General features: G+C 71.4%; 38 protein-coding genes (1 of these 38 cut by a window edge). 20 read left to right on the top strand and 18 right to left on the bottom strand.

The features are described 5' to 3' along the window. Positions 1–462: the 3' end of an AI-2E family transporter gene (locus IPG72_04455; GenBank protein MBK6768271.1), read on the top strand. The gene continues 864 nt to the left of window position 1, outside the view; the window shows 462 of its 1,326 coding nt (coding positions 865–1,326); the start codon falls outside the window, past its left edge; it ends in the stop codon at positions 460–462. Here IPG72_04455 and IPG72_04460 read toward each other — a convergent pair. From IPG72_04460 to IPG72_04470, 3 genes are all read right to left on the bottom strand, one after another. Continuing rightward, positions 441–1,136 (bottom strand): ubiquinone/menaquinone biosynthesis methyltransferase, encoded by a 696-nt coding sequence (locus tag IPG72_04460; protein ID MBK6768272.1) that lies wholly within the window; start codon positions 1,134–1,136, stop codon positions 441–443. The two genes, IPG72_04455 and IPG72_04460, sit on opposite strands and share 22 nt — an antisense overlap. Before the next feature lie 50 nt (positions 1,137–1,186). Next, positions 1,187–2,335, bottom strand: coding sequence for a cystathionine gamma-synthase (locus tag IPG72_04465; protein MBK6768273.1), 1,149 nt, complete (start codon positions 2,333–2,335; stop codon positions 1,187–1,189). A gap of 165 nt (positions 2,336–2,500) precedes the next feature. Then, positions 2,501–4,366 carry a VWA domain-containing protein gene (locus IPG72_04470; GenBank protein MBK6768274.1) on the bottom strand — a complete coding sequence of 622 codons (1,866 nt, stop codon included), beginning with the start codon at positions 4,364–4,366 and terminating at the stop codon, positions 2,501–2,503. Positions 4,367–4,692: 326 nt separating this feature from the next. Between IPG72_04470 and IPG72_04475 the strand changes: the two genes are divergently transcribed. From IPG72_04475 to phnE, 3 genes are all read left to right on the top strand, one after another. Beyond that, positions 4,693–5,703, top strand: a complete 1,011-nt coding sequence (locus tag IPG72_04475; protein ID MBK6768275.1) for a phosphate/phosphite/phosphonate ABC transporter substrate-binding protein — start codon at positions 4,693–4,695, stop codon at positions 5,701–5,703. A gap of 89 nt (positions 5,704–5,792) precedes the next feature. Further along, entirely contained in the window at positions 5,793–6,551 is a 759-nt protein-coding gene (gene phnC / locus IPG72_04480) for a phosphonate ABC transporter ATP-binding protein (protein MBK6768276.1), read from the top strand. A 7-nt stretch (positions 6,552–6,558) separates the two neighbouring features. Then, positions 6,559–9,177, top strand: a complete 2,619-nt coding sequence (gene phnE, locus IPG72_04485) for a phosphonate ABC transporter, permease protein PhnE (GenBank protein MBK6768277.1) — start codon at positions 6,559–6,561, stop codon at positions 9,175–9,177. Here phnE and IPG72_04490 read toward each other — a convergent pair. From IPG72_04490 to asnS, 4 genes are all read right to left on the bottom strand, one after another. After that, positions 9,134–9,355 carry a helix-turn-helix transcriptional regulator gene (locus tag IPG72_04490; GenBank protein ID MBK6768278.1) on the bottom strand — a complete coding sequence of 74 codons (222 nt, stop codon included), beginning with the start codon at positions 9,353–9,355 and terminating at the stop codon, positions 9,134–9,136. The genes phnE and IPG72_04490 overlap by 44 nt on opposite strands. Before the next feature lie 11 nt (positions 9,356–9,366). Then, complete coding sequence (locus tag IPG72_04495) at positions 9,367–9,807, bottom strand: hypothetical protein (protein ID MBK6768279.1); 441 nt, start codon at positions 9,805–9,807, stop codon at positions 9,367–9,369. Between the two features lie 186 nt (positions 9,808–9,993). After that, positions 9,994–11,541 (bottom strand): hypothetical protein, encoded by a 1,548-nt coding sequence (locus tag IPG72_04500; GenBank protein MBK6768280.1) that lies wholly within the window; start codon positions 11,539–11,541, stop codon positions 9,994–9,996. A 111-nt stretch (positions 11,542–11,652) separates the two neighbouring features. After that, positions 11,653–12,975, bottom strand: a complete 1,323-nt coding sequence (gene asnS / locus IPG72_04505) for an asparagine--tRNA ligase (GenBank protein MBK6768281.1) — start codon at positions 12,973–12,975, stop codon at positions 11,653–11,655. Between the two features lie 500 nt (positions 12,976–13,475). Between asnS and IPG72_04510 the strand changes: the two genes are divergently transcribed. From IPG72_04510 to IPG72_04545, 8 genes are all read left to right on the top strand, one after another. Then, the gene (locus IPG72_04510) at positions 13,476–14,165 is read left to right on the top strand and encodes a sigma-70 family RNA polymerase sigma factor (protein ID MBK6768282.1); all 690 of its coding nucleotides are present in this window, start codon (positions 13,476–13,478) and stop codon (positions 14,163–14,165) included. Then, the gene (locus tag IPG72_04515) at positions 14,152–15,552 is read left to right on the top strand and encodes a carboxypeptidase regulatory-like domain-containing protein (protein MBK6768283.1); all 1,401 of its coding nucleotides are present in this window, start codon (positions 14,152–14,154) and stop codon (positions 15,550–15,552) included. The genes IPG72_04510 and IPG72_04515 overlap by 14 nt, the downstream gene beginning before the upstream one ends. Positions 15,553–15,706: 154 nt before the next feature. Next, positions 15,707–17,860: a VWA domain-containing protein gene (locus IPG72_04520; protein MBK6768284.1), complete on the top strand. Its 2,154-nt coding sequence runs from the start codon at positions 15,707–15,709 to the stop codon at positions 17,858–17,860. Positions 17,861–17,990: 130 nt separating this feature from the next. Beyond that, positions 17,991–18,800 carry an RNA polymerase sigma factor gene (locus tag IPG72_04525; protein MBK6768285.1) on the top strand — a complete coding sequence of 270 codons (810 nt, stop codon included), beginning with the start codon at positions 17,991–17,993 and terminating at the stop codon, positions 18,798–18,800. After that, entirely contained in the window at positions 18,790–20,145 is a 1,356-nt protein-coding gene (locus IPG72_04530; protein MBK6768286.1) for a zf-HC2 domain-containing protein, read from the top strand. Before IPG72_04525 ends, IPG72_04530 begins: the two co-directional genes overlap by 11 nt. 126 nt (positions 20,146–20,271) lie before the next feature. Next, the gene (locus tag IPG72_04535; GenBank protein ID MBK6768287.1) at positions 20,272–22,464 is read left to right on the top strand and encodes a VWA domain-containing protein; all 2,193 of its coding nucleotides are present in this window, start codon (positions 20,272–20,274) and stop codon (positions 22,462–22,464) included. 413 nt (positions 22,465–22,877) lie between these two features. After that, positions 22,878–23,948: a phenylalanine--tRNA ligase subunit alpha gene (gene pheS, locus IPG72_04540; protein ID MBK6768288.1), complete on the top strand. Its 1,071-nt coding sequence runs from the start codon at positions 22,878–22,880 to the stop codon at positions 23,946–23,948. Between the two features lie 12 nt (positions 23,949–23,960). Beyond that, the gene (locus tag IPG72_04545; protein ID MBK6768289.1) at positions 23,961–26,573 is read left to right on the top strand and encodes a phenylalanine--tRNA ligase subunit beta; all 2,613 of its coding nucleotides are present in this window, start codon (positions 23,961–23,963) and stop codon (positions 26,571–26,573) included. A 487-nt stretch (positions 26,574–27,060) separates the two neighbouring features. Here the strand turns inward: IPG72_04545 and IPG72_04550 are convergent, their stop codons facing one another. From IPG72_04550 to IPG72_04570, 5 genes are all read right to left on the bottom strand, one after another. Then, complete coding sequence (locus tag IPG72_04550) at positions 27,061–27,444, bottom strand: nucleotidyltransferase domain-containing protein (protein ID MBK6768290.1); 384 nt, start codon at positions 27,442–27,444, stop codon at positions 27,061–27,063. A 345-nt stretch (positions 27,445–27,789) separates the two neighbouring features. Then, a complete protein-coding gene (locus IPG72_04555; protein ID MBK6768291.1) occupies positions 27,790–28,584 on the bottom strand; it encodes a CPBP family intramembrane metalloprotease in 795 nt (264 codons plus the stop codon). Positions 28,585–28,608: 24 nt separating this feature from the next. Beyond that, positions 28,609–29,172 (bottom strand): GNAT family N-acetyltransferase, encoded by a 564-nt coding sequence (locus IPG72_04560; protein MBK6768292.1) that lies wholly within the window; start codon positions 29,170–29,172, stop codon positions 28,609–28,611. Positions 29,173–29,330: 158 nt separating this feature from the next. After that, positions 29,331–29,912 carry a hypothetical protein gene (locus IPG72_04565; GenBank protein ID MBK6768293.1) on the bottom strand — a complete coding sequence of 194 codons (582 nt, stop codon included), beginning with the start codon at positions 29,910–29,912 and terminating at the stop codon, positions 29,331–29,333. 31 nt (positions 29,913–29,943) lie between these two features. Then, a complete protein-coding gene (locus IPG72_04570; protein MBK6768294.1) occupies positions 29,944–30,999 on the bottom strand; it encodes a collagen-like protein in 1,056 nt (351 codons plus the stop codon). Between the two features lie 150 nt (positions 31,000–31,149). Between IPG72_04570 and IPG72_04575 the strand changes: the two genes are divergently transcribed. After that, positions 31,150–32,223 carry a hypothetical protein gene (locus tag IPG72_04575; GenBank protein MBK6768295.1) on the top strand — a complete coding sequence of 358 codons (1,074 nt, stop codon included), beginning with the start codon at positions 31,150–31,152 and terminating at the stop codon, positions 32,221–32,223. A 35-nt stretch (positions 32,224–32,258) separates the two neighbouring features. On the opposite strand, the gene IPG72_04580 is transcribed toward IPG72_04575, so the two are convergent. From IPG72_04580 to IPG72_04600, 5 genes are all read right to left on the bottom strand, one after another. After that, a complete protein-coding gene (locus tag IPG72_04580; protein ID MBK6768296.1) occupies positions 32,259–32,456 on the bottom strand; it encodes a DNA-binding protein in 198 nt (65 codons plus the stop codon). 443 nt (positions 32,457–32,899) lie between these two features. After that, positions 32,900–33,994: a metal ABC transporter permease gene (locus tag IPG72_04585; GenBank protein ID MBK6768297.1), complete on the bottom strand. Its 1,095-nt coding sequence runs from the start codon at positions 33,992–33,994 to the stop codon at positions 32,900–32,902. Next, on the bottom strand, positions 33,991–34,902 hold the full coding sequence (locus IPG72_04590; GenBank protein ID MBK6768298.1) for a metal ABC transporter permease: 912 nt from the start codon (positions 34,900–34,902) through the stop codon (positions 33,991–33,993). Before IPG72_04590 ends, IPG72_04585 begins: the two co-directional genes overlap by 4 nt. A gap of 14 nt (positions 34,903–34,916) precedes the next feature. After that, complete coding sequence (locus IPG72_04595) at positions 34,917–35,690, bottom strand: metal ABC transporter ATP-binding protein (protein MBK6768299.1); 774 nt, start codon at positions 35,688–35,690, stop codon at positions 34,917–34,919. Continuing rightward, on the bottom strand, positions 35,687–36,622 hold the full coding sequence (locus IPG72_04600; protein ID MBK6768300.1) for a zinc ABC transporter substrate-binding protein: 936 nt from the start codon (positions 36,620–36,622) through the stop codon (positions 35,687–35,689). The genes IPG72_04595 and IPG72_04600 overlap by 4 nt, the downstream gene beginning before the upstream one ends. Before the next feature lie 401 nt (positions 36,623–37,023). Here IPG72_04600 and IPG72_04605 point away from each other — a divergent pair, with 401 nt between their 5' ends. From IPG72_04605 to msrB, 6 genes are all read left to right on the top strand, one after another. Further along, entirely contained in the window at positions 37,024–43,971 is a 6,948-nt protein-coding gene (locus IPG72_04605; GenBank protein MBK6768301.1) for a VWA domain-containing protein, read from the top strand. 290 nt (positions 43,972–44,261) lie between these two features. Further along, positions 44,262–44,552 carry a type II toxin-antitoxin system Phd/YefM family antitoxin gene (locus tag IPG72_04610; protein ID MBK6768302.1) on the top strand — a complete coding sequence of 97 codons (291 nt, stop codon included), beginning with the start codon at positions 44,262–44,264 and terminating at the stop codon, positions 44,550–44,552. Beyond that, positions 44,549–44,995 carry a type II toxin-antitoxin system VapC family toxin gene (locus tag IPG72_04615; protein ID MBK6768303.1) on the top strand — a complete coding sequence of 149 codons (447 nt, stop codon included), beginning with the start codon at positions 44,549–44,551 and terminating at the stop codon, positions 44,993–44,995. Before IPG72_04610 ends, IPG72_04615 begins: the two co-directional genes overlap by 4 nt. A gap of 104 nt (positions 44,996–45,099) precedes the next feature. Next, positions 45,100–46,713, top strand: coding sequence for a hypothetical protein (locus tag IPG72_04620; protein MBK6768304.1), 1,614 nt, complete (start codon positions 45,100–45,102; stop codon positions 46,711–46,713). A 58-nt stretch (positions 46,714–46,771) separates the two neighbouring features. Continuing rightward, entirely contained in the window at positions 46,772–55,444 is an 8,673-nt protein-coding gene (locus IPG72_04625) for a glycosyl transferase (GenBank protein ID MBK6768305.1), read from the top strand. A gap of 148 nt (positions 55,445–55,592) precedes the next feature. Further along, positions 55,593–56,084, top strand: a complete 492-nt coding sequence (gene msrB, locus IPG72_04630; protein MBK6768306.1) for a peptide-methionine (R)-S-oxide reductase MsrB — start codon at positions 55,593–55,595, stop codon at positions 56,082–56,084. Positions 56,085–56,153: 69 nt separating this feature from the next. Here msrB and IPG72_04635 read toward each other — a convergent pair whose 3' ends face one another. Further along, complete coding sequence (locus IPG72_04635; protein MBK6768307.1) at positions 56,154–57,113, bottom strand: phosphotransferase; 960 nt, start codon at positions 57,111–57,113, stop codon at positions 56,154–56,156. A gap of 105 nt (positions 57,114–57,218) precedes the next feature. On the opposite strand from IPG72_04635, the gene IPG72_04640 reads away from it, so the two are divergent. Beyond that, entirely contained in the window at positions 57,219–57,671 is a 453-nt protein-coding gene (locus IPG72_04640) for a CoA-binding protein (protein MBK6768308.1), read from the top strand.

Below are 57,671 nucleotides of genomic sequence, written 5' to 3' on the forward strand. Positions count from 1 at the left end.
GGCCCGGCGCTGGCGGGCAAGACGCTCCTGGGCTTCGTCGTCGTCCAGCAGATCGACAACATGTTCATTTCGCCGCGTGTCCAGGGCAAGAGCGTGGCGCTGAACCCCGGGGCGATCATCTTCGTCCTCGTCCTCGGCCAAGCCGTGATGGGGCCGCTTGGCCTGCTGGCCGCCGTGCCGTTGGCCGCGATCGCCCGCGACATCGTCCACTACCTCTACCTGCGGGTCGGCGAGGAGCCCGTCGCCCCGCCGGACGCACTGGCCGCCGTCGGCTACGCGGCGAACGTCACGGCGCGGATGCGGGGCGAGCCGGAGCGCGTCGATGCGGGGGTGCCGGAGGCAGCCGATGCGGCCGCACCCGTCGACGACGCGGCGGTAGCCGAGGGTGCCGCTGCCGCCGAACATGCTGCATCTGCCGAGGACAGCCCGGGCGCGAAGCCTCAGACCGACGCCGCGTCGTAACCGCCCGGCTTCACGCCGACGTGGACCGCCAGCGCGCCGGCCATGAGGACGCGCGCCGGCAACGGCGTAAGGCCGGCGGCGCGCATGACGTCCGCCATGCCGGCGGGGGTGAGGAACGCCGCGGCCGAGGCCGGCAGGTAGCGGTAGGCCCCGCCGTCGCCCGACACGAGCTGACCGATGAACGGCACGATCCGGTTGAAGTAGAGCTGGAATGCGACGCGCCAGACGACGCTCGTCGGCGGGCAGATCTCGAGCGCCACGACGCGGCCGCCGGGCCGGACGACGCGCGCCATATCGGCATAGGCGGTGCCGAGGTCGCTGAAGTTGCGCAGGACGAAGGCCGACGCCACGGCGTCGAACGACGCGTCGGCGAACGGCAGGCGGTGGCCGTCCGCGCGGGCGAACGTCGTCCGGTCGGCCAGCTTCGCCCGCGCGGCTTTCGCCGGGGCGAGTGCCAGCATCGGGCCGGTGTAGTCGATGCCGACGACGCGAGATGCGGGGTCCGTGCGCGCCCATTCGATCGCCAGATCGCCCGTCCCGGTGCCGACGTCGAGCGCCGCGCCGCCTGGCGGGAGCGCGGCCGCGGCCACCGTGGCGCGGCGCCATGCGCCGTCCAGCCCGCCCGTCATCAGCCGGTTCATCAGGTCGTAGCGGCCGGCGATCCGGCCGAACATCGATTGGACGGCGGCGTGCTTGTCGGCCGCGCCGTACGGGGTGACGGTGCTCACGACATCGCCTGGTCGAGGTCGGCCATGAGGTCGGCGACGTCCTCGACGCCGACCGAGATCCGGATCAGGTCGGCCGGGACGGCGATCTCGCTCTCGGCCGTCGAGAGGTGCGTCATCGCCGACGGCAGCTCGATCAGGCTCTCGACCCCGCCGAGGCTCTCGGCCAGCTTGAAGTAGCGTGTCCGGGCGACGACGTCCCGCGCGCTGCGCCCGCCGGGGCGAAGCGTGAACGAGATCATGCCCCCGAAGCCGTGGCGCATCTGGCGCGCGGCGACGGCGTGGCCGGCGTCACCCGGCAGCCCCGGATAGATCACGTGCGCCACGGCCGGCTGATCGTCGAGCCACTCGGCGATGGCCTGGGCGTTCGCACAGTGCTGCCGCATCCGCAGTGCGAGCGTCTTCAAGCCGCGCAGGACGAGCCAGCAGTCGAACGGCCCGGGCACGGCGCCGGCGGCGTTCTGCAGGAAGCGCAGCCGCGCCTCGATGTCGCCGTCGTTGCCGACGACGATGCCGCCGACGACGTCGCTGTGTCCGCCGAGATACTTCGTGGCGGAGTGCATGACGATGTCGGCGCCGAGGGCGAGCGGCTGCTGGAGGTAGGGCGAAGCGAACGTGTTGTCGACGACGACCCACGCCCCGGCCGCTTTGGCCCGCTCGGACACGGCCGCGATGTCGACGATCTTGAGCATCGGGTTCGTCGGCGTCTCGATCCAGACGATCCGCGTCGACGGCCGCAGCGCGGCTTCGAATGCCGCCGGGTCCGTCAGATCGACGAACGAGAACGCGATCCCGAACCGGGAAAGGACTTTGTCGAACAGTCGGAACGTGCCGCCATAGACATCGTCGGCGACGACGACGTGGTCGCCGGCCGACAGGAGCTTGAGGATCGTGTCGATCGCCGCCATCCCGCTGGCGAACGCGAGGCCCCACGCGCCGCCCTCGAGCGACGCGATGCACGTCTCGTACGCCGTGCGTGTCGGGTTGCCGGTGCGCGCGTACTCATAGCCTTGATGATCGCCGACGCCACGCTGGACGAACGTGCTCGTCTGGTAGATCGGGACGGTGACCGCACCGGTGGTCGGGTCAGGGGCTTGGCCGGCGTGGATGGCGCGGGTGCCGAAACCGGCGGGTTCGTTGGGCGTCATGGGTGATTGGGTCTCCGGGGATGGGGGCGGGCGCGGGGGAGAAAGGCGGGCATGGGGAAGAGGGGAAAGGGGCGGGCCGCGGGGACCCGCCCCTACTGGAATCGTCGGGTTCGCGCGCTCAGGCGACGCTCTGGCGAGATTGTAGCGCCGCCCGGCCGACGCCGGTCACGGGCACGGGATCTTCTCGCGGATCGCGGCGTAGATCCGCGCCAGCGCCTCGGCATCGTCGACGCCGTGGAAGCGGGCCGGGTCGCCCGCGACTTCGATGAGCAGCGGCACGTCGAGGTCGGCGCCGACGCCGATCGTGAAGACCGTCGCCACCGCGCGCGCCGCCTCAGCCGCCGCGCGGACGGCGTCGGGCGTCGTGTGGGACGGGCGGCCGTCCGTCATGAGGATGACCACGGGGCGTGCCGCGGGCCGTCGATCGGTGAGCGCTTGCGTCGCGCGGATCAGGGCGAGGTCGATCCGGGTGTTCGGTGCCGCCGTCAGGCCGTCGATGGCAGCACGCAGCGCGGTGGTGTCCGCCGTGAGCGGCGCGGCCAGGACGGCGCTGTCGTTGAAGCCGATCACGGCTGCGCGGTCGATCGGGCGCAGTCGGTCGACGAAGGCCTTAGCGCCGTCCTTGGCGGCCTCGAGCTTCGTACGGCCGGCGGCGGTCGGTTCGAGCATGGACAGCGAGGCGTCGAGGACGAGGACGGTGTCGATCGGCCGGTCCTGTTCCAGGCAGCGGTCGAGGTTCAGGATCGGCAGGTAGAGCGGCGGCGGTGGGACGGGCGTACCCGTCGGGGTCGATGTTGCCGTCGGCGTCGGCGAGGGGGGCTCGAGCGGCGTGTCCGTCGGGGTCGGGGTGGCCGTCGAGGTCGCCGTGGACGTGGGTGACGGGATCGCGACCGGGCAGGTCCGGTCGACCGACAGGGTCTGTGTCGGCACCCGGATCACGCCGGCGTTGCCCCGGCTGTCCTTGAACCGCGTCGTGACCGCGGCGAACGCGTGGTCCGCCAGGCCGGTGGCCGAGACCCGATAGGTGTACGTGATCCCCTCCGTCCCGACGAACTCGTGGTTCCAACCGAAGTGGCGGTAGCTGAGCGGGCCGAACGCCGGCATGCCCGTGGTCTCGGTGATCGTCGGTGCCGGCGAGAGGCTGCCCGGCACCATCTGCACACCTTCGGGCAGCGTCTCCGCGACGTCGAGCTTCCGCAGCCCGATCACACGCAGGCCGTTGGCGAGGGAATCGAAGATATGGAGCAGGGCGCTCGTGCTGCGCGTCTCGAAGTAGAAGCGCGGGCTCGCCATCTTGCGCATCGGGGCACAGCCCTCGATCCCAAGGCCGTTGTCCACGCAGATCGCGACGACGAGGACGCCTTGGCTCTTGGCCTTCGAGGCGGCCGTCACCGCCCCGCCAGGCGGGTAGGTCTGGCCGCCGTCGGACAGGATGACCATGACCTCGACGGGATTGGCGCCGCCCTTCCGGCCGCGGGTCAACACGTTCAGCGCCATCTCGACACTCTTGGGCAGGCTGTCCTCGCCGCCGGCGTTCATCCCGCTGATCCGACCGCGGATCCGGCTGTCGCTGTTCGTCAGCTGGACGTCGAGCGTCGGCGGGTCGCCGTGCGAGACGAGCCCGGCCTGTGTCAGCGGGTTGTTGTCCATGTCCAGCACGCGGACGAGTTGGCTGGCCGCCTTGCGCACATCCTTGATCGGCTGGCCGACCATCGAACCCGAGCGGTCGATGTCCATCACGACGTGGATCGGCACGGCGCCGCACAGCGCGCGGACCGTCACCGAGACCGTCGCCGTCTCGCACAGTCGGATCGTCGACGGCGTGATCACGCGGGTCGAGTAGAGCGCGCCCGTCTCGGCGTCGGCATCGACGCACGTGGCACCGATCTCGCCGGCACGCACGGCGTTTCGCCCGGTGAGCGACAGGGCGCCGCCGCCAGCGGCCGACAGGGCCAGGGCAACGGCAAGGGCCAGCGGGGTGGCTCGTGGCGGGCGGAGGGAGAGGATCGTACGTGGAGTCGACTGGCGCATTCTGGTTTCCCCCTTCTTACGTTCGGAACCGGGCTCCGGGTCACGCTTCCATTCTAGGCTACCTGTCAAACCTGACATTTCGGACCGACATCCGGCGACGGTGCGCCGCCGCCGAGCGAGCGCCCGGGTGCCGCGGCGCCGTGGAACCCTGGGAGAAGATGGGCGCAGTGTTAAGGGCGGCGCAACGCCTTGTCCCCCCTCCCCAACTCGGGTATGCTCCGCCGCCGGTTGCCGGTCGCCCGTGAACGGTTGCCCAAGAACGATCGCCCATGTCCAGTCGCCCCTGACCGGCGGCGAACATCCGGCCCACGAGGAGAAGACGCACCATGTCCGTGTTGCTCAGGAGCGCGGCAAACGCGCGCCGGACCGCCCTTGCACTGCTGCTGGCCGTGGCCGTCACCGGCTGCGCCCGCACCGCCAACGCCCCCGAGACCGGCGGCGAGCCGACGTCCGACGCCGGGGCGTCGAGCCCGACGGCCGTCGTCGACAACGCCGCGCCCGCCGGCGGCGACATGGCCACGCTCGGCACTGCCGACAACCCGATCGTCATGACGTTCGTCCCGTCCGGCGAGCAGGAGACCGTCATGACCGGCTCCGAGGCGATCAACAAGCTGTTGCAGGACGCCACAGGGCTCGTGATCAAGAGCAACGTCGCCACGAGCTACGCCGCCGCCATCGAGGCGATGGGGGCGGGCAACGCCCATGTCGGGTGGTTGAACACGTTCAACTATCTTCTGGCGCACGAAAAGTTCGATACCCGGCCGCTCCTCGTGGCGGAGCGCTTCGGGTCGACGAGCTACGCCAGCCTCGTCGTGGCGAATGCCGACGCCGGGATCGCCGCACTGGCGGATGTGAAGGGCAAGACATTCTGCCGCGCCGACGCGCTCTCGACCTCGGGTTGGATCGTGCCGAGCGTCATGTTGAAGGCGATCGGCGTGGCGGAGAGCGACGTGACCGTCGTCGACTCGGGCTCACATGATGCCGTCGTGGCGGCCGTGTACGCCGGCAAGGACTGCGTGGCCGGCGCCGTCTTCGACGATGCGCGCGACGGCGCGAAGGAAACCTATCCCGATGTCATGGACAAGGTCCTCGTCATCGCCACGTCGGACGACATCCCGAACGACAACGTCAGCGTCATCGCCGGTGTCCCGGAGGACATCGCCAAGAAGCTGGCCGAAGGGTTGATGTCGATCGCGGCGACCGAGGAAGGCGCGAAGGCGCTGACGGACACGTACGGCATCGAGAAGTTCCAGCCGACGACGGACACGTTCTACGATGCCTTCCGGAGCACGCTGGACCTGGCCGGTGTCGACGTCGCCGAGCTGGCCGAGGAATAGCGGTCGGATCGTTACTGGGCGGCACGACGCGCCCCGCCGCCCGGCCGATCGACCGGGCGGCGGGGCGCGTCGAGGCGTCAGGAGACCCAATGCTCGACATCCGGCATCTCTCCAAGGTCTACCCAGACGGCACGAAGGGGCTGGACGACGTCACGTTCAGCGTCGCGCCGGGCGAGTTCGTCGTGATCATCGGCCTCTCGGGCTCGGGCAAGAGCACGCTCCTGCGCTGCATCAACCGCCTGATCGAGCCCACGAGCGGCCAGGTCGTCCTCGACGGCGTGGACATCACGGCCGCAAGGCCGGGGGCGCTGCGGGCGATCCGGCGCGACATCGGGATGATCTTCCAGCAGTTCAACCTCGTGAAGCGCAGCTCGGTGCTCACGAACGTCCTCACCGGCCGGCTCGGCTCGGTCGCCACGCTGCCGAGCGTGTTCGGCTTCTGGAGCGCCGCCGACCGGGCGACAGCGCTGGCGAACCTCGAGCTCGTCGGCATCGCCGCCAAGGCGGACAGCCGGGCCGATGCGCTGTCCGGCGGACAGCAGCAGCGCGTCGGCATCGCCCGCGCCCTCATGCAGAACCCCAAGCTCATCCTGGCGGACGAACCCGTGGCCAGCCTCGACCCGGCAACGAGCCACACCGTCCTCGACTACCTGCGCACGCTCAACACGGAGCGCGGCGTGACCGTCCTCTGCAGCCTGCACTTCCTCAGCCTGGCGCGTGAGTACGGCACGCGGATCATCGCCCTCAAGGACGGACGTCTGATGTTCGATGGCCAGCCGCGCGACATCGACGAGGCGCGCTTCAAGGCGATCTACGGCGAAGACGCCGTCGAGGTCGAGATCCGCTGACGTGGCGATGACGGACGGCCGGCGCCGCGGTTCGCCCGCGCTCGCGCTCGGTGCCGGCCTGCTCCTGCCCGGTCTCGGCCACGCGCTGTCCGGTGCGCGCGCCCGCGGCCGGATCGTGTTCGCCGCGGCGGTCGCCGTTGCCATCGTCGCCGTTTGGTACGCGCTCGAGCCGGGCGCCCCCGCGGCGGCACCTGCGTGGCTGGCGCTGGCCGCGGCCCCATTCTGGGTCGCACAGGCGCTCGACGCAGCGGCGTGCGCGCGCGGTGCCGAGCCCGGCCCTTGGCGTCTCGGCCTGCTGGCCGCGGTGCCGATCTACGCGGTGGGCCTGCGCGCGACGGAGCCGAACGTCGGCGAGTTCGCGGCGCGCTGGACGTACGTCCGGCCGCTCTTCGCTGGACTCGCGTCCCCCGATCTCGTCGCGCCGATCCTGACGACCGGCTCGGCCCAGGCACGGATCCACACGCCGTGCGGGGCGGACGAGCCGCGCGTGGCCGCCCCGTTGCCAAGCGCCCCCGCCGCGCCCGTCATCGCCGCCGACCCGCCGTGCGTTGCCCTCGGCGACCGTGTCACCGTCCGCGGCGCGGGGTTCCCGCCGGACGCCGCCGTGCGCGTGCTCTGGATCTCGTCCGTCGGCGGCGAGAGTGCGGCCGGTGCGGCGCGGACGGACCCGACCGGCGCCTTCGAGGCCACCGTGACGGCGCCGCCGGACTCCGTGCCGGAACGGATCCGCGAGCGCAGCCCCGATGTCCCGCAGAACCAGGCGGTGCGCGCGCTCGTCGAGCTGCCGACAGGTCGGTGGGGGCCGTCGCAGACGCTCAGCACCGTTCTCTCGTTCCTCGGTGTGACGATCGCGCTCAGCTTCCTGGCGACGGTGCTGGCCGCCCTGTTCGCGCTGCCCCTCGCCTTCCTCGGCGCGCGGAACCTGATGGGCGGGCGGTGGTGGACGCGGGGTGTGTACCGGCTCGTGCGCGGCGGCATGAACGTCGTGCGAGCCGTCGAACCGTTGATCATGGCCATCGTCTTCGTCGTCTGGGTGGACCTCGGGCCGTTCGCCGGGCTGTGCGCGCTCGTCGTCCACGGTGTCGCGGCGCTCGGCAAGCTGTTCAGCGAGACGATCGAAGGGATCGACCCCGGTCCGGTCGAGGCGATCCGCGCTGCGGGCGCGTCATGGCTGCAGGTGGCGCGCCACGGCGTGCTGCCGCAGATCGTCCCGCCGGCCGTCGGGTACGTCGTCTACCGGATGGACATCAACCTCCGGCTCGGCACCGTGATCGGCCTCGTCGGCGGCGGCGGCATCGGCATGCTCCTCAGCCAGTGGATCCGCAAGCCGGATCTCCTGCCGCAGGCCGGCACGGCGCTGTTCGTCATCGCGCTGCTCATCGTGCCCCTGGACTTCGTGAGCGGTGCCGTGCGCGAACGGATTGCCGCGGGCCGCCCGCTCGGGCCCCGGTGGACGCGACCGGTCATCTACTTCGCCGTCGCGGCGATGGCGGTGTGGTCATGGCGGCGGGCCGAGGTGGACCTGGCGAAGTTCTGGCCGGTTCCGGATCGCGTGCGGACGATCGTCCAGCAGCTGGCGCGGCCCGAACTCGTCGAGCGTGGTGCGGACGAGACCGTCGCCTCGGTTGACCTCGTCGTGCCGTGTCCGGCCGGCTTCGACGAAACGGTGGTCCCCCAAGGCGTGCCGATCGGTGCCGGAACGCTCGCGCTCGACCGTGGCTGCGCGAATGCCGGCGACGGCGTCGGCGTGTTCCTGGTCGGACTTCCGCCCGGTGCGGCGGTGCGGCTGCGCTGGCGCTTCGCAGACGGCAGCGGCCGTCTCGATGCCGTCGGACGGACGAGCGCAGGCCCGGAGAGCGGCGACGTCGGCGCCGTGATCGAGGTCCGTCAGATCGTCGAAGATCGCGCGGTCGCGGCGCCCGGCCGGCCGACGCAGGTCGAGGCGACCGTGACGGTGCCGTCCGGTCCGCTGCGCCTCAGCCAGCCCCTGCGGATCACGCTCTCGAAGATCGTCCTCACGATCCTCATGGCGCTCATGGCGACGACGTTCGGCGCGCTGATGGCGATCCCGCTCGCGTTCCTGGCGGCGCGGAACATCATGGGCACCACCGGTCTTGGGCGCGTGGTGTATGGCGCAACCCGGCTGTTCCTGAGCACCGTGCGGGCCATCGAGCCGGCCCTGCTGGTCCAGGTCTTCGCGACGTGGGTGGGCCTCGGCAAGCCGTTCCCGGGCGTGTTGGCGCTGATCGGCGTGACGCTGGCGAACCTCGGCAAGCTGTTCAGCGAGGCGCTCGAGGACATCGACGCCGGTCCGGTCGAGGCGCTGCGCGCGGCCGGCGCGAACCGGCTGCAGGTGCTGCGCTACGCCGTCGTGCCGCAGGTGGTGCCGCCGTGGCTGGCGTTCGGCTTCTACCACTGGGACATCAACGTCCGGCTCTCGACGATCGTCGGCCTGGTGGGCGGCGGCGGGATCGGCTACCACCTCAGCCAGTGGATGAACACGACGCAGTGGCGGAAGGCGTCCGTGGCGCTCCTCGGCATCATCCTCGTCGTGACGGCGATGGACACGATCAGCGCTCGTCTCAGGGAGCGGCTCGCCCAGGGGGTGTCGCGCCGTCCGGCGTGAAGATCGCCTCGATCGTCAGGCTGAAGAGGTCGGCGATCTTGAAGGCGAGCGGCAGGCTCGGGTCGTACTTGCCGGTTTCGATCGCGTTCACCGTTTGGCGGCTGACGGCGAGGCGCTCGGCCAGCTCGGCCTGCGACCACGCTCGCTCGGCGCGCAGCACGCGCAGGCGGTTGTCCACGTCGCGCTGCTTCAGCTGTAGCGGCGGGCGCCGCGGATCATGCCGAACGCCCAGCCGAACATCATGACGACGAACGTATCGTTGATGTCGAGCTTGGGCCAGCCGGCGCGTTCGAGCAACCGGTAGCTCATCATGCACACGACGCCGACGCAGAAGCCGAACGCGAGCGCCTCGAACTGGATCCGGCGCTGGAGCTCATCCGCTTCGCGCAGGAAGTGGAGATAGGCGCGGATCGTCTGAAGGCCGACGAGCGTCGGGACCGCGACGAGCAGCCACGCAACGGGTGAGCCTGGAGCCGCCCCGCGCTCGAACGCGAAGATCGCGGCGACGAAGGCCACCGCCCAGGCCATGCACCAGGCGCTGAAGCGGCGCATGTTCCGGGTGTCGGTTGGCGAAAGCTCGCAGCCGAACAGGCGCACCTTGGCGGCCTTGAGACCGGTCGAGGCGGACATCGTGGACTCCATGCGGGCGGCGGATCGATGGGCGCAGTGTAATGCGTGCTTGACATCATGTCAAGTAACATTTACTCGGACCGTTCCCAGGCGGAGGTCCGTCGCGCCCCAGACGCTGGACGTGAAACCGCCCGCCGGGCAATGCCGGCGGGCGGTTTTCGGTCCATTCGGCCGAACGGCGATCGGTTACGGGAGCGGCGGCGGCGGCGCGGGCGGGGTCGGGAAGCCCGGGCCCGGGACGACGGGCGTCACGGCGCCGGGGCCGGTGCCGCCGCGGACGACGAGGCGGTCCGGGCCGATCCGACGGCCGTCGCGGTTCAGCTGGGCGGACAGGATGCTGTGGTCGCCCGCCGCGTTGCGGTCCAGCCAGACGATGACGGTCCCGACGCTGTCCGTCGAGGCGAGGTCGGGTGAGAAGCTGAACGCCGGCCCGCCGGCAACGGCCGACTGGTAGCCGTACGGGATGCCGTTGATGTTCAACCGCCGGATCTTGACGTCCGGCGACTCGGCGCCCGTGCGCTCCTCCCAAGCGGCGAGGTAGCCGCCGTACGGACCGAGCGAGCTGATCGTCGGGTAGACCTGGTCGGACGGCCCGGTGGCGATCTTGACGACGGGCTTGTACGGCACGGCGTTGTTGTTCATCCGCCGGCCGAAGATGTCCCGCTCCGGCTGGTCCTTGGGCGTCTCGGACCACACGACCATGTACTCGCCGGCGTTCGGCTCGGCCGCGACGGACGGGCGGCCGATGTCCGTGCCCGCGACGACGACGCGCTCGTACTTCACATAAAAGTAGCGGCCAACGCCCTCGAGCTCAACGGACGCGAGCGCGACGTCGAGGCCGGTGACCTTGCGCCAAACCAGGACGTAGCGGTCCGAGGCCGCCGTCATGCGGAACGTGATGTCCGGGAACGTTTCGTCCGCCGGCGACGTGACGAGCGGGAAGACGACGCTGGTGCGGGTGCCGTACGTGCTGAGGAACGTGCCGTAGATGTCCCGCGAGCCCGGTGTCGTCGGCGGGATCGGCGTGCTGCCGGGGCCGCCGGGTGCCGGGGTGCCCGGCGGCGGGAACGTCGGCGACGGGCCCTGCAAGGGCGCACGGCCGTACACGCCGGCATCGTCACCCGCAACGTTCGAACCCACCGGCGCGTCCGTGCCATCACCCACCTGTCCGACGACCCCGGCCGGCGCGAGGCTGGCGGCGGAGGCATGCGGCTGCAGCCCGGAGACGTCGACGATCGGTCCGAGCGTCAGGCGGGCGAGCGGCACGGGCGTCGGAAGAGGCGGCGGCGGCGCGACGGGCGTCTGGCCCGGGATCGGCAGGCCCGAGGTCGGGTTGCTGCCGGGCACGCCGCCGAGCGAGCCGCTGTCGTCCGTGAAGACGAGGAAGTACTCGTTGACGCGGGGGCTGAAGATCAGGGCGGGGTCGCTCTGGTTGCCGGGGGCGACGAGCACGGGCACGATCCGCCCGGTCGGCAGGCCCGACGCGCTGAGGCGCAGGCCGTAGAGGTCAAGGCCGGTGCCCGCACCGGTGTCCTCCGCCCAGACGAGCAGGTTGGTGTAGCTGTTCGGCGCGAAGGCGATGGCCGGGGAGATCGGTCGGCCGCTGACGGGCAGCTGGGCGTTCGGCGACGCGAGGGCGGGCGCCGCGGCGGCCAGCGCCAGGCCGACGATTGACGCAAGGCCGCCCAGGCGGGCGGCGCGCTGGACGGGGGTTGGGATGAGACGATCGCGCATGATGTGCTCCTCTGATGATGACGGCGACGGCGCCGTCAACTTGTGAACGCGTTTACCGCTTCCTGCGTTACGGCCGCCTGCCGGCGATCACTTATGGTCGCCTGCTGGCGATCAGGGGTAGATCGTGTCGAGCATGCGCGGGAAGGCCGTCGTCTCGCGCACATGACCCAGGTTGCAGATCCAGGCCACCGTCCGCTCCACACCGAGACCGAACCCGCTGTGCGGAACGCTGCCGTAGCGCCGAAGGTCCAAGTACCACAGGTAGTCGTCGCGGTTCAACCCGTGCTCGACGATCCGCTGCTCGAGCAGAGCGACGCTCGTCGTGCGCTGCCCGCCGCCGATGATCTCGCCGTAGCCCTCCGGGGCCAGGAGATCGACGGAGCGACAAACCTCGGGACGATCGGCGACGGTCTCCATGTAGAACGCCTTGACCGCGGTCGGGTAGTGATAGACGAAGAGCGGGCGATCGGACTGTTCGGCCAGGAACGTTTCGTGCGGGGCGCCGAAGTCCTCGCCCCACGGGAAGTCCGGAAACGGCCCGGCCTGCAGCTTGGCGACGGCGTCGTCGTAGCTCAGCCGCGGGAACGGCGCCACGATTCGCTCCAGCGCGCTCACGTCGCGCTCGAGGACGTCCGTCAGCAGCGTGCGGTGCTCCGCCAGCACCGTCTGGACGATGTGGCTGACGAACCGTTCCTCGATGTCCATGATGTCCTCGAGGTCGGCGAACGCGATCTCGGGCTCCACCATCCAGAACTCGGTCAGGTGGCGGCGCGTCTTGCTCTTCTCGGCGCGGAACGTGGGTCCGAAGCAGTAGACCTTCCCGAGCGCCGCGGCGGCGGCCTCGTTGTAGAGCTGGCCGCTCTGCGCCAGGAAGGCCGGCTTGCCGAAGTAGTCCGTGGCGAACAACGTGCTCGTCCCCTCGCAGGCGGACGGCGTCAGGATCGGCGTGTCGACGCCGACGAAGCCCTCGCCGTCGAGCCAGCCCCGGATCGCACGGATGATCGTGGCGCGAATCCGCAGGATCGCCACCTGGCGCGGCGAGCGGATCCAGAGGTGGCGCTGGTCCATCAGGAAACCGGTGCCGTGTTCCTTGGGTTGGATCGGGTAGTCCGGCTCGGCCAGCGAAACGACGTCGATGCCCTCGATCCCGAGCTCGATCCCGCCCGGTGCCCGCGCGTCTGCCCGCAGCGCACCGGTCAGGACCACCGCGGACTCCTGCGTGAGCGATCCGATGGCCTCGAACGCCTCCGGCGCAACGTCCTTCTCGAACGCGACGCACTGCATCGTGCCCGTGCCGTCGCGCAGCGCGATGAACTGCAGCTTGCCCTTGTCCGTCCGGTTGCTCACCCATCCCTGAACGCGCACGTTCATACCGACGTGCGCTCCGGCGGCGGCGATCGTCGTCGTCACGGGGGCGGGCTTGGGATCGGACATCAGGTTGGCTCCAGCGCTGTCTGGTACTCTGTCACTGCAGAGTCTACGGATGTCTACCTCTGTCGGACAGCCGAAGCGTGTCCAGTGACAGAGTACGCGTGCGTGCGGCGAACAATCCGCCTCCGCACGAAGGAATGATGCACGCTCAAGAGATGCACCATGCGAAGTCGGAGCCATTATAGAGGGATGACCGGGGCACGGAACCTTTCCGTGCGGACGCTCGGTCGAGTCGCCGCCGGACTTGGCTGCGCGCAGTCGGCGTTCTGGGGCGGTCGGGCGAAGTAGGCCGGGCGGTCGACGCCCGCTGCCGGCAACGGGGCAGGCGACACGCCAGCGCAGGACGGCGCGGATCGGGTGGAACCTTCTTGCCATCCGGCGTTTCGATAGGCGCAGAACGAACGCCAAAAGGTATCCTGTCAGCGGCAGCAAGAAGTCGCCGCCGCCCGGATCGCCCGGCGTCCGATCGAACACTGTCGCCCGTATCGTCGCCTGGAGCCATCATGACGCTCGCCGTCCCGCATCGCCCGCCTTTCGTCGCCGCCACCACAACGTGCGGCGGCATGGGCGTAGGCGACGCCCGACCAGCGGCAAGCCCGCGCGAACGGTCGACCGCCCTCGGCGGCGAACCCGCGGCCGATGCCGTCCTCGTGGCCCGCATCGCCGCCGGGGACGCACGCGCCCACGCGCAGCTCTACGATCACCACGCCGCTGCGCTGCTGCACTACCTCCGGCGCCTCGTCGCCGACCCGCTGGTGGCCGAAGAGCTGCTCCACGACGTCTTCCTCGACGCCTGGCGCGGCGCGGCCGCCTTCAGGGGTGACAGCCGTGTGATCACGTGGCTGTTGGCGATCGCCCACAGCCGGGGCTGCAACGAACTCCGTCGCCGCGCCACCCGCTCCCCTGCCGCACTGGCCAAGCGCCTGTTCGATCGCGGCCGGGCCGTCGCCACCGCGGCCGACCCGCATGCCCACGCGGAGGCGCGGCTCGACGTCGCCGCGGCGCTGGGCGCCCTGCCTGCGGCCCAGGCCGTCGTCGTCGACCTCGTCTACTGGCACGGCCTGTCGCTCGAGGACGTGGCCCGTGTCGTCGATGCGCCGCTGGGCACCGTCAAGAGCCGACTGTCCCGCGCGCGCACCGCCTTGCGGGCGCTGCTCGCAGAGGAGGGGGAGGACGCCGATGTGCACCCCTGATCAGGATCACCTGGCCGATTGGCTGGCCGGCCGGCTCGATCCGGCCGCTGCCGCCCGCACCGCCGCCCACGTCGCTGTCTGCCCCGCCTGCCGCGCCGAGTCCGACGCCCTCGCCCGCTTGGCGGCCGCTATCCGCACGGCCAGCGCGATGCGCGCCGAAGGCGTCGAAGTCCCGGCCTATCGCCTGCCGCCGCCGTCGATCGGGCGGCCGGCCATCCTCCCCCATCTCGGGCGAACGGTGCGGCGAACGGTGCCGACGGCCCTTCGTCTGCGTGCGGCCGCGGGCCTCATGGCCGCGGTCGGCGTGGCGATCGGCGCGGTTGCGTGGCGCGCCGCGGGTCCGATTCCGGGGACGGATCGCGGCGCGGATCAGCGGGCGGGTACGGACGCCGTCGACGTCGTCGCGCTCGCGCCGACCGGCCCGACCATCGTCGCCCGGCAACCGACCGCCGTCGTGCGCCCGATGCGCGCGGCGCCGGCGCGGAGTGTGCCCGGTCCGATCGCCGCGGTGCCTCGGCCGGTGTTGGGTGCCGTGGCCGTCGTTCCCGCGACCGCCGCATCGTCGGCTGCCCCCGCCCCCGCCGTCCCGGCGACGCCGGTCGATCGCGAACGACCGGATGCGCCCTATCCGCCCTCCGCCACCGATGCCGCGACACCCCAACCGCTCGTCCCGACCGCGGCACCCGGCACGGATCAGCCCGCGCCGCCGACATCGCCGACGCCGCCAACGAATCCCGCATCGCCGACATCGCCTTCGACACCCGCGCCGATCGCCACGCCGACGGCCGTCGTGCCGACGATCGCCGGCCTCGTCATCGGCGCGGACGGCGGTCCGCTGGCCGGTGCCCGTGTCGTCGTCGAGCCGTACGACGGCGGGGCCGTCCGCCGTGCCGTGACCGGTCCGGACGGCCGCTACGGCGTCGACGTCGCGCCTGGGCGTTGGCTGGTGCGGGCCGAGGCGGACGGCTACGTGCTGACGTGGCATGGCGGCGCACCGGCGCCGGCGGCGGCGCAGGCAATCGACGTGACGGACGGAGGGACGCATCCACCCGTCGACTTCGCCCTCGAGCCCGTGCCGGGACCGTTCATCCGCGGCCGGGTGGTCGACGCGGCCGGCAACGGCGTGCCGGGCGCCCTCGTCGTCGCGGCGCGGCCGGGCGACCGGGCGGTGGATGTCGGCGCGGCGGCGGCGGCGGTGTACGCGGACGAGGCCGGCGCGTACGCGCTGCCGATCACGCCGGGCGGCTGGCTGGTGGCGGCGACGACGGACTGGCGGCGCGGGGCGATGGCGTGGTGGGGCGGGGATGGATCGATCCTGCAGGCGGACCGCGTGCCGGTGGATGTTGAGGCCACCGCCGAGGACATCGACCTTCACCTTCCGCAGTAGTGCAGGGGCCATGGCTTCGCACAAGCGACGTCGAGCAATCGCGTTCGTGCGACCGCATCCGGGCGCTGCTTCGACGGCGACGATGCACGAACCGCCCGCCGGGCGGTGACACCTTACGACAACGAGATCCCACGACAACGAGAGAGAGTTGCGCATGAGCACCCAACCCACCTTGCGCCCTGCCGCGCATGCCGCCGCATGGGCCGCCGTGATCACGGCCTTCGTCGGCGCGACATGCTTCGGTCCCGTTCCGGTCAGCGCCCAAGCGACGCCCACCGCGGTGCCGACGTCGCTGCCGCCGAGCGTGTGCTCGGCCGAAACGCGGATGTGGGCGGAGCCCGAAGTGGTGGCTGCCGGCGCGTACACGCAGTTGTCGGCCAGCCTCGCGTTCACGTGCCCCGGCAGCGAGTTGGCGATCCGCCACCTGATCGTCGTCGTCGATGCGTCGTCGTCGATGACCGGTGACCCGCGAACCCAGCTGCAGCGCGCCCTGGGTGACCTCATCGACCGACTGCCGCTCGAAGAAGGCCGCATGAAGCTCGGCATCGTCGAGTACAAGGCGCAAGCGAACGTGCTGTGCGCGTTGTCCGCGAGCCGTTCCGTGCTCGCGTTCTGTATCACGCGGATCGGGTCGGGCGGCGGCAGCTGCATCGACTGCGGCCTCACGGCCGCCCACGACGAGCTGCGTTCGGCGCGCGAGGGCATTTCACCCGCTGTCGAACTCAACGAGTCGATCATACTCCTCACGGACGGGGCGAACGCGGACGGTTGCGCGCGGCTGACGACGGTCGCCGCGCAGTTGAAGGCGGAGGGCATTCACATCTCGTCGATCGCCTTGGCGGCGGCCGCCGACGTGGCGTGCACGCGGGCCGTGGCCACGTCGCCGCGCCACTTTTTCGAGGTGAGGCAGGCGAGTCAGTTGCGACAGGTCTTCGACACGATCCGCAGGCAATTGTTCAACGGCAACGTACAGGCCGTTTCGCTGCGCTTCGCACCGACGAACGGCCTGTCCTTCGTGCCTGACTCCATGAGCTTCGGCGGCGAGATCGGGGCCGACGGGGCCGCCGCGTGGACGGTGTGGAGCGTGCCGGCGGAAGGCATCACGGTCACCCTGCGCCTGCGCCCCAACGTCGCCGGCCCATTGCCGGCGCTGGCCGAGGCGACGGGCGAACTCGTCGATCAGCGCAACCGTGTCGCGCCGATCGCGTTCGACATCCCCCACATTGTCGCCCTCAGCGGCGGCGCGCTCCCGACGACCACCCCCGCCGCCTCATCGCCCGTGCGCACGAACGGCGTGACGCTCTCGCCGCCGCAACCAGGGCAGGGCGAGCGGGCGCGGCTGGACTACCGCTTCGCGCTGGACGAGCCCGTGGACCCGCAGGGCAGCCACGTGATGCTCGTGGCCGACACGTCGGGCTCGACGGCCGGTGAGCCGCTGGAAGCGCTGCGGACGGCGGTGCGCGGTCTGGTGGCACGGCTGCCGCTGGGCGAGGACCCGTCGCTCAAGATCGGGATCGTGACGTTCACGGTGGGCGCCAAGCTGCTCGTCGGGTTGACGGACGACCGGGCGGCGCTCGAGTCGGCCGTCGGCCGGTTCATGGCTGCCGGCAACACGTGCATCGACTGCGGGCTGCGTGTCGGTCGCGAGGCGCTGGCGGCGGGGCGGCCGGCGCCGGGCGTCGAGGATCTCATCGTCGTCACGGATGGCAACAACAACGCGGGCTGCGTACCTGTCATCGAGGAGGCGAAGCGCGTCAAAGCCGAAGGCATCACGTTGCACACCGTCTGCCTTGGCACCGGCTGCGACACGGCCTGCATGCGCAGCGCCGCGTCGCCGGGGCACTACCTCGAGGCCAGGTCGATCGCGGATCTCGGTGCCACGTTCGCCGCGATCGGCGACGCATTGCTCGCCGACCGCCGCTTCGACGCCGTCACCGTACGCCTTGCCATGCCGCCCCACCTGCGACTCGTGCCCGACTCGTTCGGCATCGCCCCCGACGCCGGTTCCGACGTGAACGACGCCCGCTGGACGTTCCGGCTGCTGCCGTTGGGCGGCATCGCGCTGAGCGGCGAGGTCGAGGCGATCGCCGCGGGCGACCTGTCGGTGGTGGCCGTGACCGAGGCGGTCGAGCGTGGCGGCGGCATCGTGCGTCTCGTCGCCGAGGCGCCTCGCGCGGCGCCGTCGCCGGTTGCGACGCCGTCGCTGAACGCGCCGACGTCGACGCCGTCGCCGGAACCGACGGGCACGACCGAACGGCCGGGGCCGGACACGCGGCTGTATCTGCCGGTGGCGATGCGGGTGCAGTGAGGGTCGGTGGAGGATCACGCGTTGAACGCGTCTGATCGTCGCGATCGGGTATCCTGACTTCGTGGAACCGGCGGACGCTGTCCGGAGACCCATTGCCAACCACCGCCGCGACCCGAGGATCCGCATGGTCGTGTCCGGACGATTCTCCTCACCCATTGCCTCACCCATTGCCGAACCCATCGACGGGCCGAGCGCCGCAGGGCAGCGCTCGGTCGACGCGGATGCGGCGCGTCCGAGCGTGCTGGACGGTGACGTCGAGCGCGAGCGACTCGCCCGCGAACGGATCGACCGCGATTTGCTCGCCCGCGTTGCGCAGGGCGACGCGGATGCCCACCGGCAGGTGTACGAGCGACACGGACCAGCCGTGCTGGCCTTCTTGATCAGCCGCACGGCCGACCGTTCGCTGTCCGAGGACCTGTTGCACGACGTCATGCTGGCGGCGTGGCGCGCGGCCGGGACGTTCCGCGGGGCGAGCGCGGTCCGGACGTGGCTGCTGTCGATCGCGCACAACAAGGCCTGCAACGCGCTGCGGCGGCTGAAGCGGGAACGGTTCGGGACGATGATCGGAACGGCAGCGGTGGCGGCGTCCGGGGCTCGCTCGATCATGCACGCGGCGGCCGAGTCGCACGGCATCGAGCCCGAGGCGCGCGTCGAGCTGGCCGCGGCAGTGGCGGCGCTGCCGGAGGATCAGCGGACGGCGCTCGTTCTCTACTTCTATCACGGGCTGAGCGTCGACGAGATCGCTGCGGTTGTCGGCGCGCCGGGCGGCACGGTGAAGAGCCGGATGAGCCGCGGCAAGGTCAGTCTGCGGGCGCGGCTTGGTGAGCGACAACTCGGTGAGCACCCACTCGGTGAGCGCCACCCGTTTGAGCACCACCTCAGTGAGCGCCAAACGGATGCACCAGGGTCGGTCGAAGGTGAGGTGGCGGATGTGCGCTGACGTGAAGCTGCGCTTGATGGATTGGGCCGCCGGCACGCTCGATGCGGCCGCGCGCCGCCGCGTCGATGCCCACATCGCGACGTGCCCGGACTGCGCGCGCGCGGCCGCCGATTGGCGATCCGCTGCCGATGCCGCGGCCGCGTACGGCTCGTTCGCCTCCGCGCCGCTGCCGGCATGGCGCGCGCCCGACGAACACGTCGCCGCCGTGGCCGCACCCTTCAGGCCCGTCCCGATGAGGCGGCCCGCCCGTGCCTGGCTTGCCATCGCCGCCGCCGTCGCCCTGGCCATCGGTGCCACCGCCCGCTGGACGGGCACCGTGTCGCCGACGACCGCCCCGCGGTCTGCCGCGCCCGCCGCGCCCGCCGCCGTGGCCCGTGCCGAGCCGACGCTGGCGTTCCGAGCGCCCACGCCGGTACGCCGGCTGGCGGTGTCTGCGCCTGCCGCGGCGCACCCGGCGATCACGAGGATCGATGGGCGCGCGACCGTCGCCGTGACCGCGTCCACGCCGGGCGGTCCGGCTGCAGCGCCCGCGCCGATGTCCGCCCTTCCGAGCGGCGACGCGGCCCCGCCGCCGTCCTCACCCCGTCAACCGCCCGACCGCGGCTCGCCCGCCGATCCGCCCGTCGTCGCGGCCACGCCGGACATCGTGCCCACCGCACCGTCCCCGCCGTCGCCCGATCCGACCGCCGATCCGACCGCCGCCGCGCCCGTGCCGACGCCCCGGACGCTCGTCGCCATCGTCACCGGTGTCGTTGCCGGCCCGGACGGCTTGGCGCGCGCCGAGGTCCGCGTCGTGGCGCGGCCGGTTGCCGACGGCGTCGACGCGGTCGAGACGACGAGCGGTGCGGACGGGGCGTACGCCCTGACGCTCGCGCCGGGTGCCTGGTCCATCGCGGCCGAGGGCGCGGCGTACGTCGCCGCTTGGAACGGTGCGGCGGCATCGCCGCTCGACACGGCGCCGTTGAACGTGGCGGCCGGAGAAGCGATCGGCCTCGACTTCCGGTTGACGGCCGCGCCGCAAGGACGGATCAGCGGCCGCGTCGTCGACGACTCCGGGCAGCCCGTGCCCGGCGCGCTCGTCGTGGCCGCCGCGCCGGACGTCGAGCGCGGCGGGTACCGCGCGTTCGTGGCGGCCACGCTCGCGGACGGCGAGGGGCGCTATCGGCTGGCGGTGGACGAGGGCGGCTGGCTCGTGGCGGCGGCGGCCGACTGGCGCGCAATGGCGCCGGCGCTGGCGTGGTGGGGCGGGGACGGCGATATCGTGGCGGTCGATCAGGTGCCGGTGGCGCGACAGCGACCGGCGGACGGGATCGACTTCCGGCTGCGGGGAGGTCAAGCGCAGTAGCGCGCTGTCGGACTGCCGTGCCGATCCGAGGAACCGCGGGCGGCCGTTGCGGTACCCATCATCGACCGGCCGCTGCCGATCAATAGACGCACCGGCCCCATCCATCACCGCCACGGGAGGCTGCCCATGAACACCCATCGATCCCTGCATCCAACCTCGGCCGTCGTCCTCGCGACGGCGCTCTTGATCGCAGGCGCCGCTGCCGTCACCGCACTGCCCGTGCGGGCACAATCCTTGGCGCCGTCGCAGGACGGATCTTCATGCGTCACGATCCCACATGCGTACGCTGCGCCGCAGGTCGCGCTCGTCGGGAGCCAGATTGGCGTGACGGCGACCGTCCTGGCGTTGTGCGCCTCGACCGAGTTGCCCTTGAACATCGTCCTCGTCCTCGATGGGTCAAACTCCATGGCCGGCGATCCGTCAGAAGAAATCAAGCGCCAAACCCGCGAGCTCGTCGACCGGTTGGACCTCAAGGACCATCCGCTGACCCAGGTCGGTGTGGTCGAGATCAACGAGCCGCCGCGACGACTGTGCGCCCTGACCAACCGCGCGTCGCAGGTCGCCGGCTGCATCGGTCGGCTCGCTGCAGCCGGCGGTTCGGACATCGCCGGCGCGGTGCGGCTCGGGCTGGATGCGCTGCGTCAAGGGCGGACGGATTCGTCGGGGAAAGACGGCACCCGCGAGGTCCTCGTCCTGATCACGGACGGCGCCAACCCAAGAGGCTGCCTGGAGCTGATGCAAGTATCGGGTGAGGTGAAGCAGCAGGGCGTGCTCCTGGTCACAGTTTGCGCATCGCCCGCCTGTGTGGACTCGTGCCTTCACAACATGGCGACGTCGCTCAAGTACCACTTCGCGATGGCGCAGATGAGGCAGGTCATGGACCTGATCGTGCGTCTGCAACTGGATCCGGCCACCCACCCGATCAAGTCCCTGTCCGTCATGGCGTCGGTCGGTGACGCCTTCGATCTCGATCCGGCCGGCATCGTCCCGCCCTCGTTGCCGACCGACGACCGTTCCGTTCTCTGGTGCCCGACGAACGTTCCCAAGGAGGGCGTGACGATGTCCCTCCGTGTCCGGGCGACGACGCCGGGCTTCGGGCTCGAAGTGCTGTCGCGAGCGGATGGGATCTTCACGGACCAGCGCGACCGAGGGGGCCGCTTCGATTTCCGGCGGCCACAGGTCGACGTGCTCGATGCCCGATCCGGCGCCGCTGTATCGCCCCTGACGGCGACACTGCCGCTGACGAACGTGCTGTCCGTGGACCGCGAGCGCGCTACCGTCGGCCAGGTCGCTCGCGCCCGCTATCGGCTGCAGCTGCCGGCCGGCGAGGCCGCTCGACTCAACGTGGCCACTCTCCGCCTCAGGCTGCCGGACCATCTCGAGGTTCGAGCCACCTGGCGCGACGGCCGGCCCGATGGCCAGCCAGACGTCGACCGCCGCGGCGCCCAGTGGCTCGTCTTTGCGGCCGACGGCGCGTTCGCCGACGCGTACGACCTCGAAGTCGAATTCGTAGCGACGGGACCGGGCGACGGCGGAATCGGCGTCATCGCCTACGGCTGGGACGGGCGTGACACGACCTTGCCGATTGCCGCCGCCGTCTCCGCCCCGATCCACGTCGTCGACCAGCCGTCGACACCCGTCCCGCCCGCAACCCTTCCGACGTCCACCGCGACCCCGCGCGCCGCCCGCCTCTACCTCCCCGTCGCCCTCGCCGAGTCGTGCCTCGCCGGTCCGCCAAACGACGTCGTCGTCGTCATCGACACCTCGACGAGCATGGCCGAGCGGCTGCCGGGCGGCGGGACCAAGCAAGCGGCCGCCGTCCAGGCCCTGTCGGCGCTCGTCGCGCGGCTCGACGCGCAGCGCGACCGCATCGCCCTCGTGACGTTCGACCGCACGGCCGTCGTCCGGCGGCCGCTGGGCGACGTCGGCCCCGGCGTCGTCGATGCGCTGCGCTCCGCCCCGCTGGCCAACGGCACGGCGATGGGCGCCGGGCTGTGGTCGGCCGGCGCCGTGCTGGCCTCGCCCGATCGCCGCCCGGACGCGCGCGGCACCGTCGTGTTGTTGACGGACGGCCGCTCGTCCCCCGACACGCCCGAGGCCGCCGTCGCCGCGGCCGATGCGCTTCGCGCCGCCGGCGCCACCGTCTTCGCGGCCGGTCTCGGTGCCGAGGTCGATCGGGCGGCGCTGGACGGGATCGCGGGCGGGCGGGGAGAGGCGCGGGTTGTGGCGGACGGGGCGGCGCTTGGCGTGGCCTTTGGGAGCATCGGAGGGCGCCTGGGTTGTCGAAGCGTGGGCAACTGGGGCGGACGATTGGAGTAGGCGGCGCCCGCACGTTTGACGCACCCCCGACTCCCGCTATCATCCCGGCACAATCGAACCCATTACAGGCCATGACGGAGAGAGTACGCCGGCAACGCCGCCAGGGATGAGGGGCCGTGACTGCAAGCCCCTCTCGGTCGGAACCGACGGAAGTTCACTCCCGAGCCGGCAGGGGGAAGGGTCGACGGCGACCTGCGTAGTCCTGCCCGGATGCCCACCGTTATCGGGGCCGCCGATCGCGGCACGTGTGCGCCTTCGTTGGCGACGCGCCGCCGTCGGGCTGAGTGGGCTGCGCGAGCGGCCAACGAGGGTGGTACCGCGGACGAGACGTCCGTCCCTTGCCGGGGCGGACGTTTTTCGTTGCGCGGCGAGGGGACGTCGTGTCGTGTGACGGAGTGAAGGAGGAACGGGCCATGGAGATCGAGCCGAACCCACCGATCCCGAACGCGTCGATCGCGACGATCGAGGCGCTGCGAAGCGAGGCCGAGTCGGCGCTTGCCGGGGCAGCGGACGATGCAGCGCTGGCTGCGTGGAAGGGCGAGTGGCTGGGCAGGAGCGGGCGGATCACGTCGCTCCTTCGCGTCGTCGGAACGCTGAGCGCCGCCGAGCGGCCGGCGTTCGGGGCGGCGGTGAACGCGGCCAGCCGGGCGCTGGAGGCGGCGTACGAGGCGGCGTCGTCGTCGCGACAGGCGGATGCCATGGCCTCCGCGCTGGCGGCCGAGGCGATCGACGTCACGCTGCCCGGGACGCCGCCGCCGCGCGGGCGGCTGCACCCGAGCACGATCATCCTGCGCCGGATGCTCGACATCTTCGCCGAGATGGGCTTCCAGGTCTTCCTCAGCCGCGAGGTCGAGCTGGACGACGTGAACTTCACGCTCCTCAACCACCCGCCCCACCATCCGGCGCGCGACATGCAGGACACGTTCTACATAACGGGCACGAACGAGCAGGTCCTCCTGCGCACGCACACTTCGCCCGGCCAGATCCGCGCGATGGGCGCGTATGCGCCCGACCCCATCCGCATCGTCCTGCCCGGCATGGTCTACCGCAACGAGAAGATCACGCCGCGCAGCGAGATCCAGTTCACCCAGGTCGAAGGCCTGGCCGTCGGCCCGCACATCACGATGGCCAACCTGCGCGGCACGATCGATGGCTTCGTGCACCGCTACTACGGCCCGAACCGCCGGACGCGCTTCCGCACGAGCTACTTCCCGTTCACCGAGCCCTCCGCCGAGGTCGACGTGAGCTGCGGCCTGTGCGACGGCGCCGGCTGCCGGCTGTGCAAGGACGCCGGCTGGCTGGAGATTCTGGGCTGCGGGATGGTCCACCCGAACGTGCTCACGAACGGCGGGTACGACCCGTCACGCGTCAGCGGCTTCGCCTTCGGGCTGGGGCCGATGCGGGCGCAGATGATGGCGCATGGGATCGACGACATACGGCATTACTGGGGGAACGATGTGCGGTTCCTCGAGCAGTTCGGCTAAGGAGGCGACGCCATGAAACTCGTCTGGTCCTGGCTCTCCGAACACGTCGACCTCACCGGCGTCACCCCCGAGCACGTCGCCGAACGCCTGACCGTCGCCGGCCTCGAGGTCGACAAGGTCGAGCGCATCGGCGACTGGTGGGATCGGGAGCGGCTCGTCGTCGGCAACGTGCTGCGCGTCCTGCCGCATCCCGATGCCGAGCGGCTCGTGCTGGCGGACGTCGACTGGGGCGCCGGCGCGCCGCACCGCGTGGTGACGGGCGCGCCGAACTTGCTGGCGTTTCGCGATGCGGGTGACTTCGACAAGCCCATGAAGGTCGTTTTCGCGCGCGAGGGCGTGGAGCTGTACGACGGCCACGCTGAGGGCTGGGTGAAGGTGAAGCTGAAGGGCCGGCCCGTGCGGGGTGTGATGAGCGACGCGATGGTCTGCTCGGAGAAGGAGATCGGCCTTTCCGAGGACCACGAGGGCATCCTGATCCTGGACGACGACGCGCCTCTCGGCGCGCCCATCGCCGACGTCCTCGGCGACGCCGTGCTCACGCTCGAGCTGACGGCCAACTACGCCCACGCCAGCAACGTCGTCGGCATCGCCCGCGAGGTGGCGGCGCTGCTCGACCGCCCGTTCACGCCGCCGGAGTGGCAGTTGGGGGACGATGGGATCGATCCGTCGTTGGCCGAAGCGGCGGCGTGGTGCCGCGTCGTCATCGACGACGACGAGGCGTGTCCGCGGTACAGCGCGCGGATCATCACGGGCGTCGACGCGACGCGGCCGAGCCCGGCGTGGCTGCAGCGCCGGCTGCGGCTGAGCGGTATGCGGCCGATCAACGCGGTCGTGGACGCGACGAACTACGCGATGCTGCTGTGGGGCGAGCCCTTGCACGCGTTCGACTACGACCGGCTGAAGGCGCGAGCGGCGGCTGCGGCGGGTCAGGGCGCGGCCGCGTCGTCGAGCGCGGGCGCAACCGACCCCGTGCCGACGATCACCGTCCGGCGCAGCACGCCCGGCGAGCGGATGACGACGCTGGACGGCATCGACCGCGCCCTCGACGTCGGCACGATCCTGATCACGGATGACGCCGGCCCGATCGCGATCGCCGGGGTGATGGGCGGCGCGGAGACCGAGGTGACGGACGCGACGCGGACGATCCTGCTGGAGGCCGCGACATTCCACTTCCCGTCCATCCGCCGCGCCAGCCGCGACCTGAAGCTGCCGAGCGAGTCCAGCTGGCGCTTCAGCCGCGACGTCCCGCCGGCGCTCATCGACCCCGGCAGCGCCGTCGGCAGCCGGCTGCTGGCCGAGCACGCCGGCGGCCGCGTGGCCCCCGGCATCGTCGATGTCTACCCGCGCCCGCGACCCGCCGTCGAGGTCGTCATGCCGCTGTCGGAGATCGATCGCCTGCTCGGCGCCGAGATTCCCGTCGCGGACATCGAGGCGATCCTGGCGCGCCTCGGCTTCTCGGCCGTTGTCGACGGCGACACGCTGGCGGCCGTCGTCCCGCCGCACCGCGTGGACATCGAGCTGCCGGCCGACATCGTCGAGGAGATCGTCCGCGTCTGGGGTCTGGACCGCCTGCCGAGCGTCCCGCTGGCCGACGCGCTGCCCGCGCAGCGCGAGAACCGCACGCAGTGGCTGGAGGAGGCGACGCGGGATGCGTGCGTGGGGGCGGGGCTGCAGGAGATCGTGAGCTACCGGATGACGTCGGTGGGGCATGAGGGTGAGACGGTCGTCGCGGGTATCGCGGGGATTGCGGATGACGTCGGTACGGGCGGCGGCCTGCCGGTGGAAGCGCGCTACGTCGGCATCGCCAATGCGATCAGCCCCGAGCGGAGCGTCCTGCGCCAGAGCATGCTGACCGGATTGCTCGATGCCGCTGCCGCCAACCTGCGCTTCACGGATCGCGTCGCGCTCTTCGAGGTCGGGTCGACGTACCACTGGCCCGCCGGGACGTCACCGTCGCCGACGACCCTGCCCAACGAGCCGCGCCACGTGGCGCTGCTCCTCGCCGGCCCGCAGCGGGCCGACGACTGGCGGGGCGGCGAGGCGCGGCACATGGATTTCTACGATGCCAAGGGCGTCGTCGAGGCCATCCTCGGGGCGCTCGGGATCGACACGCTGCACTTCGCGCCTGGCCGCCACGCCTCGCTGCACCCGGGCCGCACCGCCGTGGTGTCGGCCGTCGACGCGGACGGCACGGCGCGCGCGCTCGGGCACGTCGGCGAGCTGCACCCGCAGGTGCGTCGGCGCTGGGACCTGCCGGAGCGCAGCATCGCCGTCGCCGACCTCGACCTGGAGGCGATCGACGCGCTGGCCGGCGCGATCCGACCGATCGCCGCCTTCAGCCCGTACCCGCCCGTCGAGCGCGACCTGGCCGTCGTGGTGGACGAGGCGATCCCGGCCGCGGACGTCGAGGCGGCCGTGCGCGCCGCCGGCGGCAAGTTGCTGGTGGGCGTGCGGCTGTTCGACGTGTATCGCGGGCCGCAGGTGGGGGAGGGGCGCAAGAGCCTGGCGCTGCGGCTGCGATTCCAGTCGATGGACAAGACGCTGGAGGGGGCGAGCGTGGATCGGGTGCGGGAGCAGATCGTGCGGGCGTTGGGGAAGGCGGTGGGGGGGGAGGTCAGGGGGTAGGATTATGCCTACGCTTCCAAGAGTAAGCACCGCAGCTCCACAACAGCGTATTCGCTGCCATAACCGTCGGATATAGCCACAGCAAGATGTCTGCTGATGCTCTGGTTGACATTGCTGTATAGATCGGGCCCAAAGGCAGTGTCAGTAGTCCATATACGCAAACACAGGACAGATTGCCTACATCGCCCATCCTGGTGCAGGGCCATGCTGCCAATGCCACGATGATCTGAAAGACAGCAACCCAGAGGGCCATTTTCAGAGCATCTCTATGGGGAGAGGCTGTGTTGCGAGTCATGCTAAGTCTCTCAAGGTCTGGCGCAAAAGTGTTGATCGACCATGTCCCCGTGCGACCGACGACCGCCCCGAGGCTTCAGCCTTCGGGCGGTCGTCGGTCGCGCGATGGTCGCCCGCATGCCATCAGCACTTTTGCGCCAGACCCGGTCGGCGAGCTCCTGGTCGATCCGCGCCGCGAGCGCCGGGTAGGCCGTCACAGCTCCACCCCTTCCGCATCGATCACCGCGCGAAGGGCCGGCGGGGCATCCTCCACCCGCACCACGTCCACGGCGACCGTCGGATCGATGGCCTGCAATCGGCCGACGGCCACGAAGTAGCGGTCCGCCGGCACGTCCCAGACCGCCAAGTCGACGTCGCTGCGCCAGCTGACCTTGCCGCCGCGGGCCAGTGAGCCGAACAGCACCACGCGGCGCGCGCCAAAGGCCGTCTTCAGCACGAGCGCCGACTGGCGCGCCACGTCCAATGCCCGCGCACGGTGCGCTTCGAGGGCGGCTTGGCGCTCGGCCTCGCGTGCACGGGCGGTGGCCAGGTAGCGGGCGAGGTCGGCGGGGGGTGGGGGTGTGAGGGTTGGAGGCATGGTTGGTTACGGTAGTGAGGGGCGGGAGTCGGGTCAAGCCTGAACCCATCCATCCTCCGGCGGATGCCACCCGGCCGCAACCCACCGCCGCCGTGACTGCAGTCGCTCGTCGTCCGAAACGGCGAGCGGTCCCTCGCGTTGGAGGCCCAGCAGCCGATGTATCTCAGCCTGATCCGCTGGCGTCAGCTCCGGGCGGACGACCTGCCACAGCCCGGTGTCATCCATCGCCGGCTTGGCTTCATAGATGTTGACGGTGATCCCAGGCCTCCTTGGACTCCGTCATGCGGACCAAGTCCAAGGCGTTCCGGTCGATGCTGCTACCGGCTACCGGCTACCGGGTACCGGCTACCGAGCGCGCAGTTCCCGCCCGTTCAGCAAAACGATCGCCGCCGCCACCCCTACGTTCACCGCCGCCAGCACCCAAAAGTACGTCACCCGGCTTTCCCCCCCGAACAGCGGCATGAAGGACTGCCCCGCCGTGTTCGCGGCCGTGTGGACCATCCATGCCAGAAACGCGCTCTCCCGTCCGTTGAAGTAGATCCAGTTCGTCACCACCGCCGACGCGATCGTCGCCACCAGGTACGGGCCGAGCGCGCCGGGTTCCGACAGTGCGACCGGCAGATGCCAGCCGGCCAGCAGCACGCCCAGCACCAGCGTGTTCGCCAGCGGCGAGCGGTCGGCGGGAAACCGGGGCATGGCGAAGGCGCGCCAGCCGGTCTCCTCGAACAGCGTGTCGGCCGTGAACAGGAGCACGGCGAACAGCAGGAGCGGGCTGTACCACGGTCCGAGCCGTTCAAGTACCGGCATCGGCGCGCCGCCGACGACCGTCGTCAGCGCCGCGACGGCCAGTCCCATGGCCACCGGCACGACGAACGCGGCCGCGATCCAGATCCGCTTGACGCGCCAGCGCAGGATGCGGCGGGCGACGTCGCGCAGGCCGCCCATTCCATCCGCGATCAGCGCCGTGAGGATCGCCGCGAGGAACGGGCCGATCGTGAAGATCACGGGACCGTCGAGGAGGTAGAACGTGGCCCACGAGATGGCGTAGGCGAGCGTGAAGAACGTGATCAGGGGGTGGCGGCGAAAGAGCGCGAGCGGGGCAGCCGTCGGACTGCCGGTCGGGGCGTGTTGCGATTCCATCGGGGCCTCCAGTTGAGTCGATCGTCACCGGGTGTTCGTCGCCGGCCAATCGCTCCGCAACAATCCGTACAGGTCGGAGTCCGACACCTCACCATCGACGATCCAGCGTTCCCGCAGGTGTCCTTCCTTCACGAACCCCAGCCGTTCCAGACTTCTTGCCGATGCCGCATTGCGCGGATCGATGTCGGCTTCGATGCGGTTCAGGTCCAGTTCGTCGAACCCGAATACCACAAGCGCGCTGAGTGCTTCGTGCATGTAGCCGTGTCCCCACATCTTGCTGGCCATAGCGTACCCGAGCTCGGCCCGCCTGCATTGCACCACGAAATCGAACAGCGTGCATGTGCCGAAGACCACATCGGTACCTTGCAGCGCGATGCCCAGCCGAATGTACGTGCCCGCCGCATGCGCAGCCCGGTCCTTGGTGATGAGTTCGTGCGCCGCATCGATGGTCGGCCACGGGGGCGTGCTCCAGTAGCGCATGACCTGGGGATCGGAGTACACGGCGAACAGCGCCTCGGCGTCCGACGGGACAAGCGGGCGCAGGGACAGGCGCGCGGTGGTGAGGGTGACCGTGTCGAAAGGGCGCATGATGGTCCTGGGCGCATGTCGGGGCGGGCGATGCGGTGATCCGCCGATTGTACCGAGCCGCCGGAGCGGACGCCGTACTGCACCTCCTCGGACAGGTCCATCAGCACCATGTGGGCGATGCTCTGGGTGACGAGGCTGCCGCGTTACAGTGGATTGACCTACCCACGCATCGCCGGGGCGACCCTCTTCACCGGCCTCAGCTCTCCCCCGCCGACGTACCCGTAGACCATCGCCACCAGAAGTCCCGCCGCCGGCCAGAGAAAGGGCGGCGGGACGATCGCGAGCACGGCAACGACCACGGCCACCCAGACGCGCGCGCGCCGGGTGACGGCGAGGACGACCGGGAATGCGAGCCCGGCGATCACGACGATCAGGTCGCCCAACCCGGACGTCTCGTGCCCCCACGCGTAGCCGGCGCCACCTCCGGGATCGCCCGTGGTGCGCCAGATCGATCGCGCCACGCTCCAGTCGCCGGCCACCTGCAGCACGATGCCGACGGCGACGATCGCCAGCACGAGGAGCAGGAGCGTGTTCCACGAACGGCGAAGGAGCACGGCGGCCACGGCCAGGGCCGCCAGCTGCGTCGACTTGAACCCGACCGAGCTCAGATGCTCCACCCAGTGCCCATGCGGCTCCGGGGCCAGCAGCGCCGTGGCGATCCCGATCGCCGGCGGCAGCGCGACCAGGGCGAGCGCCCATCGTCGATGCTTCGCCGAGGACGCGGTCCGTGTGTCGTCCAACGGTTTGTCCTCACGCAGGCGTGTTTCGCCCTCAGTCGGCATGTCCTTCCCGCACATCCCACCGCCCCAGCGTCGTCGACGTGCCGGCGTTCTGTGCGAGCCACGTGATGCGCTCGAAGTCGAGCTCGACGTGCTCGAGGAGGATGGTCGGGCCTTGGGCATCGACGGTCGCCGTCCGGGCGCGGATGTTGCCGATGCTGCTCATCGCCGCGTCGTGGCGTCGGCCGCCGAGGAAGTCCGTGCCGCCGGCGAAGCCGTGGCGGATGATGCGGGCATTCTCCAGCAACAGGACAAGCCCCTCGTCCGCAGTGCCGGCCGCGTCGGCCGCGTGGATGACGCCGTCCCCATCCATGTCGGCCTCGACGAACAGCGTCACCGCGCGGAACGTATGGCGGCTCGCCGCCGCTTCGGCCAGCGACGGGCGCGAGCCGTCCACCGCCAGGTCGATACCGACCGGCCCGAAGCCGTCCGCACTCACGTCGCCGGCCGCAACGCGGTCGAGCATCCCGTCGTTGTCCGCGTCGGCGTCCGAGAGGCCCTGGCCGGTTGTGAACCCGTACACCTTGCGCTCGACGATCGGGTCGACGACGGCCGAAACGACGTCGGCTGCGACACTGTCCGCCGCGGAGCTGTCGACCACCGCACCGACCACCGCACCGTCCGTCGCGGGGCCGACCACCGCCGCACCGTCGGCCGATGTCGTGCCCGGCGGCACGTCGAGGAACCCGACGCGGCCGATCTCGGGGAAGACGTCGAAGAAGCCCTGGCCCGCGCGCTGGCTGTCCAGTCCCGGCTCGCCCTTGTCGCCCTTGTCGCCCTTGGCTCCCTTCAATCCGGCGGGGCCAACCGGGCCGATCGGTCCGGCCGCTCCGGCCAATCCCTGCGCGTTCCACTCCACCAGCCGCTCGCCGCTCCGACACGTCGTGACGCCGGCCGCCAGGAATCGCGGCGAACCGGCGGTGTTCACGCAGGCGCGGATCTTGGTGGTGTCCACGACGTTCGTCTGGCCGGCGACCGAGGCGCCGAGGCTGAAGAGGATGGCCCCGGCGGCGAAGGCCGCTGGGATGGCGAGGGTCGTGCGAGTCATGATGTCCTCCTGGTGTTTCGTCGCGCGGATCCGTACCGTTCGCTCGATAGGTTGGACTCATCGAGCCTTCTGTCGGCGATCAGTCGCCGCTCACCCGATTCGCGCATCCTATCGTCCCATACGCCGGAAAGTAAGTCGGGGGTTCCCAACGTGGCCGTTACCGCCCTGTCCATCCGACCCTCGATTCCCCGCGCCGCGGCGTGGATCGTCGGCGCGGCCGCGCTCGTCGCCTCTGCCGGCTGCCGTACGACCGCCGCGCCGACTGCCGAGTCGACTGCGGTGGCCACCGTCGAGGACGCGAACGCGTACGCGCGCATGCGCGCCGACCTCACGACGGCCAGCGCCCCGAGCGCCTCCGACATCGCCGCGTGCGCCGCCTTCGAGCGCATGGCGCATGCGACGCCGGCAGCGGTGATCGAACCTCGATTCGACTTCCACGAGCACACGCCAGCGCCGGTCGCCACACCCGCGCGCCTGCCGCACCTGCGCTACACGTTCGAAAGCCAGTCCGAGGCCGCGCTGGACACGTACCTCGCACAGTGGCGGGACAACGTCGTGCCGCGGACGACCGACGAGATCGCCGCGCTCGATGCGGTCGAGCAGGCGGTGTACGGGGCGTACGCGGCGTTCAAGTTCGGTCCCGATGCGCCGCGCTTCCAGCCGGAGTACTTCGGTATCGACCCCGGAACGGACGCGATGCCCACGCAGCCGCCGCCGGATGCCTACATCGTTCTGCCGACCGTCGTGCAGGTCGGATGCACGGAGCGCCTCAGCTCCGGCGTGTCCGGCCGGTTCAACGTCGATTCGGCCCGCGAAGCCGGCGGCGTGCGCGTCTACCTAGCCGACTTCCGCCCCCCGTCGCCCGACCCGTCCCATACCCTCTACCTCACGGAAGAAGAGGCGCTCACCATCCATCACTACCTCGGCGACGACTACGCCCGTGATCCCCCGCTCGGTGTCATCGACGTCGAAGCGCAACTCTATCCGCTGGCAAGCACGCGCTACGAATGGCTGCGGCGCCGGCTGCCGATCGAGCGGACGATGGCCGGCGGACACCAGCTGCCGACGCTGCCGGACCCAACGCTCATCGTCCTCGACGCCGGTCTGACGCGCGCCGTCATCGACTACCGCGACGGGCCATCGACCGGCGGCTCCATCGGGCTGGCGAATGATGGTCAGGGGTGGCGGGTGACGGCGCCGACGTTGGGGGGGTGGATGGAGTGACGGCCGGAGCGAGTCCGGATCTGCGGACTCGTCACCTACGACCGTCCGTAGGCTTCGCGTCCGTCCGCCCCCGCAAACGACAGCCCCGCCGCCGCCAGCGCCTCGCGCAGGATCCGGATCCCTTTCGGCCCCATGCCGTGCAACGCAAGCAGCTCCTTGGCCGTCGCTCCCGTCAGCTGCGACAGGCGCGTGTAGCCGGCGCCGGCGAGGGCACGCAGCGAAGGCTCCGACATGCCGGGCGGGAACGCGTCCGTGTCGTCGCCGTCGATCGCGTCGGAGATCCTCCGTGTGATCTCATCGTCGTCCATCGGTTCCTCTCGTTCTGTCCCGTTGTCGCGTTACGGTCGGCGCCGCACATGATAGCCAACGCCCGTCGCCCCTCGCATCCCACCGCCACCCCGCCCCAGATGCCATGCCGCCGCCCGCGCATCCCACCCCCGCGTAGGGGCGACGCGAACGCGTCGCCCGCAGGCCACCCGCCCCGCGATCGCCGTCCGGCCCACACATCGTCGTCGCATGGCATTGTGGCTTGCGGGCCGGGGCGCGATGTGGGCGGCCTGCCGGGCGACGCATGCGCGTCGCCCCTACGCGGGTGATCGTTGTCAGGCCGTCGTGGGTTGCATCTGGGTCGGGCGATTCGTTGTCGTGATCCGCAGCAACGCGGCGAACCGCTTCGTCACACCACCGCCACCCCCCGCCCCGCCTCCGTCACCCGCAGCCGCTCCCCGTCCCGCACCGCCCAACCGCGGCGCACCGCCTCCGCCACGACGGCGGTGGCCCATGTGTCGTTCCAGCGCAGGTGCTCGCCCAGGTGGGACAGCGTGCACTCCTCGGCTTCCGCGGGGGTGCCGGTGTGCGTCATCAGGTGGACGGCCAGCGTTTCGGCGGCGAATTGGAGGCGTTGGCGGGCGAGCTGGCGGGCGCGCGGCACGAGGCCGGCCTTGGGGGCGAAGAGCCAGCTCAGGCCGAACAGGACGCCGGCGGCGCACGCCATCGCGCCGGCCACGGACGTGTCGGCGCGGACGGCGGCGGTGAAGCCGAGGCCGGCGCTGGCGGCGCCGAACGCGGCGGAGAGCGCGACCATCCGCGGGAGGCGGTCCGTCCAGAGGTAGGCGGTGGCGGCGGGGACGATGAAGAAGGCGACGGCCAGCACGGCGCCGACGGCCGAGAAGGCGCCGGCGGCGGTGAACGCCACGGCGGTCATCAACGCGATCTGCACCGCGGCAGGCGACAGGCCGACCGTCGCCGCCAGGCCGGGATCGAACGTGCTGACCTTCAGCTCCTTGAACAGCGCGACGACGAGCGCCGTGTTCGCCAGCGCCAGCCCGGCGCCGACCCACACCGGCCGCGGGCCGAGGACGCGGCCGCCGACGCGCCAGACGTCGAGGCCGGCGAACTCGATGTTGCCGTACAGGATCGCGTCGGCATCCAGGTGGACGCCGCTGAAGTGGCGCGTGATGAGCACCGTCCCGAGCGCGAAGAGGGCCGGAAAGGCGACGCCGATCGCCGCATCGCCGGCGACGAGACCGGAGCGCGTGAGGAGCTCGACGAAGCCGACCATGAGCAGCGCGGCCGCGACGGCGCCGAGCAGGCCGGCGGCCAGGCTCGGGCCGTTGGCCAGCCAGTAGCCGGCGACGAGGCCGGGCAGGATCGCGTGGCTGATCGCGTCCGCCACCATCGCCATCCGGCGCAGGACGAGGAACGTGCCAAGGACGCCGCACGCCACGGCGACGCCGGCGCCGGTCAGGACCATCGCCAGACCGTAGCTCATCGGGCCGCCTCCGCCTCGACCTCGACCGGCGCGGCGAGCCCGCGCCGGCGCCGCCGGACCGCATCCGGCACGACGCCGCGCCGCGGCGCGAACAGGATCGACAGGAGCGCGACGGCCGTCAGGCTGAGGATGATCGCCGGCCCCGTCGGCACGCGGTCGGCGGCGACGCTTACGACGGCGCCCGCGACGCCGGAGCCCGCGCCGATCGCGCCGGCCAGGACGAGAACGATGGCCAGGCGATCGGACCACTGCCGCGCCGCGACGACCGGCCCGACGAGCATCGAAGCCATCAGCACCACGCCCACGGTCTGCAGGCCGATGACGACGGCGACGACGACGAGCGACGTGACGAGGACCTCCAGCCAACGCGGTGCGAGGCCGGTGCTGCGCGCGAAGCTCGGGTCGAAGCACAGGACCTTCAGCTCCTTGTAGAACACGACGACGACGGCGATGGCCGCCGTTCCGAGCAGGGCGGTCACGGCCACCTGCGCGCCGACGAGCGCCGCGGCCTGGCCGAACAGGAACTTGTCCAGCCCGGCCTGGCCCGCGTCCGGTCGCTTCTGCATGACCGTGAGCAGGACGATGCCGAACCCGAAGAACGTCGCCAGCACGATCCCGAGCGCCGCGTCCTCGTCGAGCGAGGTCGTGGCGACGATCTTCAGCAGGAGCAGCGCGCCCAGCCAGCCGGCCACCCCGGCGCCGACCATCAGCACGACCGGCGCCTTGGAGCCGGTGGCCATGTACGCCAGGCAGATCCCCGGCAGGGCCGCGTGCGCCAGCGCGTCGCCGAGCAGGCTCTGGCGGCGGAGCACGGCGAACGTGCCGAGCACGCCGCTCGAGACGCCGAGCACGGCCGCGCCGAGGGCGATCGTGCGCAGCGTGTAGTCGAACACGAGGTCGTGCAGCAGTTCGGCCACCGTGCTCACGCCCCGTGCTTGAACGCGTGCGTCCGGCCGCCGTACGCCTTCATCAGGTTCGCCTGCGTGAACGCGGCGGCGAACGGGCCGTCGGCGATCAGCCGGACGTTCAGCAGGACGAGGTGGTCGAAGTAGTCGGGCGCCGAATCGAGGTCGTGGTGGACGCACAGCACCGTTCGGCCCTGCGCCTTCAGCGCGTGCAGCAGCTCGACGATCGAGCGCTCCGTCGTGGCGTCCACGCCGACGAACGGCTCGTCCATCAGGTAGAGGTCGGCGTCCTGGGCCAGGGCGCGGGCCAGGAAGACGCGCTGCTGCTGGCCGCCGGACAGTTGGCTGATCTGCCGCCGGGCGAAGTCCGCCATCCCGACCTGGTCGAGGCAGGCAAGCGCCGTGGCGACTTCGGCGCGCCCGGGACGGCGGATCCAGCCCAGCTTGCCGTACGTACCCATGAGCACGACGTCCAGCGCGTCCGTCGGGAAGTCCCAGTCCACGCTCGTGCGCTGCGGCACGTAGCCCACGCGGCGCCGGACGTCGGCGTACGGCTGGCCGAACACCCGGATCGTTCCGGCGGCGCGCGGGATCAGGTCCAGCACCGCCTTGATCAGCGTCGACTTGCCGGCGCCGTTCGGCCCGACGACTGCGGCCAGCACGCCCTTCGGCACGGTGAGGTCGATGTCCCACAGCACGGGCCGTTCGCGGTAGGCGACGGTCAGGTCGGCGATCTCGAGGGGTGGTGCACCGTCGATCGGCGCCGCGTCGACCCGTTCCGCGTTCATCATCGCAGCGCCTCCACGATTGCCGTCACGTTGTGGCGGACCATGCCGACGTATGTGCCGGCGGGTGCGCCCGGCTCGCCGAGCGCGTCCGAGAAGAGCGCCGGGCCGATCGCCACCCGCCAGCCGCGGCTGGCGACGGCGGCCTTCAGCGCCTCGACCGTCGCCGGCGGCACGCTGGACTCGACGAACACCGCTTTCAGTTGGCGCTCGGCGATCAAATCGGCCAGCGACTGGATGTCCGATGCGCTGGCCTCCGACGCCGTGCTGATTCCCTGGATGCCGCGCACGTCGAAGCCGTAGCGGTCGCCGAAGTAGCCGAAGGCGTCGTGGGCGGTGATCAGGATGCGCTGGGCCGTCGGGACGGTGTTCGCCTGTCCGTCGACCCATGCATCGAGCGCCTCGAGTTCGGCCATGTAACGGTCGCGATTCGCCGTGTACAGCGCCGTCGATCCGGGATCCCGCGCCGCGAGTGCGGCGGCGATCGTGTGAACGGCCGACTGCCACAGCGCCACATCGAACCACACGTGCGGGTCGGGCGCGCCCTCGAACGCCGGCGGGTGCCGCAGCGAGCCCGGCGGGATGTCGCGCGTGACCGCCACGGTCGCGGTGCCGCCGTCGGCGATGTGCTCGAAGAGCTCGACCATCCGCCCTTCCAGGTGCAACCCGCCGTACAGGATGAGGTCGGCATCGCCGAGGGCGATCACGTCGCTGGCCGTCGGCTTGTAGAGGTGGGGGTCGATGCCCGGGCCCATCAGTCCGGTCACCGCCACGCGCGCGCCGCCGACCTCGCGCACCGCATCGGTGATCATGCCGACGGTCGTCGTCACGCGCAGCGGCCGCGCCGTCACGTCGTCCGTGGCGCGTGGGGCGGCGGGCACGCAGCCGGCGGCCACCGCGGCGAGCACCCCGATTCCTACGGCGAACGTTCGGTTCATCGTTGTCCCTTGACGGTGCCCGGGCGTGGCGCAGGGGGCGGCAGGATTGTACGGCATGGAGCACCTGTCCGGCGGTTGGTCCCCCTGGCCGCGGATCGATCGAATCGAGCTTGCGACATAGAATGTCGCCGTTTCCTCCCGTCGGTTGTTCATACCCATCACGGGCGCTCAGGTGGTCGCCAGCCCAACCCCGTCGTCGCATGACTTTGTCGCGTACACTGCTGCCACGAACCGGCGACCGTCTGGGCGCCCCGTTCTCGTTCGGCGCGCATCCGAGATTCCAACCGCCGCCTGGCAAACCTGTGTCGAATCCCGGGGTTGTGTCCATGCGTAGGCCAACGCCGTCGTTTTTGCGCCATCGCACGCTTCGACCATCACCGATCCCTCAGGAGCCTCGCCCGATGAACCGCACCCTGCTGCGCCCGGTCCACCGCCGTCTCGTCATCGCCGCCGCCGCAGCCGTCGGCATCGGTCTGGCCGCCCGCGCCGCGGCGCAGGACCCGGGCGCCGTGTACGCGCTGCAGTACGCCGGCACGGTCGGCGAGCCCGGCGTGCCGTGGTATCGGAGCGCGGCCCAGCTGTCCGGCCCGGCCGGCCTGGGCGCGCGCGGCGACGACCTCTGGGTGGCGGACGGCATCGGTCGCCGGGCCGTGAAGTTCTCGTCCGGCGGCCGCTACCTGGCCGAGATCGGCCGCGCCGGCGATGTCGCCGGCCTGAACGACGAGCCGCCGGTCGGCGAGATCGTGGACGCCGACACGTGGTTCCGCCCGACGCAGCCGCCGACCGCAACGCCGACGGGCGGCGTCCCGACGCCGACCCCGCGCCGCCCCGGCCGGCCGCTCGACGGCTTCGATGCGACTCGACCTGTCGACAACGGTGCGTCGTCCGCGACGAACGACGGTGCGACCGCGCCCGGCTCCGTCAGCCCAGCCGAACCGAATCCCGTCCTCGCGTTCGCGCCCGACGCACCGTTCGGCTCCGACGCCCAACCCGCCCCCGCCGACCTCGCGCAAGCCACGCCGCCCCCCGGCGAGGAGATCGTCTGGCTCGTCGACCGCGCCATGCACGACGTGATCGTCGTCGACCGCGTGAACGGCTATCGCCAGGTGCTCGGCACGCCGGGCGAGGCCGGCACGGATGACGACCACCTGAGCAGCCCCGGCGGCGTCGCGGTCGACGCGGACGGCAACGCGTTCGTGGCCGACACGGCGAACCACCGGATCCAGGTGTACGGCCTCGGTTTCGGCGTCCTTGCCACGCTCGGCGAGACCGGCACGCCAGGCGCCGACGGCGCGCACTTCAACCGGCCCGGACGGCTGTCGTTCGGCACCGACGGCCTGCTGTACGTGGCCGACGCCGGCAACCATCGAGTGGTGGCGCTGGATGTGACGGACCTGTTCGACGTGAAGCTCGTCCGCAGCTACGGCAGCGGCCGCGGCGCCGCGGTGGGGCAGCTCGACGGCCCGACGGGCGTGGCCGCCGACAACCAGTTCGTGTACGTCGCGGACGGCACGAACTGCCGCGTCAGCGTCTTCCGGCGCCTCGAGCGGACGCACTGGGAGGACATCGGCACGCCCGGCGCATGCGGCACGGACGCGTCGCCGATGCGGCGGATCACGGATGTGGCCGTCGACGGCACGGGCAACCTCTACGTCTCCGACCCCGACCGCCACGTCGTCTGGCGCCGCACGGCGATCACGCCGCGGATCTTCGGCGTGGTCTTCGGCTCGATCGATGTGCCCTACCTGACGGACGACGCCCACTTCAATGGCCCCGAGGGCGTGGCCGTCGCCGCCGACGGGATGCGCTACGTCGTCGAGGGCGCCGGCCAGCGGATCCTCAAGCTCGGCGCGGACGATGCCGCGCGCTGGACGACCGGCGAACCCGGCGTGTCCGGCGCGGACGGGACGCACCTGGATGACCCCGCCGACGTCGCGATCACGGCCGCCGGCAACGCGGCCGTCGTCGAGCGCGGCGGGATGCGGGTGCGGATCTTCGCCGCCGCCGACGGCGCCCAGGTCGGCACGATCGGTGGCCCGGGAACGGGCCAGGGGCAGTTCGATCGGCCCGAGGGCATCGGCGCCGCGGCGGATGGACGCTTGGCGGTGGCCGACACCGGCAACGCCCGCGTCCAGATCTTCGACGCCGGCGGCAACGTCGTCATGACGCTGCGCGGCCTCAGCGGCGTGGACTACGCCGCGCCGACGGATGCCGCGTTCGACAGCGCGGGCCGGGTGTACGTCGCCGATGCGGTGCGCCAGTTCGTCGCGGTGTACGACGCGGCCTACAACCTGATCCGCGTTCTCGGCCAGACGAACACGGCCGGCGATGCGTTCGACCGCTTCGACGCCCCGCGCCGCCTGGCCATCGGGCCGGGCGACGTCCTGTTCGTGGCGGACACCGGCAACGAGCGCGTCCAGGTCTTCGACAAGGCCGGCGCATACCTGACGACGATCGGCGGCGTCGGCGGCAGCGGCAACGGCGCCTTCCGCACCCCGCTCGGCCTGGCGGTCGACGCCGCGGGCGGCCTGATCGTCGCCGACCGCGACAACCACCGCCTGCAGCGATTCACGCCCGCCGTCGAGCCGTGGACGGCCGGCAGCGTGAACGGCTTCGGGGCGCGCGACGTGGCGGGCGTCAGCGCGCTGGCGGACTACAATGGTGCGCTCGTCGCCGGGACGTCGGACGACGGCGGCGCCGCGATCTGGCGCCGGCAGGCGGGGGCGACGGCATGGAGCAAGGTCGCGGACGGCGGCCTGGGCGACGCGGGCAACCGCGCCGTGACGGATCTGGCGATCTTTGGCGACAAGCTCTGGGCCGGCACGCTGAACGCGCGCATCGATGTGCCCGGCACCTTCGGCCAGCCGGACGTCTGGGCGAGCGACGGCGGTGAGCTCTGGTCGAGCGCGGACGGCAGCCAGTGGTCGCGGGCCGTCGCGGGCGGGCTGGGCGACAAGACGAACGCCGGCGTGAGCGCGGTGTTCGCGTTCAACGGTCAGCTGTACGCCGGCACGAGCGGCTTGATGGGCGATACCGACATCGACGGCGACTTCGCGCCCGACCCGACGGGCGGCGGGCTGATCTACCGCTCGGCCACCGGGGCGGCCGGCAGCTGGACGCGCGTTCTCGCGCGCGTCGCCACCACGCCGCGCTACGGGATCACCGCGATGGCGGCGATGAGCGGCACGCTCTACGCCTCCAGCTGCGGCTGGGAGCGAGCGGACGGGGCGGGCTCGGGCATCGACGTCGTCCGGAGCGCCAACGGGCAGAGCTGGGCCTCCGCCGGCACGTTCGCCGTCGAGGGGTCGCGGCGCGGCTGCGTCGGCGCGCTGGCGCCGTACGACAACTATCTCTATGCCGCGGTCGGTGGCGACGACCGTCTGGAGGGCGTCGGCACGGCGATCGAGATCTGGCGCTGCGCGCTGTGCGACGGCACGGACTGGGAGCAGGTGGCGTCCGGCGGCATCGCCGATCCGGGCAACGCGGGCCGTGTCTCGTTCGCCGCGTTCGATCCGCCGCCGTTCCACTTCCTCTACGTCGCCGTCGGCAATGCCGAGGGCACGCAGGTCTGGCGCGCACCCGACGGCCTGCGCTGGGAGCCCGTGGCGCTCGACGGCTTCGGTGACCCGAACAACGCCGACGTGTACGGCGCGCGCAGCCTGGCCGTCTGGTCCGATCGCCTCTTCGTCGGCACGGTGAACACGGCGCACGGCGGCGAGCTCTGGTCGACGGCCGGCGGGCGGCCGAGCACGATCCCGACGCCGCCCGGACCGGGCGCCGGCGCCACGCCTACGCCCCGCCCGCGCGTCGACCCGCCGACGGGCCGGGCGCGCTACGCCTTCGTCGAACAGTGGCCGATCCCGCAGGCGGTGCCGCAGGACGTGATGGGCGGCGTGATCGACGTCGAGGTGGCGGACGACGCGACCGTCTATCTCCTGGACCGCACGAACAACCGCGTCATGCGGATGGATGCCAAGGGCAAGTGGCTGGCCGCGTTCGGCAACCTCGGCCGCGGGCCGGAGCGCCTCGGGCAGGCCGGGGCGATGGCCGTCGACAGCGGTCTCGGCCGTGTCTACGTCTCCGACCAGGCCAGCGACCGGCTGCTCCTCTATGGCCTGGACGGGACGTTCATGGACGCCTGGCCGAACATCCACGCGGTCGGTATCGTCCCGCTGCCCGACGGCACGCTATGGGTGGCCGACCGCCTGGCAGGCGCGATCCGCCACCTGGCGTCCGACGGCGCCGAGATCGAGCGCTTCCTGACGTTCGGCGACCGCGAGGACGACCAGTTCCGGACGATGGCCGACATCGCGCTCGATCCGGCGGACGGGACCCTGTACGTCGGGGACCTGAACGGACAGCGGCTGCGGCTGTTCCGGGACGACGGGACGGGCTGGCGGCGCGTGAAGACGGTGAACTTCGCCACGCGGATGTACGGCGGCCTCGGGTGCTCGAGCCTGCGGATGATCACGCTCGGGCCGGGCCGGATTCTCGTCAACCGCTGCCTGTTCGTGGATGACGACTACAACCGCTCCGTGCCCGGCAACCTGACCGGCTCCGACCTGTACGGCATCACGTTGCGGGCCGCGAACCTGTCGGCGGGGCTCTTCTACGCCGTGGCCGTCTACGACACGGACCGCCTGGACGCGTTCAACGAGACCTGGCCGGCCGTGGTCCGCTTCACGGACAACGGATATGACATCGTCGACCGCTTCTGGCGCGGCCGCAACCCGCTCGGCGCGGCGGCCGAGGGGCTGATCAACGGCCCGGTGCGCCTGAGCACGATGCCGAACGGCAACCTGTCGCTCACGGACGCGGTTGCGCTCCAGGAGCGCGCCCCGAACGGCACCGTCGTCGACACGCTCGGCTTCCAGAGCTCGCCGGGCGATGCCGAGCGGTTCGCCCTCCAGCCGGACCTCTCGATCGCCCAGGGAACGGACCACCACGTGATGGGCTTCGGCGCCTACCAGCGCGTCCGCCGGAACTACGACGGCACGTTCCGCGTGATCAGCCAGCGCCCGATCGTCGCCTACGGCAAGGCGGTTACGAAGCGCTATTGCAGCGCCTTCCAGACGCCGCGCTGCCAGGTCTATCCCTACTTCGAAAAGCAGTGGGAGACGACATTGCCGACCGAGCTCGAGGGCGCGGCGGCCGTGGCGCACGAGCCGACGCTGGATCAGTTCGTGTTGCTGGCGCGCGTCCACACCGCGCCCTGGACGCGCGGCATCGAGCAGATCGAGTACCGCCTGTATGCCTACAAGCTCGGCTTCCGCGGCCGCAAGGAGATCGTGGAGCTGCCGGGCGAGGACATCGACGTGATCTGGGCGGATGTCGATGCCGGCCCGGACGGTCGGATCTACGTCCTTGACACCCTGAACGACCGCGTGAAGGTGCTCGGCGCGGACCTCAAGGACATCGCGATGGTCGCGACGCCCAAGGACAGCTGGCGCGTGGCCGGCGGGCCGAACGGCGAGATCTACGTGATGACGGTGTACGGCCATGTCGTCCGGATGGCCGCCGACGGCGCGATTCTCAGCCGCTTCGAGGGCATGCCGCACCAGGGCGTCTCGCCGGTGTCGCAGGTCGACCTGACGGTCGACGGGGATGGCTGGGTCTACACCGTCGACAACCTGGCGAACCAGGTGACGGTCTTCGCGCCCGAGCCCGGCACGGAGGACGAGGTGCTGCAGGGCGGCACGTGCAACCTGCTGGGCGACAAGTACGCCGCGCCGACGGACGTGCTCCTGGGGGACAAGCTGAAGGTCTTCCTGACGATCCTCGGCAGCTGCGGCTTCCAGGAGCAGCCGGCGGACATCGTGCTGGCGATCAACACGTTCGGCGGCACGCTGGGCGACGATCCCGGGCGGACGCTGGCGAACAGCGTCCGCTCCGCCCGCCAGATCGCGGCGCTGACGGACCTCGACCGCCACCGCCTCGGCGTCGTGAGCTATTCCAAGAGCGGTGTCGTGGAGCAGTCGCTGACGAACGACAGCTACAAGGTCGTGCGCGGCCTGCGCAACCCGCGCGCCGACAACGGAGTGCCGTCGCGCAACTACGCCGGCCTGAAGACGGCCAGTGACCTCTTCGACGCCCAGAGCGCGACACGCCGGCGCGTGATCGTCCTCGTGTCCCCCGAACCGCCCGCGACGACGAACCCGAACCTGCCGCCCACGGATGATCCTGCCGCGGTCGCCCTGGCCGACAGTCTGCGCGCGGCGGGCGTGTTGGTCATCACGGTCAACGAATCCAGCCCGGTGGCGTCCGGCGACCTCTTCGACGACATCCAGGTCCTGCCGCGCGCCATGGGCGCCGGCCGGCCGGTCCACCGCCGGATGCTGGAACGCTACCGGCCGGCGTACCTCGTGAAGTCCGGCGCGCTCGTCGACAAGCTGCCGGCCAACATGGTCTACGTGCCGGACAGCGCCGACCCCCCCGCCACGTGGGACGCCGCGGCCCGCACGCTCACGTGGAACCTGCTGAACCTTCCGATCTCGACCTCACTGTTCAGCTTCGAGGTCCGCCCGAGCGAAGAGGGCGAGTGGCCGACGAACATCGAGGCCCGGGCCGACGTCACTGCGGACGGCTGGGACCACAAGAACGAGGTCCGCTACCCGATCCCGCGCGTCCGCGTCTACGGCGAGCCGCCGCCCACGAAGACCCCGACGCCGACCCGGACGCTGACGCCCGAACCCACGGCCACGCCGCGCCCGACCGGCGTGCCCGTGCCGATCTACCTGCCGATCCTGCTGAAGATGCAGCCGTGCAAGCCCGAGACGAAGTCCGTCGACATCGCGCTCGTCATCGACACGTCGGGCTCGATGAGCGAGACGACGTCGCCGGGCGGGCCGACGAAGCTCCAGGCGGCCACGGACGCGGCGCGCACGTTCCTCGGCCAGCTCGTGGCGGGGCGTGATCAGGCGACGCTGGTGCAGTTCAACAACGCGGCCCGCGTCGTCGTGCCGCTGTCCGACGGCGGTGCGCCGGCGATCGCCGGGCTGGCGCTGCTGACCCAGGACAACGGCACGCGGATCGACCTCGGGTTGGATGCGGCCGCAGGCGCGCTGTCCGTGCCCGAGCGCAAGGCGTCCAACACCCCGGTGATCATCCTTCTCACGGACGGCGAGCCCACCGGCGCGACGCCCGACGAGGTGCGCGTGGCGGCCGTGCGGGCCAAGGGCGCCGGGATGCTCGTCTACACGATCGGCCTCGGCACGTCGATCGACGTGGCGCTGATGCGCGACGTGGCGACGAAGCCGGAGTGGTTCTACAGCGCGCCGGATACGGCGGATCTGGCGGCGATTTATGGGCAGATTGCGTTTGAGATCCCGTGTAAGTTGGAGTGGCCGTAGGGCGGGGGCGTGCGGCCCCCGGCCCCGGCGTTAGCGCGCCGACCCCTCCTCCAATGCTGGGGGAGGGGTTCCGGATCCGTGACGTTCCGCGGTCGGACAGGGACAATGCGATAGGATGAGGACAACGGAATCGGTGGGATGGGCGCCCGGATCTGGACAGGTCCGGGCGCTGATCTATACATGGCCGGCGCAACGCGACACCGGCGCGGCATCGTTGGACCTTGGGAACCGGCTCCTCCACGTGCTAGTATGTGGCCACATCTGTGGCCACAACGACACGGGAGGCGCTCATGAACTACGTCGGCGTGCGCGAACTGAAGAACGACGCGTCCGAAGTGATCCGCGCCGTGCGGGAGGATCACGCGGAGTACGTGGTCACCTACCGCGGGCGGCCGGTGGCCGTCATCCGGCCGGTGGACGCATCGCTGGACGGGCTGGACGTTGAGCGGTCGAACAGACGCAAGCCATTGGATCCGGCGTTCTGGGAGCGTTGGGATCTCCTGGCTGCCAGGATCGGTGCCAGCATTCGCACCGACATGACAGCCGCCGAAATGGTCGCTGAACAGCGACGCGTCCTGTGAACACGTCGTTCGTCATCGACGCGAGCGTCTTCATCGCCGCAGCGCGCGCCGGCGAGGCGTTCCATGCGGACGCCCGATCGCTGCTCGAGATCCTCGTCGAAAACGGGGCCAGCCTGTACGTTCCGGCGATCATCCTGCCCGAGATGGCCGCCGCCCTTGCGCGTCAGGAAGCTGACCCCCTGGACATCGTTCAGCAACTGGGTGCCGTCGGCGACTGGCCTGGCGCCAATCTCGTTCCGGTCGACGAGCCGTTGGCGAAGCTATCCGCTCGCCTGGCCGCCGACCAGCGCCTGCGCGGCTGCGACGCGATCTACGTCGCGCTGGCGCACATGGTCGGCGCCGACCTCATCTCCCTAGACAACGAACAGCGCAGTCGCGCGCCACGGTCCGTCCCCACCCTCACGCCCGCTGAAGCGTTGGAACGACTTGCCGCGCGCCCTTGAGTCGTGCGCCCGGACCGTTCTATCCGGCAAAGAGTGACGATCCAGGCGATCATCGCGATCCTGTTCCCGTGCCAACCACCCGCCAACGCGCCGTTCAGACACCCATGAACGTGGCCGCCATCGCACCACAGAACCGCATGCTGTCCCCATCCCCGATCGCCATCCTCATCTCGGTATTGCTGCTGGCGCCGGCCGCGCCCGGAGCCGAAGCCGGCGTCAGCGTCGGCACCGACGACGGCGTGGTCGGGATCGCCTACCTGCCCGGCGTGTTGAACGCCGGCCGCTTCGCTGCGTACCCAACCCCGCCGACGGCCCCGACGACTCCGCCTCTCCCGACGCCACCGCCCACACCGCAGCCTACGCAGCCGCCCGGCGAAGCACGGCCCGCGCACTACGTGTCCACCACCGCCACCGGCTCCGGCGACGGATCGCTCAACGCTCCGTGGACCCTGCAGCAGGCGCTCAGCCAACCCGCATCACTCAAGCCGGGCGACGTCGTCTGGCTCCGCGGCGGAACGTACAGCGGCACGCACATCACGGACCCGTCCCTCGGGCGCATCTCGTTCACCTGCGGCACGCACGGGACGGCCACCGACCCCATCGTCTTCCGCAACCACAACGATGAGCGGGTCACGATCGACGGCGAGGGCAACCAGGTTGCGCTGTTCGTGCAGAACTGCAGCCACACGTGGTTCTGGGGGCTGGAGGTGATGAGCTCCGCCCCGGTGCGCACGCCGTCCCGGTCGTACATCTACTGCACGGCGCCCGACGTGAAGTTCATCAACATGATCCTGCACGACATGGCCGACGGGATCGACCTCTGGACCACCGCCACCGACGCCGAGCTGTACGGCTCTCTCGTGTACCACAACGGCTGGGATGAACCCAACGGCGGCCATGGGCACGGCATCTATACCCAGAACAAGGCGCCGAGCGTGAAGAAGATCCACGACAACATCTTCTTCAGCCAATACGGCATGAACATCCGGGTGTGGTCGACGAACCAGTTCGTCGACAACTTCGAGTTCGAGGGCAACATCGCCTTCAACGGCGGCTCGCTCTCGGAGAATGCCAGCCGCAAGTTCAACTTCTTCGTCGTCGGGAACAACCCGAAGGCGCCGACGCGCAACCTGGTGGTGCGCCACAACTACACGTACGCCGGGAACACGACGACGACGCCCGCCTGCAACGCGTTCGGACCCAACTACGGCGCGGTGGACATGCGCCTCGAGGACAACCACCTGCTGGGACAACTGCGGGTCACCGGACCGTATACGAACGCCGTGATCGTCCACAACACGATCCTGGGCGGCACCGCGCTGCCGTTCATCACCGGCACGGGCTTCCGCCCGGAGGATCATCCGCACAACGTCTACGCCCAGGACGTACCGACGACGGGCGTCGAGGTCTTCGTGCGCCCGAACAAGTACGAGCCCGGACGCGCGCACGTCGCCATCTACAACTGGAGCGGCGCCGACGCCGTCGATGTCGACGCGACCGCGCTCGGGCTCCGTCCCGGCGACCGGTACGAGATCATCCACGCGATGGACTACTTCAACGACCGGATCACCCGGACGTACGACGGCGGCGGGACGATCGCGGTGCCGATGACCGGCCACACGTTCGCGCAGGCCATCGGCTCGACGAAGGCGCCGGTGTCGCAGTTGCCGCTGTTCGGCGCGTTTGTGATTCGGCGGGTGCCCTCGCCTGGGCGATAGCACGTAGCCACGCACCGTCCGCCTAGACCGCGGGGCCGCAACCGGATACCGTTGCGGTGTGCCCCCCTTCCTTGAACTCGCATCCAAGCCCATCGAACCGCCCATCCGCGCCGAGCTTTTCGGCATCGAGCGCCTCGAGCAGCACGCCGAGAGCTTGGCGGAGGCGCAGAGCGTGCTCGCCAAGCGGGGCAAGGGGCGAGCCCTGCTGCCGCGGGTCCAGGACAACGCACGCGTGCTGCGCGACGGGTACCGCGAGATCGCGCGCGTGATTCGCGAGGAACGGGCGATCACGCCGGCCGCCGAGTGGCTCGTCGACAACTTCCACATCGTGGACGAGCAGCTGCGCGAGATCCGTGACGACCTGCCTGTCGGCTTCTACAACGAGCTGCCCAAGCTGGCCGACGGCCCCCATCAGGGCTACCCGCGCGTCTACGGCATCGCCTGGGCGTTCGTGGCGCACACGGACAGCCGGTTCGATCCGGATGCGCTCCGCCGGTTCGTGCAGGCGTACCAGCGCGTCCAGCCGCTGACGATCGGCGAGCTCTGGGCGATCGCCATCACGCTGAGGGTCGTGCTCGTCGAGAACCTCCGGCGCCTGACGGAGAGCATCGTCCGGGGCCGAGCGCTGCGTCAGGCGGCCGACGCGCTGGCGGACGATCTGCTGGCGCACGGCGGACGCCGAAGCTCGGCGGCTGCCTGGGAGCTCCGGTCCCTGGAGGACCGTCCGCTCGTGACCACCTTTGCGGTCCAGCTCGTCCAGCGGCTGCGCGATTCCGATCCCGGCGAGATGCCCGCCCTCCTGTGGCTGAACGAGCGGCTGGCGGCGCAAGGGATCACGCCCGACGACATCGTGCGCCGCGAGCACCGGCGGCAGGCCGCGATGAACGTGACGGTCCGCAACGTGATCATGAGCATGGGCCTCATGTCCGCGCTCGACTGGTCCGAGTTCTTCGAAACCGTCAGCCTGGTCGACGACGTGCTCTGCGCCGTGCCCGGCTACGCGGCGATGGACTTCGCCACCCGCGACAGCTACCGCCACGCCATCGAGGACCTCGCGCGGGGCGCTGGCCGCTCGGAGCAGGACGTCACCCGTGCCGTGATGGCCGCGGCGGTGGCCAATGATCCGGTTGCCGATCCGGCCGACGCACGCCGCGCCGACCCCGGCCACTACCTCGTGGGCAACGGCCGTCGCGCCTTCGAGACCGCGCTCGGCTTCCGAGCACCGCTCGGCCTGCGGCTCATCCGCGCCTACATCGCCGGCGCCACGCCCGGATACCTCGGCACGATCGCGATGATCACCGCGGCGCTCCTCACCGGGCCGCTGCTCCTTGGCATGGCCGACGACGCCGGCGTCCGGACGATGCTGGCATTGGCGCTGGCGGCGGCGTTCCCGGCCTCCGATCTGGCGATCGCCCTGCTGAACCGCAACGTCACGTCGCTGGTCAGGCCGCGCGCGCTGCCGCGACTCGAGCTGCGCGGCGGCGTGCCGCCGGACTTGCGGACGATTGTCGTCGTGCCGTCGCTGCTCACGCGGCCGGACCAGGTCGAGGCGCTGATCGAGCGGTTGGAGGTGCACTACCTGGCCAACGCAGACGGCGCCGTCCACTTCGCGCTCCTGTCCGACTGGACGGACGCGCCCGCAGAGCGTATGCCGGGTGACGAGGACGTCCTGGCGTGCGCGCGCGAAGGGATCGCCCGCCTGAACGTGCGGCATGGTACGGTGGACGACGATGGGCCGCGCTTCCTCCTCTTCCACCGCCGGCGGCAGTGGAACGCGGGCGAGCGGGCATGGATGGGCTGGGAGCGCAAGCGCGGCAAGCTCCACGAGCTGAACCGCCTGCTGCGCGGGGCAACCGACACGTCGTTCCTGCCGGATGGCGCAGAGGGCGAGGCATCGCTGGCGCCCGGCGCAGCGCCCGTCGTTCCGCCCGGCACTCGCTACGTCGTCACGCTCGACGAGGACACGCGCTTGCCGCGGGGGGCTGTCAAGCGGCTCGTGGGCACGATGGCGCACCCGCTCAACCATCCCCGGTTCGACCCGGACACGCGCCGGGTCGTGGAAGGGTACGGCGTGTTGCAGCCGCGCGTCACCCCGCCGTTGCCCGGCCTGGTCGGCTCGTTCTTCCAGCGCCAGTCGTCCGGACCGGCCGGCATCGACCCGTACGCGGCGGCGGTGTCGGACGTCTACCAGGACCTGTTCGGCGAGGGCTCGTTTACGGGCAAGGGGATCTACGACGTCGATGCGTTCGAATCGGCCATGGCAGGGCGCGTGCCCGAAAACGCGATGCTGAGCCACGATCTCTTCGAGGGCATCTTTGCCCGCGCCGGCCTCGTCACCGACATCGAGCTCTTCGAGAGCGCGCCGTCGCACTACGGCGTCGCCGCGGCCCGGACGCACCGCTGGGCGCGCGGCGACTGGCAGCTGCTGCCGTGGATCCTCGGGCGGCGCGTGCCCGTCATCGGGCGCTGGAAGATGGTGGACAACCTGCGTCGCACGTTGTCGGCGCCGGCCACGTTCCTGACCCTCGTGCTCGGCTGGACGCTGCCCGGCGCCGTGCCTGCGGTGTGGACCGCGTTCGTCCTCGCGGTGATCGGCGTCCCGCCGCTCCTGCCGGTGCTCGCCGGCCTGGTCCCGCGCGGCCACGGCTTCTCGAAGCGCAGCCACGCCCGCGCCTCGGGTCGGGACCTGCGGATGGCCGCGGCGCAGACGGCGCTCACGATCGCGATGCTCGCGCATCAGGCGTGGCTGATGCTCGATGCCATCGCGCGGTCGGTGACTCGGGTGTACGTGACGCATCGCGACCTGCTGGAGTGGGTGACCGCGGCCCAGGCCAAGACCGGGCTGCGCCTGGATTTGCGCGGCTTCTACCAGCGCATGGCCGGCGGCGTCGCGTTCGCGCTGGCCGCCGCGGCCGCCGTCGCCCTCGTCCGACCGGCAGCGTTGCCCGTCGCGCTGCCCTTCGTGCTGCTCTGGACTGCTTCCCCCGCCGTCGCCCGGTTCATCAGCCTGCCGTCGCCCGCCGCACGGACCGAGCCGCTGTCGAGCGCCGACGCGCGGGCGCTGCGCTTGATCGCCCGACGGACGTGGCGCTTCTTCGCCACGTTCGTCGGCCCCGGCGACAACGCGTTGCCGCCAGACAACTTCCAGGAAGACCCTCACCCCGTCGTGGCGCACCGCACGTCCCCCACCAACCTCGGCCTCTACCTGCTGGCCACCGTGACCGCACACGACTTCGGCTGGATCGGACTGCGCGACGCCATCGACCGCCTGGAGGAGACGCTGGCGACGATGGGCCGGCTCGAGCGATTTCGCGGCCACTTCTTGAACTGGTACGACACCTCCGACGGCCGGTCGCTCGATCCCCGCTACGTGTCGTCGGTCGACAGCGGCAACCTCGCCGGCCACCTCATCGCGCTCAAGCACGCCTGCCTGGAGAAGATCGACGACCCGGTCGACTGGCAGGTCGCGCTCGACGGGATCGCGGATGCGGTGCACCTGGTGCGCGAATCGGCCCGTTCCGCGGTGACCGGCAGGCGCCCGAGGACGAAAGCCGTGCGCCGCTTGAGCGAGGCGCTGGACGCCGTGGATGCGGTCGCCGGTGCCGCGCCCGGGACTCGGGCGGCGTGGGCCGGGCAGTTGGCCGAGCTGGCGAGCCATGCCGTCGGGGTGATGATGCTGGCGAGAGCACTCGTCAAGGTCGATGCGCCGCCCGCGACGGCCGAGGTTCTCGTGTGGGCTGCGGCCCTCGAGGCCACGATCGCCAGCCACCGCCGCGATCTGGCGGAGGGGGCGACCGCGCCCGCTTCGGCGCCCGCTGCCCACTCCGTGAGCCACCGCCTCGCCGTCGTCGCCCGCAGCGCGGAGACGATGGTCGCGGAGATGGACTTCACCTTCCTGTTCGACCCGGTGCGCCAGCTCTTTGCGATCGGCTACCGTGTGGATGACGCGACCCTCGATCCCGGCCGCTACGACCTCCTCGCCTCGGAAGCACGCCTCACGAGCTTCGTGGCCATCGCCAAGGGCGACGTGCCGGTCGGGCACTGGTTCCGCCTCGGCCGGGCGCTCACGCCGGTGGAGCACGACTCCGCCCTCGTGTCGTGGTCGGGGTCGATGTTCGAGTACTTGATGCCGGAGCTTGTCATGCACGCGCCCAGCGGCAGCCTGTTGGAGCAGAGCGGCCGGTTGATCGTCCGCCGGCAGATCACGTACGGTGCCGAGCGGGGCGTGCCGTGGGGGGTTTCGGAATCGGCGTACAGTGCGCGCGACCTCGAGCAGACGTATCAGTACTCGAACTTCGGCGTGCCCGGGCTCGGACTGCGGCGCGGGCTCGCCGAGGACGTCGTCATCGCGCCGTATGCGACCGGGTTGGCCGCGATGATCGACCCGGCGGCGGCCGTGCAGAACTTCCGGCGACTCGCGGACGCGGGCGCCAGCGGCGCGTACGGCTTCTACGAGGCCCTCGACTACACCGGCACCCGGCTGCCGGAGGGGACACGCGTCACCGCCGTGCGCGCGTACATGGCGCATCACCAGGGCATGCTGCTCGTCGCCATCGCCAACGTCCTGTGCGGCGGCGCGATGCGCCGGCGGTTCCACGCCGAACCCGTCGTGCAGGCCACCGAGCTGCTCCTCCAGGAGCGGACCCCGCGCGACGTCGCCGTCGCTCGACCTCGGGCGGAGGAGGTGGCGGCGGTGGCCGACGTGCGCGAGTACGTCCCGCCCGTCGTCCGCCGCTTCACGACGCCGCACGGGCCGATCCGGACGCACATCCTGTCCAACGGGCGCTACGCGGTCATGCTCACCGCCGCCGGCGCCGGGTACAGCCGCTGGCGCGACATCGCGCTGACCCGCTGGCGCGAGGACCCCACGCGCGACGAGTACGGCACGCACATCTTCGTGCGCGACGCCGGCAGCGGCCGGCGCTGGTCGGTCGGCCACCAGCCCAGCGGCGCCGAGCCGGACAGCTACGAGGTCGTGTTCTCCGAGGACCGTGCCAGGTACGCCCGGCGCGACGGGGCGATCGCGACCACGCTCGACGTCATCGTGTCCCCGGAGGACGACGCCGAGATCCGAAGGGTGACGCTGACGAACTTCGGGCCGCGCGCCCGCGACATCGAGCTGACGAGCTACGCCGAGGTCGTGCTTGCGTCGCCGGCGGCCGACGCCGCGCACCCGGCGTTCTCCAACCTCTTCGTCCACACGGAATGCGTCCCCGAGTTCGAGGCCGTGCTCGCGACGCGCCGGCCGCGAGCACCCGGCGAGCCCCGCGTCTGGCTGGCCCACGTCGCGGCCGTCGATGGGACGCGCCTGGGCGCCCTCCAGTGGGAGACGGACCGCGCGCGGTTCCTCGGCCGCGGCCGCGGCATTCGCCAGCCCGCGGCGATGGACGGCGACGAACCGCTTTCGGGCTCCGTCGGCGCGGTGCTCGATCCGATCGTCAGCCTTCGGCTGCGGGTCCGGCTCCGCCCGGGCGTCGCCGTGCGCGTCGCCTTCTCGACGCTGGTCGCACCGACGCGCGAGAAGGCGCTCGATCTGGCCGAGAAGTATCGCGATCCAGCGACGTTCGACCGGGCCGCGACGTTGGCCTGGACGCAGGCCCAGGTCCAGATGCATCACGTCGGCATCGGTCCCGACGATGCCCACCTCTTCCAGAGCCTCGCGCGCCGCATCCTCTACTCGGGGCGCACCCTCCGACCCGCAGCCGACGTGCTGAGCCGCCACGAAGGCGGGCCGGCGGCCCTGTGGGCGCACGGGATCTCGGGCGATCTGCCGATCGTGCTCGCCGTGCTCGACGAAGCCGAGCACATCGGCCTCGTGCGGCAACTGCTGCGCGCCCATGAGTACTGGCGATTGAAGCAGCTGGCGGTCGACCTCGTCATCCTGAACGATCGAGCTTCATCCTATGTCCAGGATCTGCAGCACCAGATCGAGACGCTCGTGCGCACGAGCCAGTCGAGCGGGCCGTCCGAGGGGCACCGTGCCCAAGGCAGCGTGTTCATCCTGCGCTCCGACCTGCTGCCGGCGGCCCAGCGCGACGTGCTGCTGGCGGCCGCGCGCGCCGTGTTGACGGGCGGCCGCGGGACGTTGTCGGAGCAGATCGCGCGCTCGCCGGGGGCCGAGCTGGCGTTGCCGGCGCCGGTGCCGGCGGCGCGGCGGGCGAAGGCGGATCCGTCCGCCGACGCGGCGTGGACGCGGCCGGCGCTGGAGTTCTTCAACGGCCTCGGCGGTTTCGCCGCTGGCGGGCGGGAGTACGTCACGGTCCTCGAGGCGGGCCGGCAGACGCCGGCCCCGTGGATCAATGTGATCGCCAACCCGGTCTTCGGCTTCCTGGCGTCCGAGGCCGGCTCCGGGCATGCGTGGTCGCTGAACAGTCGCGAGAACAAGCTCACGCCGTGGGCGAACGATCCGGTGAGCGATCCGCCCGGCGAGGCGATCTACATCCGCGACGAGGAGACGCTCGACGTCTGGTGCCCGACGGCGCTGCCGATCCGCACAGCCGGTCAGCGCTACGTCGCCCGCCACGGCCAGGGCTACAGCCGCTTCGAGCACGTCTACCGCGGCATCGCGCTCGAGCTTGCGGTGTTCGTCCCGCGGGAAGATCCGATCAAGATCAGTCGCCTCACGATCACGAACGCATCCGGGCGCCCGCGGCGGCTGTCGGTGACGGGGTATGTCGAGTGGGTGCTCGGGGTGACGCGCAGCGCCACCGCGCCGTTCATCGTCACCGGCATCGACGGCGCCACCGGCGCAGTGCTCGCCCGCAACGCCTGGAACACGGAGTTCGCCGGACGCGTGGCGTTCGCCGACCTGGGCGGTGCGCAGACATCGTGGACGGGGGACCGGACGGAGTTCCTCGGCCGCAACGGCACACTCGACGCGCCGGCCGGCCTCGTGCGGGGCGGCCCGCTGTCCGGGCGGGTGGGCGCGGGTCTCGACCCGTGCACGGCGCTGCAGGCGACGATCGAGCTGTCGGCCGGCGCGCAGACCGTGATCACGTTCGTCCTCGGCGAAGCGGCCAGCGAGGGCGAGGCTACCGGGCTGATCGAGCGCTACCGGGCCGCCGACCTCGAGGCCGCGCTGCGAGACGTCGCCGATGACTGGGACCACATCCTGGGCGGTCTGCAGGTGCGCACCCCCGATCGGGCGATGGACGTCCTGCTCAACCGCTGGCTCCTCTACCAGACGCTGACCTGCCGGGTCTGGGCCCGCTCCGCGCTCTACCAGGCCGGGGGGGCATACGGTTTCCGCGACCAGATCCAGGACGGTATGGCCCTGTGCGTGGCCGCCCCGCAGATCGCACGCGCGCACCTCTTGCGCGCCGCTTCGCGCCAGTTCGTGGAGGGCGACGTGCAGCACTGGTGGCACGTCCCGGGCGGGCGCGGCGTCCGGACGCGCATCGCGGACGACTGCGTTTGGCTGCCGTACGCCGCGGCGCACTTCCTGGACGCGACGGGCGACGGCGCGCTGCTGGACGAGGCGGTGTCCTTCCTCTCCGGCCCGCTCTTGGCGCCCGGACAGCACGAGTCGTACTTTCAGCCCGGTGAGTCGGATGAGCGGGCCACCTTCTTCGAGCACTGCGCACGCGCGCTCGACCGCAGCCTGGCCGTCGGCGCCCACGGCCTGCCGCTGATCGGCACGGGGGACTGGAACGACGGGATGAACGCGGTCGGCGCCGAAGGGCGCGGCGAGAGCGTGTGGCTGGGGTGGTTCCTCGTCTCGACGCTCTTCCGGTTCGCGCCGGTGGCCGAGGGGCGCGGTGACACGCGTCGCGCCGAGGCCTGGCGCGCGCACGCGGCGGCGCTGACGACTGCCCTCGAGGTGCACGGCTGGGACGGCGGGTGGTATCGACGCGCCTTCTTCGACGACGGGACGCCGCTCGGCTCGGCCGAGAACGCGGAGTGCCGGATCGACTCGATCGCCCAGTCCTGGGCGGTGATCTCGGGCGCGGCCGAGCCGCAGCGCGCGCGGCAGGCCATGGCGGCCCTCGAAGAACAGCTCATCCGGCGCGACGTGGGCCTCATGCTTCTGTTCACGCCGCCGTTCATGGATGGGGAGGCGGGTGCGACTGCGGGTGAGGCGACGGATGCGGTGAGGGCTGCGTCGACGGCTGCGTCGACAGCTGATGCGCCGGATGCAATGACCGAGGCAACGGCGATTGCGTCGAAGACCGTCGACCCCGGCTACATCAAGGCCTACCCCGCCGGCATTCGCGAGAATGGCGGCCAGTACACCCACGCGGCACTGTGGAGCGTGATCGCGTTTGCCGAGCTCGGGGAGGGCGACAAGGCGCACGAGCTGTTCACGATGCTGAGCCCGATCCGCCTGGCGAGCGATCCGGAGGCCGTCGAACGCTACAAGGTCGAGCCGTACGCCGTCGCCGCCGACGTCTACGCCGAGCCGGCGCACGTCGGCCGCGGTGGCTGGACGTGGTACACGGGTTCGGCGGCGTGGATGTACCGCGCCGGCGTCGAGTGGCTGCTGGGCTTCCGCGTCCGGGGGTCGCACGTCGAGATCGATCCGTGCATCCCGCGCGAGTGGCCGGGGTTCGAGATCACGCTGCGGTACGGGGCGTCGCGCTACGCGGTGACCGTGGAGAACCCGCGCGGCGTGCAGCGGGGGGTGGTGCGGATCGAGGTGGACGGCGTGGCGCTGGCGGCGGGCACAGGGACGGCGCGGGTGGAGCTGACGGACGATGGGGGGCGGCACGAGGTGCGGGTGGTGATGGGGTGATGGACCCATCGGATCGGCTCGGCGCCCTGCCTGACCCGACTTGGTCCACGGGCAGGTTGCGCGCCAAACGCTACAATCGAACTGCGGCCCGGCGGTCGTGAGCCCGCCCAGCCGCGGGCGGCGAATCGATCCCTCTGAGGAGCCACGGATGACGAACGACCGGGTCAGCGTCCACGTCTTCGACCGCAGCGGCCAACTCGTCGGCCCGATCGACGTGCCGCGCGTCGTGAAGACGGACGGCGAGTGGCGCGCCCAGCTCACGGCCGAGCAGTTCGCGGTCGCGCGCGGCAAGGGCACGGAGCGGCCGTTCTGCGGCACGCTGCTGGACAACAAGCGATCCGGCGTCTACGCCTGCGTCTGCTGCGCGCTGCCGCTCTTCAGCTCGGGCGCCAAGTTCGACTCCGGCACGGGCTGGCCGAGCTTCTTCCAGCCCGTCGCCGAGGCGAACGTCGTCACCGAGGTCGATCGCAGCCACGGCATGTCGCGCTCGGAGATCCTCTGCGCCCGGTGCAGCTGCCACCTCGGCCATGTCTTCCCCGACGGGCCGCCGCCGACGCGGCTGCGGTTCTGCGTGAACTCGGAGTCCCTCGTGTTCGTGGACGACGGGGCATTGGCTGGCCTCGGGGTGTCGGAGGTCTAGGCGGACACGGCGACGGGCCTCGGCAACGGGTGCATCGCAACACGGGTGCATCGCAACCTGTAGGCCGCGTCAGCGCAGATCGAACAGCGCGTCGGCCACCTCGATTGCCCCCTCCCACCCCCATCCGTGGTCCTCGACCGACCACCACGCGCTCAACACCGCCTGCGCCGCGCCCCAGGCCGCGAGCCGCTCGCGATCGAGCGCGAGCGACTCGGACAGGATCGCGATCCGACGCGCCGAAATCTGCCGTGCCCGTCGCTGCCCGCCCGACAGCAGCCACGGCAGCGGGTTGCGCAGCAGCGCCCCGACCTCGTAGGCCGGCTCGCCGAGGACGCCCTGCGGGTCGATCGCCAACCAGCCGGAGGGCGAAGCGTCGTTCTCTTTGGCTTGTGTGCCGGCGCTTGAGCGGAGGATGTTGCCGTGGTGCAGATCGCCGTGGAGGAGCGCGGCCGGTGCCGACCCCGCGATCAGCTCGGCGAACGTCGCCTCGGCGCGCCCGACGAGACCGGCCGGCAGCGGTCCGGTGCCGCCGTCGAAACGGGCGCGGAGCCGATCGAGGCCGCGCGCCCGGTCGGCGACGGTCGGCCACGCGAAGGCCGCCGCGACCGGCGGGCGGCAGAGGCCCCGCATGACCTCGGCCGCCGCCCTCGTCGCATCGTCGTCCCGACCGGCATCGACCCATTCGGTGAGCGACGTGCCCGGCAGGACCCGCCGCAGGAGCAGCACGCCGTGTGCCTCGTCGGACGCCAGCAGCTCGACCGCGCCGCGGCCGCCGAATGCCTGCAGCGCGGCGCGTTCCGCCGCAAGGCCGCGCCCGGGCGGTGCCGCCTTGATCACGACGTGCGACCCGTCGTCGCGCACCGCCGGGGCAACATAGGCGTAGCTGAGCGGTGCGAACGGCGGCTCGACGGTGAGGCGCCACCGTTGGCCGCATGCGACGAGGAGGGAGGGGAGGCCGTCGAGCCACGTGAGGGCGGCTGGGCCGTGGATATCGTGAAGGGTCTGGCGGAGAGTGGGCGGAATCGGCATCGGGGGATCCTCCTCGACTTGCGACGATGCGCCACCGGCGGATCACCCGGCGATGCATCGCGGGCCTACAATGACGACGCCTGATCAAGCCGCCCAGGAGCGCACGTGAACGCCACCGCGACCGAAGCCGCGTCCATCGGACACGATGCCGACCACTACGCCGAACTGCCCGTCTGGGCCGTCGTCGGCGCCTCCAACGCCCGGCACAAGTACGGCAACCGGATCTACCGCACCCTCCGCGAGGCCGGCTACCGCGTCTACGCCGTGAACCGGCATCAGGCGATCATCGAGGGCGACACGGCCTACGCCCGCGTCACCGACCTGCCGGAGGCGCCCGACGTCGTGAACCTCGTCGTGCCGCCCGACCGGGCGCTGGCCGTCGTGCAGGACGCGCACGCAGCGGGGGCCAAGGCGGTCTGGTTCCAGCCGGGCGCCGAGGATGCCGCCGCGGCCGCTTGGGCAACGGCCCACGGAATGGATGTCATCCACGCCTGCATCCTCGTGGCCCACAACCGGCGCGGGCCGGGGGCGGGCGCCGGAGACCGTACGGACGGGTGA

Origin of the sequence: Candidatus Avedoeria danica (assembly GCA_016703025.1) — a bacterium.
GTDB classification, from domain to species: Bacteria; Chloroflexota; Anaerolineae; order Epilineales; family Epilineaceae; genus Avedoeria; species Avedoeria danica.

Coding starts and splice junctions, on each gene's coding strand:
- IPG72_04460 (MBK6768272.1), bottom strand. CDS start 1,136: ATGTTCGGCCGGATCGCCGGCCGCTACGACCTGATGAACCGGCTGATG.
- IPG72_04465 (MBK6768273.1), bottom strand. CDS start 2,335: ATGACGCCCAACGAACCCGCCGGTTTCGGCACCCGCGCCATCCACGCC.
- IPG72_04470 (MBK6768274.1), bottom strand. CDS start 4,366: ATGCGCCAGTCGACTCCACGTACGATCCTCTCCCTCCGCCCGCCACGA.
- IPG72_04475 (MBK6768275.1), top strand. CDS start 4,693: ATGTCCGTGTTGCTCAGGAGCGCGGCAAACGCGCGCCGGACCGCCCTT.
- phnC (MBK6768276.1), top strand. CDS start 5,793: ATGCTCGACATCCGGCATCTCTCCAAGGTCTACCCAGACGGCACGAAG.
- phnE (MBK6768277.1), top strand. CDS start 6,559: ATGACGGACGGCCGGCGCCGCGGTTCGCCCGCGCTCGCGCTCGGTGCC.
- IPG72_04495 (MBK6768279.1), bottom strand. CDS start 9,807: ATGTCCGCCTCGACCGGTCTCAAGGCCGCCAAGGTGCGCCTGTTCGGC.
- IPG72_04500 (MBK6768280.1), bottom strand. CDS start 11,541: ATGCGCGATCGTCTCATCCCAACCCCCGTCCAGCGCGCCGCCCGCCTG.
- asnS (MBK6768281.1), bottom strand. CDS start 12,975: ATGTCCGATCCCAAGCCCGCCCCCGTGACGACGACGATCGCCGCCGCC.
- IPG72_04510 (MBK6768282.1), top strand. CDS start 13,476: ATGACGCTCGCCGTCCCGCATCGCCCGCCTTTCGTCGCCGCCACCACA.
- IPG72_04515 (MBK6768283.1), top strand. CDS start 14,152: ATGTGCACCCCTGATCAGGATCACCTGGCCGATTGGCTGGCCGGCCGG.
- IPG72_04520 (MBK6768284.1), top strand. CDS start 15,707: ATGAGCACCCAACCCACCTTGCGCCCTGCCGCGCATGCCGCCGCATGG.
- IPG72_04530 (MBK6768286.1), top strand. CDS start 18,790: ATGTGCGCTGACGTGAAGCTGCGCTTGATGGATTGGGCCGCCGGCACG.
- IPG72_04535 (MBK6768287.1), top strand. CDS start 20,272: ATGAACACCCATCGATCCCTGCATCCAACCTCGGCCGTCGTCCTCGCG.
- pheS (MBK6768288.1), top strand. CDS start 22,878: ATGGAGATCGAGCCGAACCCACCGATCCCGAACGCGTCGATCGCGACG.
- IPG72_04545 (MBK6768289.1), top strand. CDS start 23,961: ATGAAACTCGTCTGGTCCTGGCTCTCCGAACACGTCGACCTCACCGGC.
- IPG72_04550 (MBK6768290.1), bottom strand. CDS start 27,444: ATGCCTCCAACCCTCACACCCCCACCCCCCGCCGACCTCGCCCGCTAC.
- IPG72_04555 (MBK6768291.1), bottom strand. CDS start 28,584: ATGGAATCGCAACACGCCCCGACCGGCAGTCCGACGGCTGCCCCGCTC.
- IPG72_04560 (MBK6768292.1), bottom strand. CDS start 29,172: ATGCGCCCTTTCGACACGGTCACCCTCACCACCGCGCGCCTGTCCCTG.
- IPG72_04570 (MBK6768294.1), bottom strand. CDS start 30,999: ATGACTCGCACGACCCTCGCCATCCCAGCGGCCTTCGCCGCCGGGGCC.
- IPG72_04580 (MBK6768296.1), bottom strand. CDS start 32,456: ATGTCGGAGCCTTCGCTGCGTGCCCTCGCCGGCGCCGGCTACACGCGC.
- IPG72_04585 (MBK6768297.1), bottom strand. CDS start 33,994: ATGAGCTACGGTCTGGCGATGGTCCTGACCGGCGCCGGCGTCGCCGTG.
- IPG72_04595 (MBK6768299.1), bottom strand. CDS start 35,690: ATGATGAACGCGGAACGGGTCGACGCGGCGCCGATCGACGGTGCACCA.
- IPG72_04600 (MBK6768300.1), bottom strand. CDS start 36,622: ATGAACCGAACGTTCGCCGTAGGAATCGGGGTGCTCGCCGCGGTGGCC.
- IPG72_04605 (MBK6768301.1), top strand. CDS start 37,024: ATGAACCGCACCCTGCTGCGCCCGGTCCACCGCCGTCTCGTCATCGCC.
- IPG72_04610 (MBK6768302.1), top strand. CDS start 44,262: ATGAACTACGTCGGCGTGCGCGAACTGAAGAACGACGCGTCCGAAGTG.
- IPG72_04620 (MBK6768304.1), top strand. CDS start 45,100: ATGAACGTGGCCGCCATCGCACCACAGAACCGCATGCTGTCCCCATCC.
- msrB (MBK6768306.1), top strand. CDS start 55,593: ATGACGAACGACCGGGTCAGCGTCCACGTCTTCGACCGCAGCGGCCAA.
- IPG72_04635 (MBK6768307.1), bottom strand. CDS start 57,113: ATGCCGATTCCGCCCACTCTCCGCCAGACCCTTCACGATATCCACGGC.